The sequence below is a fragment of the Allokutzneria sp. NRRL B-24872 genome, assembly GCF_002155965.1.
In the GTDB taxonomy this organism is placed as follows: domain Bacteria; phylum Actinomycetota; class Actinomycetes; order Mycobacteriales; family Pseudonocardiaceae; genus Allokutzneria.
Genome location: NZ_MUMH01000023.1, coordinates 1 through 56,983, shown reverse-complemented (window position 1 = coordinate 56,983; position 56,983 = coordinate 1). Strand labels below are relative to the sequence as shown.

At 70.1% G+C, this 56,983-nt stretch carries 56 protein-coding genes (1 of these 56 cut by a window edge); 36 read left to right on the top strand and 20 right to left on the bottom strand.

The genetic code is table 11. The annotated features are described in order from the left end of the window. The 3 genes from CCN37_RS06865 to CCN37_RS06855 form a co-directional block, all read left to right on the top strand. Positions 1-297 carry the end of a RimK family alpha-L-glutamate ligase gene (locus CCN37_RS06865; RefSeq protein ID WP_086819814.1) on the top strand. 579 nt of this gene lie to the left of the window's left edge, so the window shows 297 of its 876 coding nt (coding positions 580-876); its start codon lies beyond the left edge, outside the window; its stop codon occupies positions 295-297. Positions 298-359: 62 nt separating this feature from the next. After that, positions 360-845: a GbsR/MarR family transcriptional regulator gene (locus CCN37_RS06860; protein WP_086819813.1), complete on the top strand. Its 486-nt coding sequence runs from the start codon at positions 360-362 to the stop codon at positions 843-845. Beyond that, entirely contained in the window at positions 815-1,579 is a 765-nt protein-coding gene (locus CCN37_RS06855; protein WP_246842859.1) for a nucleotidyltransferase domain-containing protein, read from the top strand. Before CCN37_RS06860 ends, CCN37_RS06855 begins: the two co-directional genes overlap by 31 nt. Here the strand turns inward: CCN37_RS06855 and CCN37_RS06850 are convergent. The 3 genes from CCN37_RS06850 to CCN37_RS06840 all read right to left on the bottom strand — a co-directional run bounded on the left by CCN37_RS06850 (position 1,547) and on the right by CCN37_RS06840 (position 4,069). Further along, on the bottom strand, positions 1,547-2,218 hold the full coding sequence (locus CCN37_RS06850; RefSeq protein ID WP_086819811.1) for a TetR/AcrR family transcriptional regulator: 672 nt from the start codon (positions 2,216-2,218) through the stop codon (positions 1,547-1,549). The genes CCN37_RS06855 and CCN37_RS06850 overlap by 33 nt on opposite strands. Then, entirely contained in the window at positions 2,215-2,796 is a 582-nt protein-coding gene (locus CCN37_RS06845; protein WP_086819810.1) for a TetR/AcrR family transcriptional regulator, read from the bottom strand. The genes CCN37_RS06850 and CCN37_RS06845 overlap by 4 nt, the downstream gene beginning before the upstream one ends. A 322-nt stretch (positions 2,797-3,118) precedes the next feature. Further along, complete coding sequence (locus tag CCN37_RS06840; RefSeq protein ID WP_246842858.1) at positions 3,119-4,069, bottom strand: heme A synthase; 951 nt, start codon at positions 4,067-4,069, stop codon at positions 3,119-3,121. A gap of 217 nt (positions 4,070-4,286) precedes the next feature. Here CCN37_RS06840 and CCN37_RS06835 point away from each other — a divergent pair, with 217 nt between their 5' ends. Both CCN37_RS06835 and CCN37_RS06830 read left to right on the top strand, forming a co-directional pair. Continuing rightward, positions 4,287-5,744, top strand: a complete 1,458-nt coding sequence (locus tag CCN37_RS06835) for an aminotransferase class V-fold PLP-dependent enzyme (RefSeq protein ID WP_210407902.1) — start codon at positions 4,287-4,289, stop codon at positions 5,742-5,744. Between the two features lie 29 nt (positions 5,745-5,773). Then, complete coding sequence (locus CCN37_RS06830; RefSeq protein WP_086819855.1) at positions 5,774-6,136, top strand: MmcQ/YjbR family DNA-binding protein; 363 nt, start codon at positions 5,774-5,776, stop codon at positions 6,134-6,136. Positions 6,137-6,308: 172 nt separating this feature from the next. On the opposite strand, the gene CCN37_RS06825 is transcribed toward CCN37_RS06830, so the two are convergent. The 3 genes from CCN37_RS06825 to mptB are packed head-to-tail and all read right to left on the bottom strand — an operon-like array spanning position 6,309 to position 9,604. Beyond that, entirely contained in the window at positions 6,309-7,085 is a 777-nt protein-coding gene (locus CCN37_RS06825; protein ID WP_246842857.1) for an ABC transporter permease, read from the bottom strand. Then, entirely contained in the window at positions 7,082-8,020 is a 939-nt protein-coding gene (locus CCN37_RS06820) for an ABC transporter ATP-binding protein (protein WP_246842856.1), read from the bottom strand. The genes CCN37_RS06825 and CCN37_RS06820 overlap by 4 nt, the downstream gene beginning before the upstream one ends. 36 nt (positions 8,021-8,056) lie before the next feature. Next, positions 8,057-9,604: a polyprenol phosphomannose-dependent alpha 1,6 mannosyltransferase MptB gene (gene mptB / locus CCN37_RS06815; protein ID WP_086819854.1), complete on the bottom strand. Its 1,548-nt coding sequence runs from the start codon at positions 9,602-9,604 to the stop codon at positions 8,057-8,059. Between the two features lie 140 nt (positions 9,605-9,744). Between mptB and CCN37_RS06810 the strand changes: the two genes are divergently transcribed. Genes CCN37_RS06810 through CCN37_RS06775 form a run of 8 tightly spaced genes read left to right on the top strand, consistent with a single transcriptional unit; the run spans position 9,745 to position 16,447 of the window. Further along, the gene (locus CCN37_RS06810; protein WP_246842855.1) at positions 9,745-10,515 is read left to right on the top strand and encodes a metalloregulator ArsR/SmtB family transcription factor; all 771 of its coding nucleotides are present in this window, start codon (positions 9,745-9,747) and stop codon (positions 10,513-10,515) included. Then, positions 10,512-11,966 carry a Fe-S cluster assembly protein SufB gene (sufB, locus tag CCN37_RS06805; protein WP_086819807.1) on the top strand — a complete coding sequence of 485 codons (1,455 nt, stop codon included), beginning with the start codon at positions 10,512-10,514 and terminating at the stop codon, positions 11,964-11,966. The genes CCN37_RS06810 and sufB overlap by 4 nt, the downstream gene beginning before the upstream one ends. A gap of 58 nt (positions 11,967-12,024) precedes the next feature. After that, complete coding sequence (gene sufD / locus CCN37_RS06800) at positions 12,025-13,137, top strand: Fe-S cluster assembly protein SufD (protein WP_371503725.1); 1,113 nt, start codon at positions 12,025-12,027, stop codon at positions 13,135-13,137. Continuing rightward, positions 13,137-13,457, top strand: a complete 321-nt coding sequence (locus CCN37_RS06795; protein WP_086819805.1) for a non-heme iron oxygenase ferredoxin subunit — start codon at positions 13,137-13,139, stop codon at positions 13,455-13,457. The genes sufD and CCN37_RS06795 overlap by 1 nt, the downstream gene beginning before the upstream one ends. Positions 13,458-13,493: 36 nt before the next feature. Further along, positions 13,494-14,249, top strand: a complete 756-nt coding sequence (gene sufC / locus CCN37_RS06790; protein ID WP_086819804.1) for a Fe-S cluster assembly ATPase SufC — start codon at positions 13,494-13,496, stop codon at positions 14,247-14,249. A 56-nt stretch (positions 14,250-14,305) separates the two neighbouring features. Further along, positions 14,306-15,589 (top strand): cysteine desulfurase, encoded by a 1,284-nt coding sequence (locus CCN37_RS06785; protein WP_086819803.1) that lies wholly within the window; start codon positions 14,306-14,308, stop codon positions 15,587-15,589. A 13-nt stretch (positions 15,590-15,602) separates the two neighbouring features. Next, on the top strand, positions 15,603-16,058 hold the full coding sequence (gene sufU / locus CCN37_RS06780) for a Fe-S cluster assembly sulfur transfer protein SufU (RefSeq protein ID WP_086819802.1): 456 nt from the start codon (positions 15,603-15,605) through the stop codon (positions 16,056-16,058). Continuing rightward, a complete protein-coding gene (locus CCN37_RS06775; RefSeq protein ID WP_086819801.1) occupies positions 16,055-16,447 on the top strand; it encodes a metal-sulfur cluster assembly factor in 393 nt (130 codons plus the stop codon). Before sufU ends, CCN37_RS06775 begins: the two co-directional genes overlap by 4 nt. A gap of 80 nt (positions 16,448-16,527) precedes the next feature. Here the strand turns inward: CCN37_RS06775 and CCN37_RS06770 are convergent, their stop codons facing one another. Both CCN37_RS06770 and CCN37_RS06765 read right to left on the bottom strand, forming a co-directional pair. After that, positions 16,528-17,436 (bottom strand): ornithine cyclodeaminase family protein, encoded by a 909-nt coding sequence (locus CCN37_RS06770; RefSeq protein WP_086819850.1) that lies wholly within the window; start codon positions 17,434-17,436, stop codon positions 16,528-16,530. Between the two features lie 83 nt (positions 17,437-17,519). Continuing rightward, positions 17,520-17,951, bottom strand: a complete 432-nt coding sequence (locus CCN37_RS06765; RefSeq protein ID WP_086819800.1) for a DoxX family protein — start codon at positions 17,949-17,951, stop codon at positions 17,520-17,522. A gap of 258 nt (positions 17,952-18,209) precedes the next feature. Here CCN37_RS06765 and CCN37_RS06760 point away from each other — a divergent pair, with 258 nt between their 5' ends. From CCN37_RS06760 to CCN37_RS42005, 3 genes are all read left to right on the top strand, one after another. Then, positions 18,210-19,028 (top strand): family 16 glycosylhydrolase, encoded by an 819-nt coding sequence (locus CCN37_RS06760; RefSeq protein WP_246842854.1) that lies wholly within the window; start codon positions 18,210-18,212, stop codon positions 19,026-19,028. An 83-nt stretch (positions 19,029-19,111) separates the two neighbouring features. Continuing rightward, positions 19,112-19,327 carry a hypothetical protein gene (locus CCN37_RS06755; RefSeq protein WP_086819798.1) on the top strand — a complete coding sequence of 72 codons (216 nt, stop codon included), beginning with the start codon at positions 19,112-19,114 and terminating at the stop codon, positions 19,325-19,327. A gap of 204 nt (positions 19,328-19,531) precedes the next feature. Then, a complete protein-coding gene (locus tag CCN37_RS42005; protein WP_256388021.1) occupies positions 19,532-19,654 on the top strand; it encodes a hypothetical protein in 123 nt (40 codons plus the stop codon). Here the strand turns inward: CCN37_RS42005 and CCN37_RS06750 are convergent. The 8 genes from CCN37_RS06750 to CCN37_RS06715 all read right to left on the bottom strand — a co-directional run bounded on the left by CCN37_RS06750 (position 19,651) and on the right by CCN37_RS06715 (position 28,368). Then, on the bottom strand, positions 19,651-20,832 hold the full coding sequence (locus CCN37_RS06750; protein WP_086819797.1) for a serine hydrolase domain-containing protein: 1,182 nt from the start codon (positions 20,830-20,832) through the stop codon (positions 19,651-19,653). The two genes, CCN37_RS42005 and CCN37_RS06750, sit on opposite strands and share 4 nt — an antisense overlap. Next, positions 20,829-21,734, bottom strand: coding sequence for a nucleoside hydrolase (locus CCN37_RS06745; protein WP_168200546.1), 906 nt, complete (start codon positions 21,732-21,734; stop codon positions 20,829-20,831). Before CCN37_RS06745 ends, CCN37_RS06750 begins: the two co-directional genes overlap by 4 nt. Before the next feature lie 10 nt (positions 21,735-21,744). Beyond that, positions 21,745-23,097 (bottom strand): ABC transporter ATP-binding protein, encoded by a 1,353-nt coding sequence (locus CCN37_RS06740; protein WP_086819795.1) that lies wholly within the window; start codon positions 23,095-23,097, stop codon positions 21,745-21,747. Further along, positions 23,088-23,876: an ABC transporter permease gene (locus CCN37_RS06735; protein ID WP_086819794.1), complete on the bottom strand. Its 789-nt coding sequence runs from the start codon at positions 23,874-23,876 to the stop codon at positions 23,088-23,090. The genes CCN37_RS06740 and CCN37_RS06735 overlap by 10 nt, the downstream gene beginning before the upstream one ends. Then, positions 23,873-24,802, bottom strand: coding sequence for an ABC transporter permease (locus tag CCN37_RS06730; RefSeq protein ID WP_086819793.1), 930 nt, complete (start codon positions 24,800-24,802; stop codon positions 23,873-23,875). Before CCN37_RS06730 ends, CCN37_RS06735 begins: the two co-directional genes overlap by 4 nt. Further along, on the bottom strand, positions 24,803-26,287 hold the full coding sequence (locus tag CCN37_RS06725) for an ABC transporter substrate-binding protein (RefSeq protein WP_086819792.1): 1,485 nt from the start codon (positions 26,285-26,287) through the stop codon (positions 24,803-24,805). It lies immediately after the preceding gene. Beyond that, positions 26,284-27,099 carry a class I SAM-dependent methyltransferase gene (locus CCN37_RS06720; protein ID WP_168200545.1) on the bottom strand — a complete coding sequence of 272 codons (816 nt, stop codon included), beginning with the start codon at positions 27,097-27,099 and terminating at the stop codon, positions 26,284-26,286. The genes CCN37_RS06725 and CCN37_RS06720 overlap by 4 nt, the downstream gene beginning before the upstream one ends. A gap of 117 nt (positions 27,100-27,216) precedes the next feature. Then, positions 27,217-28,368: a glutamate--cysteine ligase gene (locus CCN37_RS06715; protein ID WP_246842853.1), complete on the bottom strand. Its 1,152-nt coding sequence runs from the start codon at positions 28,366-28,368 to the stop codon at positions 27,217-27,219. A 211-nt stretch (positions 28,369-28,579) separates the two neighbouring features. Here CCN37_RS06715 and CCN37_RS06710 point away from each other — a divergent pair, with 211 nt between their 5' ends. After that, positions 28,580-29,203 carry a hypothetical protein gene (locus CCN37_RS06710; RefSeq protein WP_086819790.1) on the top strand — a complete coding sequence of 208 codons (624 nt, stop codon included), beginning with the start codon at positions 28,580-28,582 and terminating at the stop codon, positions 29,201-29,203. Here CCN37_RS06710 and CCN37_RS06705 read toward each other — a convergent pair. Then, positions 29,161-30,807, bottom strand: a complete 1,647-nt coding sequence (locus CCN37_RS06705; RefSeq protein WP_246842852.1) for an EAL domain-containing protein — start codon at positions 30,805-30,807, stop codon at positions 29,161-29,163. The two genes, CCN37_RS06710 and CCN37_RS06705, sit on opposite strands and share 43 nt — an antisense overlap. 53 nt (positions 30,808-30,860) lie before the next feature. Then, on the bottom strand, positions 30,861-32,009 hold the full coding sequence (locus CCN37_RS06700; protein ID WP_086819789.1) for a lycopene cyclase family protein: 1,149 nt from the start codon (positions 32,007-32,009) through the stop codon (positions 30,861-30,863). A gap of 471 nt (positions 32,010-32,480) precedes the next feature. On the opposite strand from CCN37_RS06700, the gene CCN37_RS06695 reads away from it, so the two are divergent. After that, positions 32,481-33,713 (top strand): HNH endonuclease signature motif containing protein, encoded by a 1,233-nt coding sequence (locus CCN37_RS06695; RefSeq protein WP_143261460.1) that lies wholly within the window; start codon positions 32,481-32,483, stop codon positions 33,711-33,713. A 31-nt stretch (positions 33,714-33,744) separates the two neighbouring features. On the opposite strand, the gene CCN37_RS06690 is transcribed toward CCN37_RS06695, so the two are convergent. Continuing rightward, the gene (locus CCN37_RS06690) at positions 33,745-34,155 is read right to left on the bottom strand and encodes a DUF2000 domain-containing protein (RefSeq protein WP_086819787.1); all 411 of its coding nucleotides are present in this window, start codon (positions 34,153-34,155) and stop codon (positions 33,745-33,747) included. Between the two features lie 42 nt (positions 34,156-34,197). Here CCN37_RS06690 and CCN37_RS06685 point away from each other — a divergent pair, with 42 nt between their 5' ends. After that, positions 34,198-35,025, top strand: a complete 828-nt coding sequence (locus CCN37_RS06685; RefSeq protein ID WP_086819786.1) for an AraC family transcriptional regulator — start codon at positions 34,198-34,200, stop codon at positions 35,023-35,025. Here the strand turns inward: CCN37_RS06685 and CCN37_RS06680 are convergent. Then, positions 34,992-35,945, bottom strand: coding sequence for a methyltransferase (locus CCN37_RS06680; protein ID WP_210407900.1), 954 nt, complete (start codon positions 35,943-35,945; stop codon positions 34,992-34,994). The two genes, CCN37_RS06685 and CCN37_RS06680, sit on opposite strands and share 34 nt — an antisense overlap. A 204-nt stretch (positions 35,946-36,149) precedes the next feature. Here CCN37_RS06680 and CCN37_RS06675 point away from each other — a divergent pair, with 204 nt between their 5' ends. The 17 genes from CCN37_RS06675 to CCN37_RS06595 form a co-directional block, all read left to right on the top strand. Continuing rightward, positions 36,150-36,464, top strand: a complete 315-nt coding sequence (locus tag CCN37_RS06675) for a hypothetical protein (protein ID WP_086819785.1) — start codon at positions 36,150-36,152, stop codon at positions 36,462-36,464. 44 nt (positions 36,465-36,508) lie between these two features. After that, on the top strand, positions 36,509-38,083 hold the full coding sequence (locus CCN37_RS06670; protein WP_086819784.1) for a deoxyguanosinetriphosphate triphosphohydrolase family protein: 1,575 nt from the start codon (positions 36,509-36,511) through the stop codon (positions 38,081-38,083). Positions 38,084-38,342: 259 nt separating this feature from the next. After that, on the top strand, positions 38,343-41,111 hold the full coding sequence (locus CCN37_RS06665; RefSeq protein ID WP_086819783.1) for a S8 family serine peptidase: 2,769 nt from the start codon (positions 38,343-38,345) through the stop codon (positions 41,109-41,111). Positions 41,112-41,238: 127 nt separating this feature from the next. Continuing rightward, the gene (locus CCN37_RS06660; RefSeq protein WP_086819782.1) at positions 41,239-41,823 is read left to right on the top strand and encodes a hypothetical protein; all 585 of its coding nucleotides are present in this window, start codon (positions 41,239-41,241) and stop codon (positions 41,821-41,823) included. After that, the gene (locus tag CCN37_RS06655) at positions 41,820-42,491 is read left to right on the top strand and encodes an acVLRF1 family peptidyl-tRNA hydrolase (RefSeq protein ID WP_086819846.1); all 672 of its coding nucleotides are present in this window, start codon (positions 41,820-41,822) and stop codon (positions 42,489-42,491) included. The genes CCN37_RS06660 and CCN37_RS06655 overlap by 4 nt, the downstream gene beginning before the upstream one ends. A 323-nt stretch (positions 42,492-42,814) precedes the next feature. Then, positions 42,815-43,945, top strand: coding sequence for a 3-dehydroquinate synthase (gene aroB / locus CCN37_RS06650; RefSeq protein WP_246842850.1), 1,131 nt, complete (start codon positions 42,815-42,817; stop codon positions 43,943-43,945). A 30-nt stretch (positions 43,946-43,975) separates the two neighbouring features. Beyond that, positions 43,976-45,775 carry a radical SAM protein gene (locus CCN37_RS06645; RefSeq protein ID WP_143261459.1) on the top strand — a complete coding sequence of 600 codons (1,800 nt, stop codon included), beginning with the start codon at positions 43,976-43,978 and terminating at the stop codon, positions 45,773-45,775. Next, positions 45,772-47,043: an aspartate aminotransferase family protein gene (locus CCN37_RS06640; RefSeq protein ID WP_086819779.1), complete on the top strand. Its 1,272-nt coding sequence runs from the start codon at positions 45,772-45,774 to the stop codon at positions 47,041-47,043. The genes CCN37_RS06645 and CCN37_RS06640 overlap by 4 nt, the downstream gene beginning before the upstream one ends. Continuing rightward, positions 47,040-48,047 (top strand): ATP-binding cassette domain-containing protein, encoded by a 1,008-nt coding sequence (locus tag CCN37_RS06635; protein WP_086819778.1) that lies wholly within the window; start codon positions 47,040-47,042, stop codon positions 48,045-48,047. Before CCN37_RS06640 ends, CCN37_RS06635 begins: the two co-directional genes overlap by 4 nt. Continuing rightward, positions 48,044-48,850, top strand: a complete 807-nt coding sequence (locus tag CCN37_RS06630) for an ABC-2 family transporter protein (protein WP_086819777.1) — start codon at positions 48,044-48,046, stop codon at positions 48,848-48,850. Before CCN37_RS06635 ends, CCN37_RS06630 begins: the two co-directional genes overlap by 4 nt. Beyond that, on the top strand, positions 48,847-49,635 hold the full coding sequence (locus tag CCN37_RS06625; RefSeq protein WP_086819776.1) for an ABC transporter permease: 789 nt from the start codon (positions 48,847-48,849) through the stop codon (positions 49,633-49,635). The genes CCN37_RS06630 and CCN37_RS06625 overlap by 4 nt, the downstream gene beginning before the upstream one ends. Then, entirely contained in the window at positions 49,632-50,804 is a 1,173-nt protein-coding gene (locus CCN37_RS06620; RefSeq protein WP_143261458.1) for a phosphotransferase, read from the top strand. Before CCN37_RS06625 ends, CCN37_RS06620 begins: the two co-directional genes overlap by 4 nt. Further along, a complete protein-coding gene (locus tag CCN37_RS06615; RefSeq protein ID WP_086819774.1) occupies positions 50,801-52,846 on the top strand; it encodes a glycosyltransferase in 2,046 nt (681 codons plus the stop codon). The genes CCN37_RS06620 and CCN37_RS06615 overlap by 4 nt, the downstream gene beginning before the upstream one ends. Then, a complete protein-coding gene (locus tag CCN37_RS06610) occupies positions 52,839-53,738 on the top strand; it encodes a carbohydrate kinase family protein (RefSeq protein ID WP_086819773.1) in 900 nt (299 codons plus the stop codon). The genes CCN37_RS06615 and CCN37_RS06610 overlap by 8 nt, the downstream gene beginning before the upstream one ends. A gap of 106 nt (positions 53,739-53,844) precedes the next feature. Continuing rightward, positions 53,845-55,326 (top strand): GMC family oxidoreductase, encoded by a 1,482-nt coding sequence (locus CCN37_RS06605; protein ID WP_143261457.1) that lies wholly within the window; start codon positions 53,845-53,847, stop codon positions 55,324-55,326. Continuing rightward, positions 55,323-56,177 (top strand): TIGR03619 family F420-dependent LLM class oxidoreductase, encoded by an 855-nt coding sequence (locus CCN37_RS06600; protein WP_086819771.1) that lies wholly within the window; start codon positions 55,323-55,325, stop codon positions 56,175-56,177. Before CCN37_RS06605 ends, CCN37_RS06600 begins: the two co-directional genes overlap by 4 nt. 50 nt (positions 56,178-56,227) lie before the next feature. Then, positions 56,228-56,983: carbohydrate kinase family protein (locus CCN37_RS06595; RefSeq protein WP_168200544.1), on the top strand; the 756-nt coding region annotated here is incomplete at its 3' end.

Genomic DNA, 56,983 nt, shown 5'->3' with positions numbered 1-56,983 from the left:
CCGCGCGGCGAGGTCGAGATGTCGGCACTGTTCGTCGATGAGCGGTTGAAGCCGGTCATGCCGGACGCGACACGGCGCATGCTCGCGGAGGACGCGCTGGACGCGGCGTGCGGACTCCACGGCATCGAGCGCTCGGACCTCCTGTACGCGCGGGTCGACGTCCTGAGTGGGACCGACGGCGCTCCGCTGCTGCTTGAACTGGAGCTGGCCGAGCCGTCGCTGGGCTTCCGGCAAGCCGATCCGGGCGCGCCGCTGCGGTTCGCCTCGGCCGTGCGCGCGGAGCTGGCACGCCGCTGACCTCGCTTCCGAAGTTCCGATACCATCGTGGCTTCAGTACTCACTGAAGCTAGGGGGCGAGGGTGTCGGACACCAGCCGAGTCGGCGGACGGCAGCCGTCGGACTGGATCGAGTCGTTCGCGGCCCGGTTCGAGGCGCAGGAGGGCATGCCGCTGATCGCCGGCCGCATCCTGGCGTTCCTGCTGATCTGCGATCCCGTCGAGCGCACGGCGGCCGAGCTGGGCGCCGCGCTGTCCGCGAGCAGCGGTTCGATCAGCACCAACGTCCGCCTGCTGCTGGCGCGGGGACTGATCAGCAAGACCACCCGGCGCGGCCGGGAGGCGGCGGTCTACCAGGTCCGCGAGGACGCGTGGGCCAACGTCATGCTGCGCCGCCTGGAGTCGGTCGCCGAGGTGAGCGAGCTGACCACGGGCGGCCTGCGCATGCTCAGCGGTCAGGGCGATCGCGCCGACCGCATCCGCGAGGTCGACCAGTTCTACTCCTGGCTCTCCGGCGAGCTGTCGCAGCTGCGCGGGCGATGGGAAGCCCACTCTTCGCGGCGTCGATGAGCACGCCGCAGGACTCAGCGCGTTCCTACGTCGTGGCGCACCACCCCACGGCGCTCGCGGCGATCTTGGGCGGTGGGGCGACGTCGGCGCGGCGGACTTCCACGTCCGACCTGGACATCGTGGTGTTCGTGTCCGACCCTCCGCCGCCGTTCCGCGTGACCGACGAGCACGACGGCTGGCCGGTGGAGCTGTTCGCGCACACTCGGGAGACCTTCGTGTCCTTTGTGGACCGTGAGGTCGCGCTGCGTGGGTCGCCCCTGCTGCACATGTGCGCCGAGGGAACCCTGCTCTTCGACCACTCCGGGATCGGTGAATGGGCGCGCACGACGTCGCGGGAGCGCTTCGCCGAGGGACCGCCGCCGCTGAGTCCCACGGAGTTGGAGGACGCTCGGTACCGCGTCACCGACCTGCTCGACGATCTCGCGGGCGCGACCGACCCCGACGAGCGGCTGCTGATCGCCAACCGCCTGCTGACCACGGTCGCGGAGCTGGTGCTGAGCGTGCGCGGCAGCTGGCTGGGCACGGGGAAGTGGTTGCTGCGCAGGCTCCGCGAGGTCGACCCCGTCGCCTGCGCGTCGCTGCTCTCCACCTATCGCGCGCTCGTGGCCAGCGACGCGCCCGAAGCGTTCCACCGTGCGGTCTCCGACGTCCTCGACTCCGTCGGCGGCCGGTTGCTCGTCGGCTACCGCCGTCCCCCGGCGTCAGGGAGAGAGCCGGGTCAGCCAGTCGCGTAGGAGCGCGGTCTCGGCGTCGCTGAGCGCGGTGGGGGAGTCGGCCAGGAGCGCGTTGAGGTGCGCGGCCACCGGCGCGACCGCTGACGGCGTCGGCGCGGGGTCGGCCAGGATGCGCGCGTGCACGGCGTCGCGAACCTGGTGGGACAGCTCGGGATCGTCGAAGTGCTGCGGGCGCGTGATCAGCATCAGCGCCACGCCGACGTTCGCCGACATCACCATGCGCGCCGCGACGACCGGGCTCACGCGCAGGCGTCCGGCCGCCGCGCAGCGCTCCAGGGTCGCGACCAACAGCCGGAACGCCTCGGCACCCGCGGTGGGGGAGGCGGTCGTCGACGTGGAGTACATCAAGCGGTAGAAGCTCTTGTGCGCCAACGCGAAGTCGGTGTGCGCGTCCCAGCCCTCGCGGAGGTCGCGCACCGGGTCGTCGGAGGGCACGCGGGCTCGCTTGGACTCCAGGTACTGCTCGAAGCCGTAGTCGACCACGGCGGCGAGCAGCCCACCCTTGTCGCCGAACTGGCGGTAGAGCACCGGCTGCCCGACCCCGGCCGCCTGGCAGATGGCGCGCGTGGACACCTCGCCGGTAGGCGAGTCGGCCAGCAACTCCGCCGTCACCTCCAGGATGCGGGCGCGGGTGCTCATGGTCGCCGCCCCGCCACGCGCTCGAAAGCGGCTTCGACCTCTTTGACCAGCCTGGACGGGTTCCCGTCCGCGAGCTGCCGGCCCGCCTGGAAGCAGCCGAGCGCCAGCTGCGCGGCGAGTACGGCGACCTCCCTCGGCGTGCCTCGCTCGACCAGGATGTCTTCGAGGGCCTGGGTGTAGCGCTGGATCTTGCGAACGCCGCGGTCGAACAGCTCGGGGTTCTCCTCCATCAGCCGCTCGTGCACCAGGTAGTGCTTCCTGTCCTTGGTGATCGCTTCGCACAGCACCAGAACCGTCCCGCGCAGCTGCCGCATCGCGGGACAGACGCTCTTCGCGGCAACGGCGCCGGACGCGCGCTGGTGCTCGGTCATCACCTCCAACAGGCCTTGCTCGTCGGAGAAGACGACCTCCTGCTTGTCGCCGAAGTAGCGGAAGAACGTCGTCCGCCCCACCTCGGCCCGCTCGGCGATCTCGGTGACGGTCACGTTGGCGAAGCCCCGCTTCGCGAACAGCGCGAAGGCGGCTTCCACGATCTGTTCTCGCGCTCGTTGGCGCTTGCGTTCTCTGAGGTCTGCCACGGGATCAGGGTAGACACACGGAACTGAGTTCCTTTCGGCACTTGCTGCCAAAAGGGATCGGGTTCTCACCGGTTCGAGTGCGGGAACCGCGTTTGAGACGCACCTGGTCGCTCACCAGGAGAACGAGCGGCCGAGCGGGTCGTCGAGGGTGTCACCAGTGGGAGAGATCCCGACGCCGCAAGGGTTCCTCGGCAAGGCTGGCGTGCGGACGGCGAAGCTGACATCGCGACCGCTGACGGGGTCGAGACCATCTTTGCGGTGAATGTGCTCGCTGACCGTGCGCTGTGTCGCCAGTGCTGACGGCGACGGGGGAGCTAGCTCGTCACGCCGTCGTCGCCGGGGCCTTGCGACGAGGCTCGCTCGGAAGCTCCGTTCCGTCAGCTCCAGGAGCGGGCACGCGCTCCCCGCACACCGTCCACAAACCGGCCATCACAGCGGTGACCGCAGCCGCGCCGAGGACGTGGAAGGACACCAGCGACTCCGGCACGCCCGTCCAGTACTGCACCATCCCGAGCGAGCCCTGAGCGAGCACGGTCCCGACGAGAACCCAGTACCACCGGCGCATCAGCCGGGTCCAGCTCATCGCGCGCAGCGCGAAGCCGAGCGCGATCAGCATGCCCAGGAACAGGAACAGCGCGTCCGCGTGGAACTGCGCGAGCTGGGCGATCGGCAGGTTCAGCCGAGGCGTCTCCGGGTCGCCCGCGTGCGGGCCGGCGCCGGTGACCATGGTGCCCAGCACCAGGACCGCGGCCAGCGCGACCGTGGTGACGATCAGCAGCTGGCGCAGCGGGCGCGGCACGAGCGAGCGGTACTCGCCCTCCACGCCCTCGACCACCGAGTGCAGGAACAGCACCGAGGCCCACACCAGCGCCATCGAGACGAGCAGGTGGAAGGCGACGGTCCACCAGACCAGGCCGAGCAGCACCACGACACCGCCGACCACCCCCTGCGCGAGCACCCCGACGAGCAGGATCGCGGCGAGCCGCACCTGCCGGGAACCGCGCGGCGTGCGCTTCCACGCCAGGTAGAGGCAGACCAGCGCCACCACGCCGACCAGGCCGGAGAGCAGCCGGTTGCCGAACTCGATCCACTGCTGCACCTGGTCGAACTCGGGATGCGGTACCGGGACGAGGCTGCCGGGCTGACAGTTGGGCCAGGTCGGGCAGCCGAGGCCGGAGCCGGTCACGCGGACAACGGAACCGGTCACCGCGATGATCGACTGCATCACCACGTTGACGATCGCGGCGACGCGGAGCAGGGACGATGCGGGCACCCACCGATGGTAGGTCGGCCTCCCTGAGACGGACCGCCCGCCCCGGCGGAGTGCAACGTGCAGTCGATCGGATTGCATATCAGACACGGTCGGCACACGTTTGTCTTTCAGCTGAGTCTGATTGTGACTACCGGCAAGTGCCTGATTCCCTATCCTGAGCCCGACCCCCTCTGCGCTGCGGGTTCGATGGGAAGGGCGGTTGGCGCGAATGTGGAACATGATTCGTAAAAAGTCCTCGGGTCGGGTCGGCAGACGCGACGAGGAAGCATTCCTGCGGCGCTACCCGGCCTATTCCGACACCGCCGCCCTCGACCGGCTCCGCGGTACCGAGTACCGGCACCTGGACGCCGAGGAGCACTGCTACCTCGACTACACCGGCTCCGGGCTGGTCTCCGACGCGCAGTTACGGGCTCAGCTGGCCCGCCTGCGCTCCAGCGTCTACGGCAACCCGCACTCCGACAGCCCGTCCTCCGTGCGCTCCACCGAGCTGGTCGAGGCCGTGCGCGGCGACGTGCTGCGGTTCTTCAACGCCGACCCGGACGAGTACGTGGTGATCTTCACCTCGAACGCCACCGGCGCGTGCCGCCTGGTCGGCGAGGCGTTCCCGTTCGGGCCCGAGGGGCGGCTGCTGCTCACCCAGGACAACCACAACTCCGTCGTGGGCATCCGCGAGTACGCCCGCAACCGCGGCTCCTCGATCGGCCTGGCGCACATCAGCGGGCCGGACATGCGCGTCCCCGAGGAATCCCTGCTCGCCGAGCTCGACCGCGAACCGGCAGGGCCCCGGCTGTTCGCCTACCCCGCGCAGAGCAACTTCACCGGCGTGCAGCACCCGCTCGAATGGGTCCAGCTGGCGCAGCGCCTCGGCTGGCGGGTGCTGCTGGACGCCGCGGCCTTCGCGCCGAGCAACGCACTCGACCTGTCGGCGCACAAGCCGGACTTCGTCCCGGTCAGCTGGTACAAGGTCTTCGGCTACCCCACGGGCGTCGGCGCGCTGGTCGCCCGCAGGGACGCGGTGGAGGAACTGACCCGCCCCTGGTTCTCCGGCGGCACCATCTGGGGTGCGAGCGCGCTCGGCGACTGGCACCGGCTCGACCCGGCACCCGGTGCCTTCGAGGACGGCACGCTGAACTTCCTGCAGCTGCCCGACGTCTCGGTCGGACTGCGGTGGATCAGCCAGATCGGCATGCCGACCATCCACACCCGCGTGCGCTGCCTGACCGCGTGGCTGCTGGACGAGCTCTGCGCGCTCCGGCACGGCAACGGTGAACCGATGGTGCTCGTCTACGGGCCGCGCACCACCGAGGGGCGTGGCGGCACGATCGCCTTCAACTTCCTCACCCCCGACGGCGACCTCGTCGACGAGCGCCTGGTCAGCCGCGAGTCCGCCGCGGCGGGGATCTCCTTGCGCACGGGGTGCTTCTGCAACCCCGGCGCGGGCGAGGCGGCGCTGTCGCTCGGCGTGACCCAGCTCGCGACCCCGACCGACGGCACGATGATCACCCTGGACGACTACCTCGGCGCGATGGGCGTGCCCAACGGCGGCGGTGTCCGGGTCTCCCTCGGCCTGGCGAGCACCTTCGCCGACGTCCACCGCTTCCTCGACTGGTCCGTGCGCACCTATCGGGACCGAGTACCGGATCGGGCCGGATTGCCACCCAGATTGCACTGCTGACCGAGTGGGACGGGGTGCAGTATCAGGTGATGACAGCCGACCCGCTGCCGCAGCTGCGCAAGCTGTGCCTCGCCCTGCCCGAGACCACCGAGCGCCTCAGCCACGGTGAACCGACGTGGTTCGTCCGGGACCGCAAGACCTTCGTCACCTACGCCAACCACCACCACGACGACCGGCTCGGCTTCTGGTGCGCGGCACCACCCGGGGTGCAGGAGGAGATGGTCGCCGAGGAACCGGCGCGCTTCTTCCGGCCGCCCTACGTCGGGCACCGCGGCTGGCTCGGCGTGTACCTCGACGTGGACCTCGACTGGGTGGAGCTCGGCGAGATCGTCGAGGAGGCCTACCGCATGGTGGCTCCCAAGACCCTCGTCGCCCAGCTCGATGTCCTCTGAGGGGGACCGGAACCGGCCATGGTGCCGTGGCCGTGCGTCGTCTGCGGAAAGGCCCGCACCCGACGGGATGAGGTGGACGTCGACGCTGGGTGCCAGGTCACCTGGAACCCGGTTCCGCCAGAGATCGAGGCGCGTCTGCGCAGAGGACGGTCTGCTGACAGGCGGAGGCGCGCTAGGCGAGCTTGGTGGTGCGGGCGGCGAGCAGGCCCGCACCGGCGCCCCAGGCCGCGAGCACCACGAGGGGCTGCCAACCGGGCCATCCGCCCAGCGTCAGCACCGAGTCCAGGCCCTGGGCGAGCGCGCCGGAGGGCAGCCAGCCGACCACGGCGGCCAAGCCGTCGGGCAGTTGGTCCAGCGGCACGATGATGCCCCCGGCCAACAACAGCGCGAACCACACGACGTTGGCCAGCGCCAGCACGACCTCCGCGCGCAGCGCGCCGCCGAGCAGCACACCGAGCGCGCCGAAGGCCAGGGTGCCCAGCACCACCAGCACCACGGCCGCGACCAGTCCCGACGCCGCCGGCTGCCACCCGAGCAGCGCCGCGAGCACACCGAGCACCACCAGTTGCGCGGCGACGACGATCAACGCGGCCGACACCCGGCCCACCACGAGCAGCCAGCGCGGCAGCGCGGTCGCGGCGAGGCGCTTGATCACGCCGTAGCGCCGGTCGAAACCGAGCGCGATCGCCTGGCCGGTGAACGCCGAGGACATCACCGCCAGCGCGAGGATGCGCGGGGTCACCGAATCGACGCGGGGCTCGGGCAGGGACAGCAGCGGCAGCAGGCTCAGACCCACCAGCAACGCCATCGGGATGAGCAGGTTGAGCAGCAGCTGTTCTGGGTGACGCAGTACCAAACGGGTCTCGGCCCGGGTCTGCGCCAGCAGCATCGACCCCAGCGGCGCGCGGCCGGGAGCCGGGCGGAACGCGCCCTCGGCGAACCTGGTCACGACCGCAGCTCCCGTCCGGTCAGTTCGAGGAACACGTCCTCGAGACCGCGCCTGCCCACGCGCAGCTCGTCGGCGAGCACACCCTGCTGCGCGCACCACGAGGTCACCGTGGACACCACCTGCGGGTCGATCTCACCCTCGACGAGGTAGCTCCCGGGACTCGGTTCCACCGCGGTGCAGGACTCCGGCAGCGCGCCGGAGAGCAGCTCCAGGCTCAGCCCGGCGCGGGAGCGGAAGGTCAGCGTCCGGCAGCTGGCGTCGCGGCTGGTCAGCTCGTTGGGGCTGCCCTCGGTCAGCACGCGGCCGTTGTCGATGATCATGACCCGGTCGGCGAGCTGCTCGGCCTCGTCCATCAGGTGCGTGGTCAGCACCACCGTCACGCCGTCGGAGCGCAGCGCGCCGACGAGCTCCCAGACCAGGCGGCGGGCCTGCGGGTCCATCCCCGCGGTCGGCTCGTCGAGGAACACCAGCTCCGGGCGGCCGACCAGCGCGCAGGCCAGCGACAACCGCTGCTGCTGGCCGCCGGAGAGCCGCTTGAAGATCGTCCGCCGGACCTCCCACAGGCCCAGCTCGTGCAGCAGCCAGTCCACGCCGAGCGGGGTCGCCGCGTAGGAGGCGGCCAGCTCCAGCATCTCCCGCACGCGCACTCCCGGGTAGGCGCCGCCGCCCTGCGGCATCACGCCGATGCGGGGGCGCAGCTTCGACGAGTCGGCGATCGGGTCGAGCCCGAGCACGCGCACGGTCCCGGCGTCGGGGCGCTGGAAGCCCTCGCAGATCTCCACGGTCGTCGTCTTGCCCGCGCCGTTCGGGCCGAGCAGGGCGAAAACGGTACCGCGTGCCACTCGGAGGTCGAGCCCGTCGACGGCGGTGGTCGAACCGAAGCGCTTGACCAGCCCGCTGACGTCCAGCGCGGCGGAGTCGGCTCTGGGGTCCACGGGAGCAGAGCCTAAGCGGGTGAGCTGGCGCACTCGTTACTGGGCGGCCGATCGAGGCGCGCGAACCCGCCCCGGCATCCGCTTGCGCACGGCCAGCAGCAGCGGCCCGGCCACGGCGAGCCCGGCGAGGATCGCCCACGGCACCACGAACTCCCGGCCGCCGTAGTTCGCGCCCGGCGGGGTGTCCACCACCGACATCGCGATGCTCAGCACCACCGCGACCACCCGGAACCGCACCGAGTTCGTCGACGCGGCAAGCGGTACCACGGCCCACACGAGGTACCACGGGTGCACGATGGGACCGAGTACCACCATCATGCCCAGCGCGATGCCCAGGCCGGTGATCGGGTGCAGGAAGCGCTCACCCCGGCGGAAGCACGTCCACAGCAGCCACCCCAGCACCGCGACCGCGCCGATCCCGCCCGCCACGCGCCACGCCTCGGTCACCGACGCCGTGTGGTCGCCGAAGCCCAGCAGCACCCCGAGCGATCCGCCGAGCCCGCCGAGCCAGGTCATCGGCGACTTCCACGACTGGATCTTCTCCAGCGCGACCAGCGAGTCCTCCCAGCCCAGCGACAGACCGCTGCCGAGGACTATCACCGCCAGCACTCCGGCGAACACCGCGATCAGCAGCCCGGCCGCGCGGAAGAGGTCCTTGAACGTGCCGCCCCAGCGCAGCGCCAGCGCCACACCGAGGAAGCCGAGCGCGGGCGCCGCGCTGACCTTCACGGCGGCGGCGCAGGTCATCAGCGTCGCGCCGATCAGCAGCCAGCGCGTGCCGGGGCGCAGCGCGATCTCCAGCCCGGCGAGCATCAGCCCGACCATCAGCGCCTCGTTGTGCACGCCGCTGACCAGGTGGAACAGCACGAGCGGGTTGGCGGGGCCGAGCCACAGCGCGGTCACCGGCCGCACCCCGCACCTGCGGGCGAGGCGGGGCACCGCCCAGAGCATCATCGCGATGCCCGCCAGCGCGATGACCCGGTGCAGCAGCACGCTGGTCACCACGTGGTCCCCGGCGATCCAGCTGACCAGCTTGCCCAGCGTGAGGAAGAACGGGCCGTACGGCGCGGGGGTGTCCCGCCAGACGTTGGGCACACCCCTGGTCAGCGGGTCGTCGACGCCGAGCGCCTGCGCGGGGCCGACCTCGTAGGGGTCGAGGCCGAGGAAGGCGATCTTGCTCTGGGCCAGGTAGCTGTAGACGTCGCGGGAGAACATCGGCGGGGCGATGGCCAGCGGGATCATCCACATGACCAGCGTGCGGTCCATCTGCGAGCGCGAGATCACCCTCGGCCTGCCGGAGGCGGTCAGCCTGCCCAGCCACAGCCAGGAGGAGATCACCAGGAACATGCCGGTGTAGACGATCGCCATCGAGACGGTCGGCACCCTCGGCAGCAGGCCGATCAGCGGCACCCTCGGCACCGGGTTGAACACCGGCGCCGCGCCCGCGCCCGCGGCTCCCACCGCCATCAGCAGCGCGCCCAGAGTGCCCAGCCGCCGGACCCAGTCGAGCTGGCGGAGCTCGGCCCCGTCCAGGCCCGCCGAGGACCCAGGGGCCGCAGGTGGTGTCTTCTCGCCCGCCCTCACGCCGCTGAACACTATCGATCCCGGATCGAGTGAGCCCGTTCCGGGCGGGAAAGCATCGCTGACCGGCGCCGGAGGTGAGTCGGATCACCCTGGGAGGGGGGCGCTTTGCCCCGCGGGAGGAAATAAGCAAGACTTGTGTTGTGAAAAACGTCGGGCCCCCTCCACCGGCTGCGCAGCCCGCGCAGCGGGAGCACGCCGACGGCCGCACCCGCCAGGGCGTGGCCAGGCTGCTGCTGGAGCGGGGACCGCTGACCGCCGCGGTGATCGCCGACGAGCTGGGCCTGAGCCCGGCGGCCGTGCGGCGCCACCTCGACGCGCTGCTCGCCGACGGCGAGGTCCGCACCCGCGACGCCTCCACCAAGGGGCAGCGGGGACGGGGCCGCCCGGCGAAGCTGTTCCTGCTCACCGAGACCGGCCGCGGCCGGTTCGGGCACGCCTACGACGACCTCGCGGTCGCCGCGCTGCGCTTCCTCGCCGACGCCGGTGGGGAGCAGGCGGTGCGCGCCTTCGCCGAGCAGCGGATGGCCACCCTGGTGGAGCGGCACCGCGCCTCGGTGCTGGCCAACCCGGACCCCAACGCCAGGGCGAGGGCGCTCGCGCTGGCCCTGACGCACGAGGGATACGCTGCCTCGACGCGCCAGGTCGGAGCGGGCGAACAACTGTGCCAGCACCACTGCCCGGTCGCCCACGTGGCCGCGGAGTTCCCGCAGCTCTGCGAGGCCGAGACGGCGGCGTTCGCCGACCTGCTCGGCACCCACGTGCAGCGACTGGCCACGATCGCCAGGGGCGACGCGGCGTGCACCACCCACCTTCCCGCCCCCGCGCGGGAGAAGCACCAGAAGAGCCAGGGTCCGGAAGCCGCGCCGGACGCGGATGAGACCTGCCCCGATTCCTTCAGGGAGCCCGTATGACTGCCGCTGCCGAACAGCGCACACCCACCACGGTGACCGAGCCGCTCACGCAGGAAGAGACGATCGCCAGCCTCGGTCGTTACGAGTACGGCTGGGCGGATGCCACCGACGCCGGAGCGAGCGCGCGCCGCGGCCTGAACGAGGAGGTCGTCCGCGACATCTCCGCGAAGAAGGACGAGCCGGAGTGGATGCTGGAGTCGCGGCTGAAGGGCCTGCGGCTGTTCGACCGCAAGCCGATGCCGAGCTGGGGCAGCGACCTGAGCGGGATCGACTTCGACTCGATCAAGTACTTCGTGCGCTCCACCGAGCGGCAGGCCCAGAGCTGGGAGGACCTGCCCGAGGACATCAAGAACACCTACGACCGGCTGGGCATCCCCGAGGCGGAGAAGCAGCGCCTGGTCGCCGGTGTCGCCGCGCAGTACGAGTCCGAGGTGGTCTACCACCAGATCAACAAGGAGTTGGAGGCCCAGGGCGTCATCTTCCTGGACACCGACACCGCGCTGAAGGAGCACCCGGAGCTCTTCCGCGAGTACTACGGCTCGGTCATCCCGCACGGTGACAACAAGTTCTCCGCGCTCAACGGCGCCGTGTGGTCCGGCGGCTCGTTCATCTACGTGCCCAAGGGCGTGCACGTGGAGATCCCGCTGCAGGCCTACTTCCGGATCAACACCGAGAACATGGGCCAGTTCGAGCGGACGCTGATCATCGTCGACGAGGACGCCTACGTCCACTACGTCGAGGGCTGCACCGCCCCGATCTACTCCTCGGACTCGCTGCACTCCGCGGTCGTGGAGATCGTCGTGAAGAAGGGCGGCCGCTGCCGCTACACCACGATCCAGAACTGGTCGAACAACGTCTACAACCTGGTCACCAAGCGCGCCAAGGCCGAAGAGGGCGCGACCATGGAGTGGGTCGACGGCAACATCGGCTCCAAGGTGACCATGAAGTACCCGGCCGTCATGCTGATGGGCCCGCACGCCAAGGGCGAGGTGCTCTCCATCGCCTTCGCCGGCGAGGGCCAGCACCAGGACGCGGGCGCCAAGATGACCCACCTCGCGCCGCACACCTCCTCGACGATCATCTCCAAGTCGGTGGCGCGCGGCGGCGGCCGCACCTCCTACCGCGGCCTCGTCCGCGTGAACAAGGGCGCCCACCACTCGAAGTCGACGGTGAAGTGCGACGCGCTGCTGGTGGACACCATCAGCCGCTCCGACACCTACCCGTACGTGGACATCCGCGAGGACGACGTCGCGATGGGCCACGAGGCCACCGTCTCGAAGGTCAGCGAGGACCAGCTCTTCTACCTGATGTCCCGCGGCCTGACCGAGGACGAGGCCATGGCGATGATCGTGCGCGGCTTCGTCGAGCCGATCGCCCGCGAACTGCCGATGGAATACGCGCTCGAGCTGAACCGGCTCATCGAGCTTCAGATGGAAGGGGCCGTCGGCTGACATGGCCGTTTCGACCGACACCAACAGCACCACCCCGGCCAGCCGGATCGCCCCCGGCATGACCCGGTCGGAGTGGTTCACCTCCTTCGACGTCGACGCCTTCGAGGTGCCCGGCGGCCGCGAGGAGAACTGGCGCTTCACCCCGCTCAAGCGCATCGCCGGCCTGCACCTCGGTGAGGCCGCGACCAAGGGCAAGACGACCGTCGAGGTCGTCGCGGGCGAGGGCGTCGCGGTGGAGACCGTCGAGCGCGGCGACGCCCGCCTCGGCGTCGCGGGCACCCCGGGCGACCGGGTGGCCGCGCAGGCGTGGAACTCCTTCACCGGGGCCACCCTGGTGACCGTCGGCAAGGAGGTCGCCGCGGCCGAGCCGGTGCTGGTGACCATCACCGGCGCGGGCGAGGGCGTGACCGCCTACGGCCACGTGCAGCTGCGCGCGGAGCAGTTCGCCGAGGCCGTCGTCGTCCTGGACTACCGGGGCAGCGGCGTGCTCGCGGACAACGTCGAGGTCGTCGTGGGCGACGGCGCGAAGCTCACCGTCGTCACCGTGATCGACTGGGCCGACGACGCGGTCCACGTGACCTCCCACCACGCCAAGGTCGGCCGCGACGCGACGCTGCGGCACACCGTGGTGACCCTCGGCGGGAACCTGGTCCGCATCAGCCCGACCGTGGCCTACGACGGCCCCGGCGGCGACGCGGAACTGCTCGGCGTGTACTTCGCCGACGCGGGCCAGCACCTGGAGCACCGCCTCTTCGTCGACCACGGCGTGCCGAACTGCCGCAGCAACGTGGTCTACAAGGGCGCGCTGCAGGGCGAGGACGCGCACACCGTGTGGATCGGCGACGTGCTGATCCGCGCGGCGGCCGAGGCCACGAACACCTTCGAGCTCAACCGCAACCTGCTGCTGACCGACGGCGCGCGCGCGGACTCGGTGCCGAACCTGGAGATCGAGACCGGCGAGATCGAGGGCGCGGGCCACGCCAGCGCCACCGGCCGCTTCGACGACGAGCAGCTGTTCTACCTCCAGGCCAGGGGCATCCCGGTGGAGCAGGCGCGCAGGCTGGTCGTGCGCGGCTTCTTCCACGAGATCATCGCCAAGATCACCGTGCCCGAGGTCCGCGAGCGGCTGGAGGCCGCCATCGAGGCCGAGCTGGAAGCCGTGGGCGTCTGATGACCACGAGGGTCTGCCCGCTGGCCGAGCTGACCGACGGCAAGCCCGTCGGCTTCGAGGTCGCGGGCACCCCCGTGGTCCTCGTCCGCAGGGGCGAGAAGGTGCACGCGCTGCGCGACGAGTGCTCGCACGCCGAGGTGGCGCTGAGCGAGGGCGAGGTGGGGCGCGAGGGCATCGAGTGCTGGCTGCACGGCGCCTGCTTCGACCTGGAGACCGGTGAACCGCTCAGCCCGCCCGCCTTCGACCCCGTGGACGTCTACGCGACCTCCGTGCACGACGGCGATGTCCACGTGGACGTCACCACCCCGACCAACCGCTGACTGCTCTTTCTTGCCACATCAGGAGAACGAAGAACAATGGCCACGCTGGAGATCAAGGACCTGCACGTCACGGTCGCGACCGAGGACGGCGCCAAGGAGATCCTCAAGGGCGTCGACCTGACCATCAGGGCGGGCGAGACCCACGCGATCATGGGGCCCAACGGCTCGGGCAAGTCCACCCTGGCCTACGCGATCGCTGGGCACCCCAAGTACGACGTCACCGGCGGCTCCGTGCTGCTGGACGGCGAGGACGTGCTGGAGATGAGCGTGGACGAGCGCGCCCGCGCGGGCCTGTTCCTCGCCATGCAGTACCCGGTCGAGGTGCCGGGCGTGTCGATGTCGAACTTCCTGCGCACCGCGGCCACGGCCGTGCGCGAGCAGGCCCCGGCGCTGCGCCACTGGGTCAAGGAGGTCAAGCAGGCCATGGCCGAGCTGGACATCGACCCGGCCTTCGCCGAGCGCAGCGTCAACGAGGGCTTCTCCGGCGGTGAGAAGAAGCGCCACGAGATCCTCCAGCTGGCGCTGCTCAAGCCGAAGTTCGCCGTGCTCGACGAGACCGACTCCGGCCTGGACGTGGACGCGCTGCGCGTGGTGTCCGAGGGCGTGAACCGCTACAAGGCCAACGGCGAGACCGGTGTCCTGCTGATCACGCACTACACCCGCATCCTCAAGCACATCACCCCGGACTTCGTGCACGTCTTCGCGGGCGGGCGCATCGTGGAGTCCGGCGGCGCCGAGCTGGCCGAGGTGCTGGAGCGCGACGGTTACGTCCGCTACACGGCTTCCGCCTGATTCCTTCCTGACTGCTCCCACCACCACGAGCGTGATTCGTTGAGAGGAGGGCCGACATGACCGTCGAAGCTGGCCCGCTCCCGCTTGACGTCGACGCGATCCGCGGGGATTTCGCGATCCTCGGCAGGACCGTGCGCGACGGCAAGCCCTTGGTCTACCTGGACTCCGGAGCGACCTCGCAACGCCCGCGCCAAGTGCTGGACGCGGAGCGGACGTTCCTGGAGACCTCCAACGCGGCCGTGCACCGAGGTGCGCACCAGCTGTCCGAGGAGGCCACCGACGCCTACGAGGGCGCGCGTGCTCGCATCGCGTCCTTCGTCGGCGTCGACCAGGAGGAGGTGGTGTTCACCAAGAACGCCACCGAGGGCGTCAACCTGGTCGCCTACGCGATGAGCAACGCCTCCGTCGCCGGTGCTTCAGCCGAGCGTTTCCGGCTGGGCCCCGGCGACGAGGTGGTCATCACCGAGATCGAGCACCACGCCAATCTCGTTCCGTGGCAACAGGTCTGCGAGCGGACCGGGGCCACGCTGCGCTGGTTCGGGGTCACTTCGGACGGTCGTGTTGATCTGTCCGAAGTGGACACTGTGATCACCGAGCGGACCAAGGTCGTCGCGTTCACCCACCAGTCCAACGTGACCGGTGCGATCACCCCCGTCGAGCGGATCGTCAAGCGCGCCAAGGAGGTCGGCGCGCTGACGGTGCTCGACGCGTGCCAGTCGGTCCCGCACATGCCGGTCGACTTCCGCGCGCTCGACGTGGACTTCGCGGTGTTCTCCGGGCACAAGATGCTCGGCCCGTCCGGGATCGGCGTGCTCTACGGGCGCTACGACCTGCTCGCGGCCATGCCCCCGTTCCTCACCGGCGGCTCGATGATCGAGCTCGTCCGCATGGAGGGCTCCACCTTCGCGCCGCCGCCGCAGCGGTTCGAGGCGGGCGTTCCGATGACCTCGCAGGCGATCGGGCTCGCCGCCGCGGTGGACTACCTGTCCGTGGTGGGCATGGAGCGGGTGCACGCGCACGAGCTGGTCCTGACCGAGGCGGCGCTGCGTGGACTGTCCGAAGTGGACGGTGTGCGGATCGTCGGCCCGACCGACCTCGTGCTGCGCGGTGGCGCGGTGGCCTTCGACATCGACGGGGTGCACGCGCACGACGCGGGCCAGGTGCTGGACAGCCTCGGCGTGGAGATCAGGGTCGGCCACCACTGCGCGTGGCCGCTGCACCGCAAGCTCGGTGTCGCGGCGTCGGTGCGCGCCTCGTTCTACCTGTACAACACCCTCGACGAGGTGGACGCGCTGGTCGCGGCCGTTCGCGAGGCGAAGCGCTTCTTCGGCGTGGCGTGAGGGGAGAGCGCTGATGCAACTGGAACAGATGTACCAGGAGATCATCCTGGACCACTACAAGCACCCGCACCGCCGCGGCCTGCGCGACCCGTTCGACGCCGAGGTGCACCACGTGAACCCCACGTGCGGTGACGAGGTGACGCTGCGGGTCAAGCTGGAGGGCTCCGGCGCCGAGGCCAAGGTCGTCGACGTCTCCTACGACGCGCAGGGCTGCTCGATCAGCCAGGCGTCGACGTCGGTGCTGACCGACCTCGTGGTGGACGGCACCGTCGGCGACTCCTTCGCCAAGCACGAGGAGTTCCTGCGGCTGATGCAGGGACGCGGCAAGGTCGAGCCGGACGAGGACGTCCTGGAGGACGGGATCGCCTTCGCCGGCGTCGCGAAGTACCCGGCGCGCGTGAAGTGCGCGCTGCTGGGCTGGATGGCTTTCAAGGACGCCGTGGCACGCGTTGAAGGGACTGGGACATGACCGAGGACGTGATCCGGGGAGCCGCCGGGATGCCGGACCCCGCGCCCAAGGCCGACCAGCCGGAGCTGGCCGACCTGGAAGAGGCCATGCGCGACGTGGTCGACCCCGAGCTGGGCATCAACGTCGTCGACCTGGGCCTGGTCTACGACATCCGCGTCGAGTCGGAGGAGTCCGGCGAGATCGCGATCGTGGACATGACGCTGACCTCGGCGGCCTGCCCGCTGACCGACGTGATCGAGGACCAGACCCGCGCGGCCCTGGTGGGCGGCCCGGGCGGCGGCCTCGTCAGCGACGTCCGCATCAACTGGGTGTGGATGCCGCCGTGGGGCCCCGACAAGATCACCGACGACGGCCGCGAACAGCTGCGCGCCTTGGGCTTCACGGTCTAGCCTCAGCCGTCGAGTCTCGCGTTTTGGCTACTTGTTGTCGTCTAGGAGCGCTTCCTCTCGCAACAAGTAGCCAAAACGCGTTAAAGGCGTGCCGCTACCGCTAGGTCCTGCCATGCCATGCCGACGGACTTGAAGAGCTTCGGCGTGCTCGGGTCGAGGCGTTTTTCCCCGCGCGCCAACGAAGTGAGTGGGATCAGGTCCTCTGGGCGGAGCGCGCCCTCGGCGATCGGGAGGACCACGTCGCCCGCTTCGCGGAGCGCGGTGGGGACGTCCTCGACGATCACCTCGCCGCGGGTGACGGTGGCGGTGTCGACCTCGCGCGCGTCGGGCTCGTGCGAACCGATCGCGAGCACGGTGGCGTGCGGCGCGAGCTTGCCGCCGTCGAAGAGCGGAGTGCGGGCGGTCGTGCAACACGCGACGAGGTCCGCGTCCGCCACGGCGTCGGCGCTTCCCGCCGAGGCGCGAAGGCCCGCGGCGACGCACCGGTCAACCAGGTCGGCGACCCGATTTCCGTTGCGCCCCACCACGGTCACGTCGCTGACCGGGCGGACGACGCGCAGCGCCTCGATGTGACCCCACGCCTGCGGACCGGTACCGAAGACCACCAGGCGCGACGCCTCGTTCACCGCGATGAGGTCGGCGGCGGCCGCGCTGACGGCCGGAGTGCGGATCGCGGTCAGCGCCGCGCCGTCGAGCACCAGTTGCGGTGTCAGGGTCAGCGCGTCCAGCAACAGGTACACGCCCTGCACGCGGGGCAGGCCGCGCTCGGGGTTGTCCGGGGTGACCGTGACGAGCTTGACCCCGGCGTGGGCGGGGGTGAGCGAGGGCATCAGCAGGATCTGCCCGTGGTCGGCGGGCACCACCGTGCGCGCCGGGTCGGCCGAGGGGTCGAGACCGGAACGCAGTGCCAGGTGGATCGCCTCGATCGCCGCGCTCATCGGGAGCCGGGCGCGCAGGCTCTCCCCGTCCAGCACCGGCAAGCGGCTCATCGCTTTCCCTTCCCCGAGCCCGACGACCACGCCGATCCTGCCACGCGCGGCGGCCGCGTGGCAGGGACCGGCGCTCGGCGGCCTCACACGGACACGGGCACGGCATCGTTGCTGGTGGCACCGCGTCGGGCCAGCCAGGAATCGAGTGCGTACTTCCCGGGACCGAGTACCGCGATGAGCAGGAAGAACCAGCAGTACAGCGCCGAGGGCACCCCGCCGTTCTCGATCGGGAACAGGCCCTTGGGCTGGTGGGACACGAAGTAGGCGTATGCCATGGAGCCGGAGCAGAGGATCGCCGCGGGCCTGGTGAACAGCCCGATCAGCACGAGCAGGCCGCCCACGAACTGGATGGCCGCCGCGAACCAGCCCGGCCACACCCCGAAGGCCACCGTGCCGCCCTTGCCTCCCGCGCCGCCGAGCACGCCGAACAGCGATGCCGCGCCGTGGCAGGCGAAGAGCAGACCGACGACCGCCCTGGACAGGGACAGAACCACGGTATTGATCGACTTTGACACTGGAGGATCCCCTCGTTCTCGCCGTCACCGTTTGCGCCCCGTGGTTATGTCAGGAAACTAACGGCAATCGGACACTTACGAACCGTCCATACGTCTCAAGCCGTCCGGGGGTTCACATCCGTGGTTTACGGATTAACGCTCGGCATTCGGGCTAATGTGCTCCTCCGCCCGTTGACGGCGAGCCCGCTGCCTTGTCAAATGGGGGTCCGCCGCCTCCGTGGGAGCGCTCTCTCGCGCTCGTGACGAATGGAGTCGCGCGTGTCATCACGTCGAGTTCTGCTCGTTCTCGCCGCCGTTCTGACAGCTCTGCCACTGGCCCCGGCCTCCGCGCAGGCGGCCGTGGTCTGGTCGGATGAGTTCAACGGCCCCGCAGGCGGAGCCCCCGACCAGAGCAAGTGGTCCTACGAACCCGGCAACGGCAGCAACGGCTGGGGAAACCGCGAGCTCCAGGCGTACACGACCCGTCGAGAAAACGTTTCCACAAATGGCGCCGGACAGCTCGTCATCACCGCGCGCCGGGAGAACTCCGGTGTGCAGTGCTGGAATGGCCAGCCCTGTCAGTACACCTCCGGCAAGCTCATCACCAAGAACACCCGCACCTTCACCTACGGCAAGATCGAAGCGCGGATGAAGCTGCCGACCGGCAAGGGCATCTGGCCCGCCTTCTGGATGCTCGGCACCGACATCGGCCAGGTCGGCTGGCCGCAGTGCGGCGAGATCGACATCATGGAGAACATCGGCAGCGTGCCCAACACCGTGCACGGGACCCTGCACGGACCCGGCTACTCCGGTGCCGGCGGGATCGGCGCCACGGTGCAGAACGGGCGCCCGTTCCACGAGGACTTCCACACCTTCTCCGTGGACTGGTCGCCGAACAAGATCGTCTGGTCCATGGACGGCCGCGTCTACCAGACCCGCACGCCCGCCGACCTCGGCGGTCGCCAGTGGGTGTTCAACCACCCCTTCTACATGATCCTCAACCTCGCGGTCGGCGGTGACTGGCCGGGCAGCCCCGACGGCTCGACCCAGTTCCCGCAGCAGTTGCTCGTCGACTGGGTCCGCGTCCACCAGGGCTGAGCGCGCCGAGCCCCGTTTCGTACTCATAGCGGCTGCAGCTTCGGCGACGGCCGCTATGAGTACGAAACGGGTGCCCTCCAGCGTTGGGCTTCGGCAGCATCGCGAAGCACGGACCGAAGAGGGCAATGGAGAACGCGGTCGATCGCCTGGCAGAGATCATTTCGCCGCCCGCACCGGCCGGGACAGCGGTGGACTGGGAGGCGATCGCTCGCCGCCTGCGAACTGCGCTGCCCGCTGATTACCTCTGGTTGCTGGAACCCGGTTCCCGTAGCAACTACGACCTCGTCGAGATCGCGTAGGAGCGGGAGGAGGCGCTTGAGTACCTGTGGAGCCGGGGCGAGGCCAAACCGGCGTGGCTCGACGCTCCCGGGGTTCGTGCGATCGCCTGGGGCTCGACCGACAACGGGGAGTACCTCCACTGGCCGGCGCGGCCGGGTGACAGTCCGGACGAGTGGACGGTCCTGGTCGACGAAGCGCGCGGCGAGCAGTGGGAGCACTTCGAGATGGGCTGCGCCGAGTTCCTCGTCGCCACGCTGACCGGGGAGGTGCGCTCGGACCTGCTCTGGTCGCTCTACCCGTCCTCCCCGCACGCGTTCCACCCGAGCGACCTGATCCACGAGGACTAGAGGCAGCTCAGAACTGCCTTGCGGAGTGCGGCTTCGCGGGGGTCGTCCCACAGTCGTCTGCCGAGGCGGTTCGGGACGTAGCCGAAGCCGGTGCGCGTCGCCGGGTCGGCCATGCCGAAGGAGCCGCCCGCGCCCGGAGTGCCGTAGGCGCGGGAGTCTGTGCCGAAGTTCCACGCGGGGAACGGTTTCCAGAAGCCGAGGGAGAAGCTGGCGTCGGCGAGGTGCATGACGCGGTCGCGGGAGGAGCCGCCGAGCGGAACCGGCTCGGCCTCGATCGCCAGCAGCGTCGCGCGGTCGACGCCGAGCCGGGTCCCGCCCGTGGCGAACTCGCCGTAGAGCGCGGCGAGCGCGCGAGCGGTGCCGATCCCGTTGCCCGCAGGCAGGTCCAAGTCCCTCCAGGGACAGCGTCCCAGTCTGGTGATGTCGCCGATCCTGGGGTTGCTGAAGGACTTCGCGGTGAGCGTCCACGGCAGCAGGAACTCCACCAGCATCCGCGCCGGCACGCCGCCCGCCGTGGTGAAGTCGCGCAGCGAGGGCTTGGCGGGCACCAGTTCCGCGATCCGCTCCTCCGGCACGCTCGCCGGGACGCCGATGTAGAACTCCTCGCCGAGGCCGGGCAGCACCTCCTCGGCCAGGAAGCGCCCGACGAGCCTGCCCTTCGGGTCGACGCGACGCAGCAGCTGGCTCACGTAGAGCCCGCCCACCAGCGGGTGGTAGCCCTGCGCGGTACCGGGTTCCCACGCGGGCGCCTGCCTGGCGAGAACCTCGCCGAGCCGGTCGGGGTCGGCGAGCAGTTCCGGGGTGAGCGGAGTGTCCACTGTGGGCAGTCCGGCCTGGAAGCCCAGCAGCTGCCGGACGGTCACGTTCTCCTTGCCCGCCTGGCCGAACTCCGGCCAGTACTTCGTGACCAGCGCGTCGTAGTCGAACAACCCCCGCGAGTGCGCGAGCGCCATGACCATGGACGCGACGCCCTTGGTGGAGGAGTACACGGTGGCGAGGGTGTCCCGTTGCCACGGAAGAGTTCCAGCGCGGTCGCGGTACCCGCCCCAGAGGTCGACGACCAGTTCGCCATCGACGTGGACGGCGCACGCGGCACCGAGTTCCCCGCGCTCGGCGAAGTTGCGCGCGAACTCCTCGCGCACCGGTTCGAAGCCCGCGGTGACCGTTCCCTCGATCATGCCGTGCTCCCCAGGCGGTGCGCGGCCTCGACCTTCTCGGTGAGCCAGCGCATGTACGGCTCCAACCGGGCGCCGTCGCTGAGGAGAACGTCTTTTCCTTTGTGCGCGAGGGTCGTGCGGCCGCGGTCATCGATCGCGACGCGCTGCATGCAGTAGTCGGTGAACGGCAGGCCCAGCGCGTCGGCGAGGGCGAGCGCGTCGTGCTGCATGGTCGCGTGGTGGAAGCGCTCGTACCACTGGTCCAGGTGCGCGGCGACCAGCCTCGCCCACGGTGGCCCGGTGGGATCGCTGAGCAGCAGGTGCAGCGGGGAGCCCTTGCCGACCTCCACCGCCGGGGTGAAGGTGAGCTCGGAGAGCTGGAGCCGGGGGAACCGCGCCCTGTCCAGCATCGTGATCGCGGCCTTGATGTCGGTGCGGAAGTTGTGGTCGGCGCGCTCTGGGTCTCGGTACCGCAAGGCACCGCCGACCTGGGACACCACCAACCGCTCGGCCAGGCCGTGGCGCGTGTCCAGCAGTGGTGCGAGGTTCGACGCGGTACCGATGCCCACCCAGCGCACCGAGGTGTCCGTGGCGGAGCAGACGGCGGTGACGGCCGCGAGCACGTCGGTCGGCTGGTGCGGGACCTCTGGCGGCACCAAGCCCTCGATGCAGTTGAGGCGCGTGTTGCCGAGATCGGCTCCCGCCACCACCGGCACCTCAGGGCGGCCGAGGAGGTCGAGCAGGTGCCGGACGAAACGCGCGCGCTCGCCGCCGAGTTCGTCGCTGGTGACCACGAGAGCCAGCGTGGGCTCGGCGGCGGCCACGATGAGCGCGAAGGCGTCGTCCGGGTCGCCGCCCGCGTCGGTGTCGATGATCAGAGGAGTTGCCAGCAGGGACGCGGGGTACGGCTCGTCGACCTTCACGAACCTGAAGCTACCGCGTCCCTGGCGGTACTGAGTCCAATCTGAGCACGCGGTCCACGATCTGGGTGAGTCTCGCCTCGTCATGACTGACCACGACCAGTGCGCAGCCGGAGTCGGTCACCGCGCGCAGCGTCCGCGCGACACTGGCCGCGACGGTCGGGTCGAGCGAGGCAGTCGGCTCGTCGGCCACGATCACCGCCGGGGAACCCGCGAGCGCGCGAGCGATCGCGACGCGCTGGCGCTGCCCGCCGGAGAGCTGAGCGGGCTTGCGGTCCAACTCCACCCCGGTCAGCCCGACGCGGTCCATCAGCTCGCGCGCGTCGGCGTTCCTGTTGGGCTCCACGATGGTTCGCCACACCGGCCAGCGCGGATCGAGGCTCGCGCTCGCGTCCTGGAAGACCGGCATCGCCCTGCCGCTGCGCCAGATCTCGCCGCGCATCGGGCGAACCAGCCCGGCGATCGCGTGCAGCAGCGTGGTCTTCCCCGAGCCGGACGGGCCGCAGATGCCGACCGCCTCGCCAGCACGGATTTCCCAATCCAGCCCTCTGATCAGCTCCGTGTCCCGGTAGCCGAGCGTGACGTTGGCCAAGCGCACCACCACGTCACCGGCCTTGCGCGTCCGGGCGGTCCCTGCGGTGGGCAGGGCGTCGATCAGAGCGCGGGTGTGCGGGTGCTGGGCGAGCTGTCGCAGCCGTGTGACGCCGCCGCGTTGCACGGCGATGTCCTCGACGAGTTCTCCCTTGCACAACACAAGAACTCGGTCGGCGTGACGGCAGACCAGCGCGAGGTCGTGGCTGGCTACGAGCAGCGATCTGGTTTGCGCGACGAGGGTCGCGAGCGCGGTGTCGGCGCTCTTCGCGTCCAGCGCCGACGTCGGTTCGTCCGCGAGCACGATGCTGGGGGTGTGCGCGGTGGCCGCGACGATGTCGGCTCGTTGCAGCATTCCGCCGGACCAGGTGTTCGGTCGGTGCTTGAGCCATTTCTCGGCCACGCCGAGGCTCTGCAGCCTCGGTCCCACGTCCGGCGGGCGTTCACCGTGTGCGCGCCAGGCTTCGCGGACGTGGTGCCCGACTGTCCACAGCGGATCTGCGGAGCCGAAGGGATCTTGTGCGACGTAGCCGATCTCGCGGCCTCGCACCGAGCGGAGTTCCCGCTCCGGCACGCCGATGAGGTTTCGGCCCGCCAACTCGACCGTCCCTGTCACCGTGGCGGAGCGCGGCAGAGTACCCAGTACCGCGCGGATCAGCGTGCTCTTCCCGGAACCGGACTCGCCAACCAGGGCAACGACCTCGCCGTCCGCGACAGTGAAGGAGACTCCGCGCGGTCCATAAGAGACGGTCAGATCGCGAATCGTCAGGGCCATCGCTTCCCCTTGTCCTGCAAAGCGTCTCCGAGCAGCGATGCCGCCGCGACGCTGATCAGCACCGCGACCGCTGGGGCGAGCACGAGCCACGGTGCGCGGTCCACGTAACCGCGTGCCTCGGCCACCATCTGGCCCCACTCGGCGGTGGGCGGGGCCACGCCGAGACCGAGGAAGGACAAGCCCGCGAGGCTGAGCACGATCTCGCCGATGTGCAGCGTGGCCACCGCGAGCACCCCGGTCGCCGTGGCGGGCATGACGTGCCGCGCCGCGCTCCGCCACCTGCCGACCCCGGCCATCCGCGAGGCGATCACGAACGGCTTTTCCGTTTGCTGGGTGGCGAAAGCGCGCGCGAAGCGGGCGAGGTGCGCCCAGCCCGCGACCGACATCGCCAGTACCAGGTTCGCGTGCCCGGGGCCGAGGACGCCGACGATCGCCAGCGCGAGCACGAGCTGCGGGACGGCGAGCGTCACATCGATGACGCGCGAGATCACCGTGTCGACGACGCCACCGGCCACCGCCGCGAGCAGGCCGATCGCGAGCCCGACGGCGAAGGTGATCACCGCGACCAGCAGTGCCGTGCCGAGCGAGACCCAGGTGCCCGCGGCGATCCTGGCGAGCACGTCGCGTCCCGCCTGGTCGGTGCCGAGCAGGTGAGCCCAGCTGGGCGCCGCGAGCTTGGCGCCGTACTCCGTCCCGTTCGGGTCGGGAGTCAGGAACGGCACCACGAACGCCAGCGCACCGAGTACCACGGCGAACCCGATTCCCAGGAGCCGGTTCACCGCTGCGCCTTCCCGGTGATCGCGATCGTGACACCGTCCACAACGGTACTGACAACCACATAGCCGAGCACGCCGAGCAAGACCGTCGCCTGGACCACGGGAACATCCCGCGCGCCAATGGCTTCGATGAGGTAGCGGCCGACGCCGGGCCACGTGAACACTGTCTCCACCACGGCCGCACCCGCCAGCAGCGAACCGACCGTGAGGCCGATCGCCGCGAGCAGCGCGGGCAGTGCGCTCGGCATCGCGTGCACGACCAGCCGCCGCAGGGGAGTGGCCCCGCGCGCCTGGGAGACCTGGATAAACGACGCGTCGGAGACCTCGACCAACGAGGTTCTCAGTACCCGTGCCCACCCCGCTCCCGCTCCGAGCGCCAACGGGATCGCGGGGAGCGCGGCACCGCCCCACGAGCCGTCCGCGAGCACCCGGCCGATTCCTCCGCGCAGCACGATCAGCTCCAGAACCACTGTGCCCACAACGAAACTCGGCGTGGCTGCCCCGAGGAACATCACCGTGCGCGCACCTAAGTCCGGGGCCCGGCCTCGCCACCGCGCGGCGACCAGGGCGAGCGGAACCGCGAGCAAGAGGGCGAAGAACAGCGCCACGACCGCGAGCCGCAGCGTGGCCGGGAGTCGGTCGAGCAGCTCTCCGGCAACCGGTCGACCGGTGCGCCACGAGGTGCCGAAGTCGCCGGTCACCGCGTTGAACAGCCACCGGAGAAACCGTTGTGGCGCCGACACGTCCAGGCCCAGGTCGCGGCGTGTCGACGCGATCTGCTCATCGGTCGGGTTGCTGAACCCGAGCGCTCCGAGCACGCGCCGAGCCGGGTCGCCGGGCGCCACGAGTTGCAGCGACCACACCACGAGCCCGGCGACGAACAGCGTGATCAGGGCTTGGCCCGCTCGCCGCAGCAGAGCTCGGATCACCTAGCCCGCCTGGGTCGTGGCGGTGACGTGGTGCAGCACCGACGACGGGCGGTAGTGGGCGAACGCGCCGCCCACGACAGCCGCGGAGCTGCGCTGGGCCACGACCGTGAGGTAACCGCGATCGCTGATCAAGCGCTGGATCTGCTGCAACACGGGGGTTCTGGCGTTCTCGTCAGTGGTCTTGCGGAGGTCGGAGATCAGGGTGTCCAGCTCGGGGTCCGCGATGCCGCCGAAGTTCTTCGAGCCCTGCGAGGTCAGGAAGTCCCGCAACGGAATGATCGGATCGTAGTTGTAGCCCAGGGTTCCGTCGAAGGACAGACCGATGTCCCACGCGTCGCCCTTCAGCGCCTCGTAGTTGTCCTGGACCTCGGTGACCTGCACGCCGATGCCCGCCGCCGCGAGCTGAGCCTGCATCGCGACGGCGACGGCCTTCGTGTCCGGCTGCTGCGGATAGGTGATCATGTTGAGCCGCAACAGCTTGCCGTCCTTCACCCGCGCACCGGCGGAGCTGGGCGTCCACCCCGCGTCGTCCAACAGGCGCTTGGCCTCGGCGATGTCGGTGCGCTGCGTCTCCAGAGCGAAGGGGGCGACGTCGGGGTAGATCCCCTTCGGCGTGCGGTAGAGCCCGTCCAGCACCTGCTTCGCGATCTGGTCGTAGTCGATCGCGAGCGCGAAAGCCCTGCGCACCGCCACGTCGTTCATCGGTGCGCGCTTCAGGTTCGGAATGGCTCGGAGTTGTTGCAGTGTCTGGGAAGCGGTCGCCATGCGAGGGCCGGACGTCGCGCCCTTCAACGCGCCGAGCGCGTCCGTCGGCGGGTACAGCGCGATATCGGCCTCACCCGTGCGCACGGCGAGCAGGCGAGCTTGACCGTCCGGGACGAAGCGCACACGCACCTCGGCGAGCTTCGCCGGGCCGCCCCAGTACTTGGGGTTGCGAGCGAGCACCATCTCGTCGTCGTCCAGTTTGGACACCGTGAACGGTCCTGTATAGACACCCTGCGCTTGCGGGTCGAACACCGTCACGGACTGTTCGTCGGCGAGCAGGCTCGGCAGGTTCACCACGGGCGTGCTCGTGCTCAGCAGCACCGTGTTCGCGTCCGGCGTCTCGATCGTCGCGCCCGGGAGGTTCGCCTTGACGAGCGAGTTCTCCGCGAGATGCCGTTCCAGCACGGTCCTGAGCACGGCCGAGTCGAGCACGCGGCCGTTGGCGAACGTCACGCCGGTACGCAGTACCAACCGCCACTGAGTACCAGTCACCGGCTCAAGGCTGCGCAGCACCCACGGCTCGACACCGCCGGTCTCGGTGCTGCGCATCAGCAGTTCTCCGTAGCCCCATTCCGGCGACCACAGGCCCTGCTTGATCGGGTCGAGGCTCTTGACCTTGTACGGCGTGACGATCCGCAGCGTGTCCGGCGGCGCTGTCGGCGCGCTCGCGCATCCGGTCAGCAAGGCGGCACCCAGTACCAGTGCGAACAGAGTCTTCACGGGCGGAGCCCCAGTCCCACCAGGGCATCAGCCCTGACCTCGGTGATACCGCGTTCCACCAGGAACTCCAGGTACCGGGTGCGCACGCGCTCCCGCTCGTCCTCGTCCAGGCTGATGATCAACGCGTGCAGTCCGGTGCCGAGCACGAACGACCACGCTTCCTCGGTCGGCAGCGGCACGCGCAGCGGGATCTCGGTCACCTCGACGTCTTCGAGCCCCAGCTGGGTGAGCCACGCGTGCAGCTTCTCCTCGGTGTCCAGGCTCTTCGCGGACTCGGTCACCGGTGAGGAGGTCGGCAGGTTCGGCCGCAGCTCGCGCACCGCGTCGAAGATCGCCGCGCCGACCTCGTCGATCGAGCCCTCGGCCCACACCGTGGCGGCGAACCGGCCACCCGGGCGCAGCAGGTCGAGCAGCCGGGTGGCCGCGCCGTTCATGTCGGGCTGGAGGAAGAAGACGCCGAACACCGACTGCACGACGTCGTAGGGCCGCTCTGCGGAGTATTCGGTGATGTCGGCTTCGATGAACCTGGCGTTGGCGAGACCTTGCCGCGCCGCAACGGTTCTGGCGTGGTCCAGCAGTTCGGTCGAGAGGTCGACCCCGTCCACCGCGCCCGTCGGGCCGACCCTGACGGCGGCGGTCAGGGCGGAGGAGCCCGCGCCGCAGCACACGTCGAGCACGCGTTCCCCGACTCGCGGAGCGGAGACCTCGGTGGTGGCGGCGCCGAGCGGTCCCCACAGCGGTGGGGTCCACCGGAGGAAGTGCTGCCTGGTGGCGTCGAAGACCGGGCCGAACCCGGCGGGCTGCGTGCTCACCACCGGCAAGTTAATGGAAACGGTTGTCAGTCACAATCCGTTCGAGTGACACGGAGCTACTGCACCGAGCGGCCGAGGCGATGCCCACCCGCGCCGTTGAGGGTGGGCACCGGGCGCTCACGCCACGGTCTGCGCGGAGAGCAGGTCCACCACGTCGACCAGGTTGCCGCGCTCGGCGAAGGCGACCCGCTGCCGGTACGCGCCGGAGCGGCGGGACCGCAGCCGCGCCACCAGGTCGAGCACCATGTCCAGGTCACCGCTGTCGGCCAACTCGCCGCGCACCTGCTGGACGAGCCGCTCCACCAGGGAGAACGCCCGCACGGTGCGGCCGTTGAACACGTCGACGCCGCGACCCTCCAGGCCGTCGTGCGCGGCACGCCACAACGCGGCGCGCAGCTCGCACTGCGACACCACGCGACGCGGGCGGCCGCCGAGAAGTGCTTGCACACCAAGGGCTCTGGTCAGCGCGGCGATGAGCACGGCGTCGTCGACGGTGGCCGCGACATCGCACACGCGCAGCTCGACCGTGGGGTGACGGCACGAGCGCCGGACGTCCCAGTAGATCATGCCGCGGTCGAGCGCGGCCCCGGACCGCAGCAGCGTGCGCACCGCGGCGTCGTAGTCCTCGACGGAGTCGAAGTGCGGCGGCGGCCCGGCGGTCGGCCAGCGCCCGAATATCAGGTAGCGCCAGCTGGCGTGCCGGGTGTCCCTGCCGTGCCAGAACGGGGAGTTCGCGCTCATCGCCAGCAGCGTCGGCAGCCACGGCCGCAGGTGGTTCATCACCCGCAGCGCGCTCTCCGGATCGGAGACGCCGAGGTGCACGTGGCAGCCGCAGATGCTCTGGCCGTCGATGAGCGAGCCGAAGCGCTCCGCGATCCGGCGGTAGCGCGGGGCGTCGGTGATGGGCGGGGTCGGGGGGTGCCCGAGCACGGCCGTGCCCGTGGCGTTGATGCGCATGCCGTTGCGCCGGGCCAGCCCGTCGACGGTGCGGCGCAGCGCGGTCAGCTCGTCGTGCAGCGCGCCCATCGTGGCGCACACCGACGAGGTCGTCTCGACCTGGAACAACGTCATCTCCTGCTGCACCGTCGGCCCGAGATGGGCCGCTCCGGCGAGCACCGCGGCGGCCCTGGGGACCACGCTCCGGCTCAGCTCGTCCACCAGCAGGAACTCCTCCTCCACGCCCACGGTCACCAGACCGCCCGCGACCACCGTCGCGGTGCGGGTCCTGGCCTGACCGTCGGGGGCGTGGGGAACTTCGACCTGGGTCACATTGCCCTCCCCAAGGTTGTCCGCCCGCGCTCGGGTGCGAGTGCGGTGCGTGACCAATCCGAGGCTAGGAGTGAGGAGTTGATCGTGGCGAGGCTCGATGGACGGAACCGGGCCGGTGAATGTTTAGATCTCCCAGCACTTTCCTCGCCGCGCACTTGAGGAGATCACGATCGACCCCCGTTCGGCGGTTGCGGCGTGATAGGCATTCCGGGTGCTAGCAGACCTCTTCGCCCGGGCTGCCCGGGGCGAGTACCCCGCGCCCGACGGCTCGTTCCGCGTCGTGGCTCCGGAACAGGACGGCATGTCGGCCGTGATCGCCTTCAGCGCGCACCACGTGATCGTCACCGACGCCGACCCGGACTGGGTCGCCTCCGTGCTGCCAGCCGACGACCTGTCCGCGCCGCTGAACCCGCCGTTCCTCGCCGAGCTGTGCGCGAAGACCGGTCGCGTGGTCAACAACACCGACCAGGTCCTGGTCGCCGATCACCTCGACGGCTCGCCCGAACTGGACCTGACCCCCGCCTTCGACTCCGAGCACGAGCGCGCGATCCGCGCCCACGGACTGCGCACGGACGTCCGCGTGTGGACGTGCGAGGGCGGCTTGGTGCTGGTCGGTCGCGGGCTCGGCGGCCGGTGGGAGGTCGCGGCCGAGGTCGAGGAGAACGCCAGGGTGAAGGGGCTCGGGCGGGCGCTGTTCACCGCCGCGCGGACACTCGTTCCGCGTGGCGAGGCGGTGTGGGCCCAGGTCGCGCCCGGCAACGCGGCGTCGACGCGCGCCGTACTCGCCTCCGGCTACCGCCCGGTGGGCGCGGAGGCGTTGCTCCTGCGCTGCTGAGCGACCGTGCCACGCAGCACATCGACGCGGTCGGAGCCGGGACGGCCGAGCACCCAGCTCGACCCGCTCAGCGCCTTCGCCTGCCGCTTCAACGGCGCGAGCAGCCGGGACACCTCGCGGTAGCTCGGCACCGTGCCGCCCGCGCACACCAGTGTCGCCAGCGAGACCGTCACCGCGCGCCCCTCGACCTGGTAATGCCCGTCCAGCACCGCCCGCGCGAAGGCGACCAAGTCGTCCACGTCGACCACCGCGAGGAAGTCGTCGCCGCCGACGTGGCCGACGTAGGTCGAGCGCAGCGCCGCCGCCGAGTCCGCCAAACGCCTGCCCACCAAACGGATCAGGTCATCGCCCGCCGCGAAACCGGCGCTGTCGTTGACCGCCTTGAACCCGTCGACGTCCAGCCAGCACATCGCGAAGACCTGCTCGGCGGCGATCCGGCGGCCGACCTCGCGCGCCACCGCGTCGCTGCCCGGGAGCCGGGTCAACGGGCTCAGCGCGGCGGCCTCCTCGACCTTCATCTCCGCCAGGCCCCGGAACAGATCCGACAGGCGCACGATTCCCATGCAGCGCAAGCCGTTGTCCACCACGACCACGTCGTCGTAGCGCCGCTCGGCACCGCCGAGGCTCAGGTGCAGCGCGTCCATCGCCGTGCTGTTGGTGGCCACCAGCACGGGCTGGTCGGCCAGCCGTGACGCGTGCCGCTTGGCGTGCAACGCGTGCCCGTACGGCCCGGTCACCGCGAGCAGGAAGCGATTCCTGTCGATGCTCCACTGTGGACAGTAGAGCTCGTCGACCAGCACGACGCTGGTCACCTCCGGCCGGTTCACCAGCACCGAGCGCACCTCGTCCGCCGTCGCCTCGACGGAGAGCATCGTCGCCGGGTGCAGGAACTCGGTCACCATCGGTCCCGCCGCGATCGGCAGCTCGGCCACGTCGGAGGCCTCCGCCGCCAGCGACACCTGGGTCGTCGGCCGCCAGGCCGGTGGAGCGACGAGATCGCCTTGGACGAGCTGGATTCTGGTGCTTCGCAACGCGTTCAGCTGCGCTTTTGTGTGCACGCCGGTCGCCGCCAGCGTCGTGCGCGTCCGGCGGCAGAACAGCGCGAGCGCCTCCATGAACGCGAGGCCGCGCTCGTCGGGAAGGCCCGCGACCGCGCGTGGATCGAGCTTGACGATGTCGACTTCGGCGGCCAGCAGCAGCGCCAGCGACACGTCACCGCCGTCCCACGCGATCCGGTACCCGGCTGCCCGCAAACGGCGCAGCTCGTCGAGCAGTTCGCCGTAGTCCGACTCGCGCAGCTGCCCGCCGACCTCGATCACCACTTCGTGCGGCCGGCGCCCGAGCTCGCACAGCGCGTGGTGCAACCGCTCCACCCCGGCCGGGCACGTCGCGACCGTGCGCGCGAGGAGGTTGATGTGCAGGGGGAGCAGCGTTTCGTGCTCCGCGCTCGCGCGCACCGCGAACACGGCGAGGTCCACGTCCAGCTCGGCGGGGCGGTCATCGGGGGCCGCTTGGACCAGCACCTCGATGGCGACGACGCCGCCGGTGTTGAGGTTGACCAAGGGCTGGAAGGCACACCGCGGGTTCTCCAGCGACGCAGGCACGTCGCCGATGATGCCGCGCGCGGGCGAGAGCCACGAGGGCCTTCATCGCCTGTTCACGCAGACGTCATCCCCACAGCCAGCGCGGCGACTCGCGCCCGCAGCCCCGTCGGAGCGGCCCCGATCACCGCCGCCATCGCGCGGAACGTGCCGGGAAGATCACAACGCCCTGCGAGGTAACGGTTCTGCAGATGCGTCGGAGTGCTGAAGAACGCCTCGAAGAACCGGGGCACCTCGGCGGGCGGCAGACCCAGCAGCACGCGCAGTCCCACGCGGCGCAGGCCGTGCACGGCCAGCGCCTGCTTCGGCCACACCGCCCGCCAGCCTGCTCGCGCCGCCTCGCCTTGGTTCAGGCCATCTGCCAACGCTCGCGCCAAGCGGGGAGCGAGCGACAGCGAGCCCGCGACGCTGTACCCCGTCGCCGGGTGCACGAGAGGCGCGGCAGCGCCGAAGGGCACGACCCGCTGCCTGCGGGGGAGGGGGTCGTCCATGGGGAAGCGGACCCGCTCCCACCGCTCGTTCCCGCGCAGTGCGATTCCGTTGCTCTGTAGGCGTTGTACGAGCCTGTCGCGGAGTTCTCGGTGGCTCATCGCCGGCCTGTCCGCCAGTGATGTCTCTTCGAGGAGCACCTCCGTGTCGTTGAGCGGCAGCGCGTACAGGAAGCTCGGCGGGCCGGTGTGCCTTTCGCGCCAGTCCATGAAGAGTGCTTCTTCTCCTTCGACGAACCCCTGTTCTCGCAGGGGAACCACCACGCCCACCGCTGACTGTTCGGCTGGCGGGGTTCGTCGCGTGGTGTCCAGGAGCGCCTGTTGGGTGCCCGTCGCGTCGATGACGACTCTGGCTCGGAGTCGTCTTCCGTTGTCCAGCAGCACTGTTGACGCTTCGTCGTCGTGGTGCGCACGGAGCGCTCGCGCCCGGTGGACGGCGATGTTCTCGTCGTCGAGCTGTGCGCGGAGGGCTTCGTTGTCGATGACCGCGTAGGAGCGGTCGAGGACGTGTTCGGTGAGGGCGGCTGCGCGGGTTCGCTTGCTGCGGAAGGCCAGTGGTGTGCCGTGGGGGAGTTCGTCGGCCCAGGAGGCGTAGGTCGCTCGCCAGGGTTTTCCCGCTGCGGGATCGATGAGGGCGGTGCGGAGTCCGAGGCGCGCCGTCGCGGTGGCGAGGGCACTTCCGGCAGGGCCTGCGCCTGCGATGAGGACGTCGAGCACGGTGTTGAGCAGAGCACGGGTTGGGGGTTGTGGCAAATTGCGTGGGTTTTGGCTGGATTTCCGGGCCGGGGACGGCTGTGCTTCCTGGTCGGGGGACGGCTGGGGTTCCAGCTGGGGGATGGCTGGACTTCCTGGTCGGGGACGGCTGGGCTTCCAGTGGGGGAACGGCTGTTTTAGCTCGTTCCAGCTGGGTTTCCAGGTCTGCCGAGCTGGGCTTCCAGCGGGGGAACTGCTGGTTCCAGCGCGGGGGTCGGCTTGACCTGGAGCCCCTTGCGCGTGCCCTCATTAGCTGGACGGGCACGGGATGAATCCCGGCCCACGCGAACAAGCGTATGGCACGCGCACCCCAGGTAAAGCCGACCTGGTTTCGCTGTCGGCTGAAAGTCGCGTTTCTCTTTAGCCTGCAACGGATTTGACGTCTTCTTAGGGCTTGCTAAAATTGAGGTATCCAACAAGAAGGGAGGTGTGATCATGTTGGATACCAACGCTATCGAGTCACTTTTGCTAGATCATCTCGCACTAAGCGATGTCTATCAGTTGTCTGAGGATGAGCATCTCGCGTTCCTGGCGAAGCTGGAGACCATCACGAATTTGTTGACGGCAGTGAAGATCGACGCCGCTACGCATGCTGAGGATCGTGGCCTGCACACTGCGCAGGGGTGTCGGAACATCGCGACCCTGTTGCGGTCACACCTGAGGATTTCTCCGGCGGAAGCGAAGCGACGCTCGCAACTCGTAGAAGACCTGCCCGGTGTGCCTGACACGCGAGACGCCCTCTACGCAGGGCTCATCAGCAGCGACCACGCCGCGATCATCGCCGACGTCATCAAGAACGTCCCGGTTGAGGTCGCCGACGAAGCTGAGCAATCCCTGCTCAAGCACGCACCCGAGCTCACCCCACGCGAGCTGATGCAGCTCGGCAAACGAGTCCGCTCCCACGTTGACCAAGAGGGTGCGTTCACAGACGAGCAAGCAGCCGTGGAGGCGCGCTCGTTCAGGATGACCAAGAACCAGCACGGGTGGCTGGTCTTCAACGGATGCTTGCCGCCGATCGAGGGCGCGATGGTCGAAGAAGCCCTGCACGCCGTCTCCAAACCCCGACCGGTCGGCGGCGAAGAAGACCCGCGCACGCCGGAACAGCGCTACGCCGACGGGCTCTGCGAGTTGATCACCGTCGCAATGTCCACCCACGATCTGCCGATCAGCGGAGGCGTACGGCCGCAGATGGTCGTCACGATGCGGTTGGACTGGCTGGAAGAGAAGGTCCGCTCCGGCTACACCGACTGGGACGGCGAAGCCACCGCCTCACTCCTGCGACAGGTCGCCTGCGATGCCGAGGTCATTCCCGTCGTGTTGAACGGGGAGAGCATCCCGCTCGACTACGGGCGCTCAGTTCGGACCGCGCCACCACCGCTACGGAGGGCACTCGCTGTGCGGGACAAGGGTTGCGCGTTCCCGGGATGTGATCGGCCCCCGGCATGGACGGAAGCTCACCATGTATTGCACTGGACACAGCATCGCGGGCCGACCGATCTGAACAACATGACCTTGCTGTGCTCGCACCACCATCACGTTATCCACCAAGAGGACTGGAAGATCGTCTTCGGCGAGGACGGTAGGCCGGACTTCATTCCGCCGACCTGGGTGGACCCCGAGCGGAAACCGATGCGCAACATCAGAGTCGACCCACGACTCACCGGATAGAGAGGCCTGAAAGGTGGGCAGCGCAACAACGTCAGGGATGCAGGGACAAGCCCTTCAACGCCTTGTCCACGGCGTTGCGCGGACCGTGCACGGCGAAGCCGACCAGGTTCAGGTCGGCGGTGGCGACGGCGCGGACCTCGGCGCGGTTGTCCTCGTCGTTGCCGGTGGAGAACAGCTCCTCGGTGTACACGGCGATCGACAGGTCCTTCGCGAGCGCGCGCTCGTGGGCCAGCTTGATCTCCGGGGCGGAGGCGGCGTAGACGAGCACGGGCAGGCCGAGCATGGGCATGTACTTCACGCCGGAGGCGTCCTCGTAGGGCTCGCCGACGGTCTCCGGGCAGCCGACAGCGACACCGCTGGTGAGGAACGCGGTCACGTTCAGCTTTTGCCAGACGGCGAGGTCCGCCCGGACGACGACGGCGATCTTGGTCTTCGTTGCCATGCGTCCATCCTCTGTGTGCGGTCTTGAACGCTGGCGCGCACAATGGGAGGCGTGCCCGGGGAGTGGAGCTGCTACTGGCGTGCGGAGGACCGGCCGATCGAGGTGATGCGGGCCCGGTTCGACCGGCACGTCTACCACCGGCACAGCCACGACGCCTACTCCTTCGGGATCACCGAGCGCGGGGCGCAGGCCTTCACCTGCCGGGGCGGCGGGCACACCAGCGCCGAAGGCATGGTGATGGCCTTCAACCCCGACGACCCGCACGACGGGCGCTCGGCGACCGAACCGGGATTCACCTACCGGATCGTCCACATTGGACCGGAGTTGGTCGCGGACGTGCTGGAGGACGCAACGGGACACCAGCGGGCGCCGTTGTTCGCAGCGCCCGTGCTGGAGGACGCGGTGCTCGCCAAGGCACTGCGCCGACTGAGCGCGGCGCTGGTGGAGGACGAAGGACGACTGGCGCAGGACGAGGCGCTGACGGCGACAGTGCTGGCGATGGCCGGACGGGGCAGCACCAGCCCGCCGGTGATCCGGCCGGAGTCGGCGCCGGTGGAGCGCGCGCGGGAACTGCTGCACGCGGAATTCCACCGCAACATCGGCGCGGCGGAACTCGCGGCGGTCGCGGGGTGCAGCAGACACGCGTTGCACCGCGGATTCCTTGCGGCGCACGGGATGGCGGCCAGCGACTACCACCGCCAGGTGCGGCTGCGGGAAGCCCGGCGCCTGCTGGAGTCGGGCCGCCCGCTCGCGGAGGTCGCGGCCGAAGTGGGGTTCGCCGACCAACCCCACCTCACCCGCTGGTTCAGCCGCTACTACGGCATCACCCCCGCCGCCTACCGGTCGAGCACGGTGATCACCGGGCGTTGACCGAACAGGCTGACCTGTCGCCGCTGCCCGCCGAGGTCGACGTGCTCGGGCAGCAACAGAACCACCCTGCGCGCGGAGAACCGTTGCGGTACAAGGGTTCCCCGCGTCGCTACCTGGCGGTCCCACGGCGGATTGCTGACGATGACGTCGGCACCGCGCACCGGCGAGCGGCCCGCGTCGGCAACGGCCCAGCGCACCAGACCGGCCGGATCGTTGCTCCTGGCCACGGCGACGGCACGCGGGTCGATGTCGGCACCGACGGCGACGACACCCGGAACGCGAGCCGCCTCGATCGGGATGGTGCCCGCCCCGCAGCACGGGTCGAACAGCACGTCACCGGGGCGCGGGGCGGCGAGCCGGACCAGCGCGGCGGCCAGCGGCGGGTGCAGCGAGCCGGGAACGCTCGCCGTGCGGTACTCCCGCCGGTGCAACGGCCGCTCGGCGATCCGGACGGCGATGGTGGCCTCGTCGCCGACCACGCTCACCCGCCACGACAAGCAGTTCGCCGGAGGCACGCCGTCCCGCCGCGACCAGTAGGGCAGGCGCAGCCGCTGGGCGAGCCTGCCGCCCACGACGTCCTCGATGTCGAAGCGCGAGTAGGTGCGCTTGCCGAGCGCCGAAGCCGAAACGTCGACGCCGGTGCAGTTCTCCTTTCCACCACAACGACTCCTGTCGTGCAGCGTCCGAGTGAGGTCGATGTCGTCGACCGCCGCCGCCAAAGAAGCGAGATCGGCACGCGTCCTGCCGATCCGGTCAGCGGTGGTGGCCACGACGAACACGTCATCAGCGGTGCGAAGGCCGAGCGGAGCGGGGTAGTCGCGGAACCACACCTCGCGGTGCCCGACTCGCTCCACGGTGCCGCCGATCTCCTCGGCGAGCACGTCCTCGATCCCTCGCAGTGTCCGCGCCACAAGGCGCACAGGTTCTTCTCCCACGCCGAAGCCCGGGGCGGCCCGGATCTGGCCGTCCCGCATCGCCGGCGGCGGGTGCTCCGCGCGCTACCGGCGGGCGCTCAGCGTCGGTGCGTGGTGAACATGAAGAACACGAGCGGCAGGATAGCCGGAGATTTCGGTTGGAGCCGCAGGGTTTTCGCGCTGGGAGCCGGACGCGGTCATGCTCGGCCGATGACCATCCGGATCATGACCGCCGTCCTCGCCTCGCTCGGCCTGCTGCTGGCCGCCTCCCCCGCGAGCGCGGCAACCAAGCTCAGCTGTGTGAAGACCTGGGACGAGGACGAGACCATCGGCGGGCGCGCGCACGCCACCAACAACTGCGCGAAGAAGGTCGAGGTGAAGTTCGTCATCAACAACGACTTCGACTCGGACTGGCGCACCGTGGCCAAGGGCAAGAGCACCTCCTACGGCTACGGGCCCTTCGGCTCGCACCTCGACCGCGTGCTGATCAAGTACGACGGCAAGGAGTACGTGAACGAGCACTGACGGTCAGGCCCACGACACCTCGCCGCTCGGGATACCGTGGCGGCATGCACGATCCACTCCTGGACCCGAGGGAACTGCGCCGCTCCGAGGCCGAGGGCGAGAAACCGCCCGCCGTGGACCTCGCGGCCAGCCCGTTCCGCGCCGACCGGGACCGGGTGGCCAGCTCGCCGTTCTTCAGCAGGCTGGGCGGGGTCACCCAGGTGATCAGCCCCTCGGGCTCCGGGCTGCTCGTGCACAACCGGCTCACCCACAGCATCAAGGTCGCCCAGGTCGCTCGCGCGGTCGCGGAGCGCCTCGTCGCCGATCCCGCGCACGCCGAGCTGATCAGCCAGCTCGGCGGCTGCGACCCGGACGTCGTCGAGGCCGCGGCGCTCGCGCACGACCTCGGCCACCCGCCCTTCGGGCACCTCGGCGAGCAGGTGCTCGACCGGGTCGCGCGGCACCGCTTCGGGCTGCCGGACGGCTTCGAGGGCAACGCGCAGTCCTTCCGCATCGTCACCACCACCGACGTCCGCGGTCCCTCCGCCGTCGGGCTGGACCTGACCGTCGCGGTGCGCGCGGCCATGCTCAAGTACCCGTGGACGCGCCTGTCGCACCCGAGGGAGCACCCGAGGATGATGCCGGTGCCGCCGCGCGGAGCCGCGGAACCGGGCGACGCCAAGGGAAGCGGCTCGGCGAAGTTCTCCGTCTACGTCACCGAGCTCGACGACATGGCGCAGTCGCGGATGCCGTTCTCCGGGCGCATCGACGCCTGGCAGCAGACCGTCGAGGCGTCGGTGATGGACAACGCCGACGACATCGCCTACGCCATCCACGACGTCGAGGACTTCCACCGGGTCGGGGTGCTCCAGCACGCGACGGTCTCCGCGGAACTGGGTACCTGGTTGAACCAAGGCCCGGAGCTGGCGGCACTGAGTCCCGCGGAGCTGGCCGCGGAGATCCGCAAACCCGGGCGGTCGCTGGAGAAGCTGCGGCGCAGGCTGAACCTGAAGGACGCGTGGATCTACGACGACGAGGCGTTCATGCTCGCCGTCGCGCGGGTGCGCCACGAACTGGTCGACGGCCTGCTCGCGGTGCCCTTCGACGGCTCGGCGGAGGCGGAGCAGAACGTCGCCGAGTTCTCCGCGCGCTGGACCGGGCGGCTGGTCGACGGGCTGACCGTGCTGGCCGATCCACCCGCCCGCTCCGCGCACGTCGCGCTCGCCCCGCAGCAGTGGCACGAGGTCCAGGTGCTCAAGTTCGTGCACCACCGCTTCGTGCTGGAGCGGCCGGATCTCGCGCTGCACCAACGAGGTCAGGCACGCCTGCTGACCACTTTGGTCGAGGCGCTCGACCAGTGGCTGACCGATCGGCACGAGGCCGCGCGGCTGCCGAGGCGGCTGCACGACCTGGTGGAGCTGGCCGACGCCGAGTACACCGCGCTGTCCCACCACGTGCCGGACGCGCTCGTCGGCGCCACCGGTGAGCAGCCGAGCGGGCGCGACGCGATCCGCGCGCTGGCCAGGGGCCGGGCCATCGTGGACTTCGTCTGCTCGCTCACCGACACCCAGGCCGTGGCCATGCTGGACGCGCTCTCCGGACGAACCGGTCAACTGTGGACAGACGCGTTCGTGCTCTAGGGCCGTTTGGCGTCATTCCCTTTCCGGCGTTCCCGCCGAAAGCGCGGCGAATGGCGTCAACTGGCCTTGTCAATACTTGACTGTTCACTGTCTCGGTTTGTGGCATGTCACCCGAAAGGCCGCTGACCTGCGGTTGTCGTGTGCTTAGTTTTAGCCCTCGGCCGGATCACCGGCCCGCTTGGATTCGCGTGAGTCGGGGCACGCACGACACGGGGGAGGGCCCGTGGCTCAAGCTCTACGACCGTCACGTTCCATCGGAATGATGACGGCCGGTGCGACCGCGCTCCTGTTGGCGATGGGTGTGGTGAGTCCCGCACAGGCGCAGGGCAAGGCCGATCCCGGCCGGCTCAACGACACCAGCGCCGCGCAGATCGCCGAGCTCCAGCGGATCAAGGGCTCGCTGTCCAAGGCGGAGTCCAAAGTGGACAGCCGCCTGGTGGTGGAGAACCGCATCCGCAGGGGCGCGCTCACCGCGAACCTGCCGCACCTGAACACCGGCGTCGCCGTGACCGACGCGGACACGGTGCTCGTCGACATCCGCGCCGACAAGGTCACCGACCTGCTCACGGGCGCGATCCGCAAGGCGGGCGGTGCGATCCGGCACACCTCGGCGCAGACCAGGACGGTGCGGGCGGAGCTGCCGCTCGGCGCGGTCAACGGCATCGCCGCGCGTGAGGACGTCGTGCTGATCGACGCGGCCAGCGACGCGATGACCTCGCGCGCGACTTCGCCGGGTGAGCTCAAGACCAGCACCGCCAAGGGCGAGTCCAAGGAGGCGCGGGCGAACCGGCTCGCGGAGCAGGCGAAGGCGGCGGTCCGCAACCGCGCCGCCGCGCTGACCTCGCAGGGTGACCGGGCGCACGCCGCCGACACCGCGCGCTCGCAGTACAAGATCAGCGGCCTCGGCGTGAAGCTCTGCGCGCTCTCCGACGGTATCGACTCCCTCGCGGCACTCCAGTCCGCCGGCGAGCTGCCGCAGGTCGACGTGCTCGCCGGGCAGGAGGGCAGCGGCGACGAGGGCTCGGCGATGCTGGAGATCCTGCACGACGTCGCCCCCGGCGCCGAGCTGGGCTTCGCCACCGCGTTCAACGGTGACGCCAGCTTCGCCGACAACATCCGCGCGCTGCGCTTCGAGAAGAAGTGCGACGTGATCGTGGACGACGTCCTGTACTTCAACGAGTCGCCGTTCCAGGACGGCATCATCGCCCAGGCCGTCAACGACGTCACCAAGGACGGCGGGCTGTTCTTCTCCTCCGCGGGCAACGAGGGCAACGTCGCCGACGGCAGCGCGGGCCACTGGGAGGGCAACTTCGTCGACTCGGGCAAGAGCGTCGGCCGCTACGCCGGCTCCGCCCACGACTTCGACGCCACCGCCGCGGGCACGCAGATCGTCAACCCGCTCTCGGCGAACTCGCGCGGGATTCCCGTGCTGCTGTGGTGGAACGACGCGCTCGGCCGCTCCACCAACGACTACGACCTGTACCTGCTGGACGGCTCCGGCAACGTGGTCGGCTTCAGCCAGAACGTGCAGACCGGCCAGGCAGACCCGTACGAGCGGGTCAACCCCTCCGCCGGCGGGCTCAACGTGGCGGTCGTGAAGTTCCGCGGCGATGACAAGTACCTGTCGCTTTCGGCGCTGCGCGGGCGTTTCCGCGACAGCGGCGACCTCAAGGGCTTCAACACCCCCGGCGTGACCCGCGGCCACTCCGCCGCCAAGGACGCGTTCAGCGTCGCCGCCACTCCGGCCGCGGGCGCGTGGACCGGGTCCCAGGAGCCGGGCGACCCGGCCAACCCGGCGGGCCCGTACCCGGACACCTTCAGCGGTGCCTCGAAGTTGGAGCGCTTCAGCTCCGACGGTCCGCGCCGCGTGTTCTTCAACGCCGACGGCACCCCGGTCGCCTCGCCCGCCGGTGAGGTTCGCCAGAAGCCGGACATCACCGCCGCCGACGGCGTCGCCACCAAGACGCCAGGGTTCTCGCCGTTCTTCGGCACCTCCGCCGCCGCGCCGCACGCCGCCGCGATCGCGGGTCTGGTGCTCTCCGGCAACCCGGGCATGAGCACCGCCGACGTGCGGGACGCGCTCACCAGGACCGCGCTGGACATCGCCGCCCCCGGCGTCGACAACCGCGCGGGAGCCGGCGTCGTCATGGCTGACAAGGTGCTGGCCTACACCGGCGCCAGCCCGCAGCCGCTGGCCAAGGCCGAGTCGCCGACCGTGGTGCCCACCACCGGCAGCCCGTACCTGAAGCCGGGCAACACCGCCGAGGTCAAGCTGCCCGTGCGCAACGGCGGCGACGGCACGGCCTCCTCGGTCAGCGTCGTGCTGACCAGCCCCACCCCTGGGGTCACGGTGGGACCGCGTTCCAAGTCGTACGGCACCGTCGAGCCGGGCCAGACCGCGCTGAACTCCTTCACCCTGACCGTGCCCGCCAGCCACCAGGTCGGCGTCCCGGTCACCCTGGAGGCCAAGGTCAGCTTCGCCGGATCGCTGTCCCCGACCACGCAGAAGTTCGCCATCCCGGTCGGCCAGCCCTCCAGCGAGACCAAGACCTTCAGCTACACCGGCGCCCCGGTGGCGATCCCGGACGGCAACTCCGAGGGCGTCAGCGTGCAGCTGCCGGTCTCCGGGGTCGGCCTGCCGTCGAAGCTGGCGTTCTCGGTGGACGGCGCGACCTGCTCGGCGACCGAGGGCTCCACGACCGTGGGCATCGACCACACCTACGCCAGTGATCTGGTCGGCACGCTGACTTCACCCGGTGGGGTGACGGCGACGCTGTTCCAGCGCAACGGCGGCAACGGCAACAACCTGTGCCAGGTGGTCTTCGACGACACGGCCGCGCAGCCGTTCTCCTCGGTGACCCAGACCCAGGCGCCGTTCACCGGAACGTGGCGGCCGACCACCGCGCTGTCCGCGCTGGCGAAGTCCTCCGCCGACGGCACCTGGACCTTCAAGGCCGTGGACGCGGTGTCCTCGGACAAGGGCTCGATCCGCTCGATCTCCTTGAAGCTCAACGGTTACGTGAACTAGCACCACATGCGCTCAGAGACCCCGTCCGCCCACGAGGGCGGGCGGGGTCGAGCGCTGTCCCGTACTCGGTCGCCGCAACGCGAGGGCGGGCTGGGCAGCGGGGGCTCGTGGCCCTACTCTCTTGCCCGTGACCAGCGTTCGTGACGGACTCGCGTTCCAGACCGGCGCGACCGAGGTCTTCGCCGAAGTCGCCGCAGCGGTACTCGGTCCCGGTCGGCACCGCACCGTGGACCTGGTGGACCTGCTCGACGGCATCGTGGCCGTCCCGGTCGACGTGGTGCGCTCCGGCGACGACCTGCTGCCCAGGCTCGCCCACGACAACGCCCTCACCGGCGCGCTCACCAGGGCCTGCCGCTCGCTCGCCCCTGGCGGGCTGCTCATCGCCGCCGTGCCCGAGCTGGACCGGCTCGGCCCGCTGCGGCCGACCGCGCCCCCGCCGAGGGTCACCGGCCACGGCCAGGACCGCCAGGTCACCGTGCAGCTGTGGGACTGGGCCGACGACGGCTCCAGCTACGGCCTTGAGGTCGTGCAGCTGGTGCGCGGGCAGTCCGGCTGGGAGGTCGCCAGCTCCGTCTCAACGCGGCACCAGGTGCTCGGTGCCGAGGACATGGAGCGCACGCTCGCCGAAGCGGGTTTCGTGGCCGTGCAACGCTTGGCGCCCAAGGACACCGGCCACCCGCTGCCGCTGTGGGTGGCGGCGGCCCCTCGGTGAAGGCCCGGGAGGTCGCCGGTGGCGGCCGGGCCGTCGAGATCTCCCCGGAACGCCTTGCCGGGTGGTACGAGCGCTTCGCCGACCGGCACGGGGGCGTGACCCGTTCGGAACTGAGTACCAACAAGGTCGTCGTCACGGCGGTCGACGGCGCGCGGGCGGAGGTCGAGGTCGGCTTCGGCGGGCTCGCGCTGCCGGAGCCGGTGCGCCGCGAGGGGCTGGCGATCGACGAGCTGCTGGAGCACGCGTCGCGGCCGAGGCGGATCGCGCTGGTGCTGGTGCGCCTTGGCGGGCACAGCGTCGGCATCGCGGAGAACGGCCAGGTCCTGTCCTCCAGCACCGACCGCAGGCAGGTGCACGGCAGGAACAAGGCGGGCGGCTGGTCGCAGCAGCGCTTCGCCCGCCGCCGCGAGGGCCAGGCCCGGCTGTCGCTCTCCGACGCCGCGGACACGGTGGCCAGGGTGCTGCTGCCCGAGCTGGGTTCGGTGGCGGCCGTGGTGCTGGGCGGAGATCGCCAGGCGCTGGAGGCGCTGCGGGCCGACCGGCGGCTCGGCGAGCTGTTCGCCAGGGCGGAACCGAGGGTGCTGCCGGTCGCCGAACCGCGCAGACGGGTGCTCGAGGAGGCCGCGGAGTCCGCGCGCGCGGTGGAAATCGTCCTGTTCGACCGGTAGGTGCTTTGAGATCTCTGCGAGAGATCCTTCACGGTTTGTCCAGAGTGCGGTTGTCAATCGCACATCAGAAAAACCAAAGCGCGCTGACCACAATTGCCAAGATCGTCGTGGGCCGAACGGACCAATAGTCGCGTTCGCAGGAATCACTTGGTCAACCGCCAAAGAGATTCGTCATTATACGGAGCCCAGGCACCTCCGGGCCCCTTCGCCGGCACAAGAATGCGGAACCAGACGGCTTTGAAGGAACCTGAACAGTCATTACAACTGGGAGGGCGACAGGGCCGACGCAGTGGGGTGGGGGAGCGATGAGTTCGTATGTCCGCGTGTCCGAGAGGCTTCCCCTGCCACAGGACCCGGACGCCGTGGTGATCGGCGCCGCCGACCGGCGCGACGAGTACCCGGTGCACGTCTGCCGCTCCGAGGCCGACGCGCTCGCCCGGCTGGTCGCGGAGCTGGACGGCAGGCGCGTCGCGATGATCACCGACGACGACGTTGCCGAGCTGCACGCGCGGCGGCTGGCCGAAGGGCTGCGCACGGCCGGGCTGGACGTCGCGCTGACCTCCTTCCCCGCCGGGGAGGCCAACAAGAGCGTGGCGACCGCGACCGCGTTGCTGGACTGGCTGGCCGCGACCGAGCTCGTGCGCAGGGACGTGGTGGTGGCGGTCGGCGGCGGCGTGGTGATCGACACCGTCGGCTGGGTGGCCAGCGCCTACATGCGCGGCGTGCCCTACATCAACGTGCCCACCACGCTGCTGGCCGACGTGGACGCCGCGCTCGGCGGCAAGGTCGCCGTGGACCACCCGAGCGCGAAGAACCTCATCGGCGCCTTCTACCAGCCCAAGGCCGTCGTCACCAACGTCGGCTACCTGGCGACGCTGGACCGCAGGCAGATGCGCGCCGGGCTGGCCGAAGCGATCAAGAAGGGCGTCATCGCCTCGCCCGAGCTGTTCGAGCTGATCGAGCTGAAGCAGACCGACATCCTGGCCGTCGATCCCGACACCGTGGCCCGACTGGTACACGGTGCCAGCGCCATCAAGTGCAGCCTGATCGCCAAGGACCCCTACGAGGAGGACCTGCGGCGGCCACTGAACTTCGGCCACACCGTCGGGCACGCGGTCGAGACCGTGACCGGCTACGGCCCCGTGCTGCACGGCGAGGCGGTGGCTTTCGGCATGGCGTGCGCCTCGCGGATCGCGCAGCGCCGCGGCCTGCTCGACGCGGGCGTGCTGGACCGGATCACCGGCCTGCTGAGCGCGGTCGGCCTGCCGACCACCCTCGACGAGCTGCCCGCCGAACTCGACGCCGAGCGCACGATCGCCGCCATGGGGCAGATCCGCAAGATCCGGGACGGGCTGATCCGCTTCGTGCTCCCCGTGGAACTCGGCGAGACGGTGATCGCCGACGACGTCACCGACGAGGAGATCCGCGCGTCGCTGACCGCCTTCCCGACCTGACCCTTCCACCCCGCGATCCTGGAGGACTCGGTGGCGACCGCCCCCACCCGGTTCCGGCACGGCCGGCTGTACATCACCTTCCGCTGCAACGCCCGCTGCGGGTACTGCAACGTCTGGCAGGACCCCGTCTTCGACGGCCACCAGGAGCTGACCGCTGACGGTCTGCGCCGCTGCCTCGACGAGATGGCGGCGCTCGGAGTGTCCTATGTGGACATCACGGGCGGAGAACCCGCACTGCACAAGGAGATGATCGCCGCCGTCGCCCACGCCCACGCGCTGGGCATGGCCGTCGACGTCACCACCAACGCGATCCGCTTCCCCCAGCAGGCCAGGGAGATCGTGTCGCTGGTCAGCACCATGAACGTCTCCGTCGACACCCTCAACGCCCAGCGCTACCACGACATCCGGGGCACTGACACGCTGGACCGCACGATCGAACTGGTCGGCGCGTTGCGCGAGGACGGCGCGCGCAACGTGAAGCTGATCTGCGTGGTCTCCGGGCAGAACGTGGACGAGCTGGACGAGGTCGTCGCCTTCGCGCAGGAGCAGCGGGTCAGCGTCTACCTGTCGCCGATGTTCAGCTACTTCTCCGCGCAGAGCGAGGTTCGTCCAGCGGGTTCGATCAAGCAGCTGAAGCTCGCCGCGGTGAACGGCCGTTCGGCCGCGCCTTCGTCGGTGCAAACGTTGGCGCCCTCGGAGTCCTTGATCGAGCGCGTGGCGGAGCAGCGCTACGAACCGTCCACTGTGGTCAGTCTGGCGTTCCTGCACCACCTGCGGACGATGGACCCGAGCACGGTCACCGCCTGCGGGGCGAACTCGCGCATCCTCACCGTCGGGCCGTCCGGGCAGGTCATGCTGCCGTGCTACCACGAGTGGGACGGCTCGATCGCCTGGGACCGGCCGTACCGGGAGATCGTCAACGACCCGGAGCTGGTGCGCGTCCGCGACGAGGAGGTCGGCTCGCGCCCGGGCTGCCGCACCTGCGCGGTGTTCCCCTACCTGGGGCTGGCGATGAGCCACCGGTTCACCACACCGTTCCTGGTGCAGGCGTTCTCCGAGGAACTGATCAAGCTCAAGCCGTTCGCGGGCGCGCTCGCCCCGGAGCACCGGCAGCGGCTGCTGGACCGCAGTGGTGCTCTGCTGGGCGAGCTCGAAACGCGGACCGCCTCGATGCGCCCGGGCACGCACCTCGACGAGCTGTACCACTTCGAGGCCGTGGACGGCATGGTGCGCACGGACTTCGGCATGATCAGCGTCGAGGAGCTGCTGGCCGACCACTCGCACGACGACTGCTGGCGGATTCACCGCAGCCCGCATCGCCTGGTTCGGTTGCTGTACTCCGAGATCCTGCCAGCTCTGGACGGCTCACCCCTGTGCGCTGAGGCCCTGGACGTGCAGATCGACTGCTGGGAAGCCCTGTGGTTCTCGGACATGGAGGCCGCTGACCGGCTGGCGTCGTGGTGCTCGCGCGTGCTGGAAGTGTTGCCCGGCAACCGCGCCGTGGGCTTGCTGGCGTTGTTCTCCTCGCTCCCGGACACCGAGATCCCCTCTGTCGCTGGGCACGCGGACGAACTGCTCGTGCGGAAGCTGCTGCCGTCGGGGCGCGGAACCGCGTCGTTCTCGCCGCTCGGAGGTGGTACTCCGGACCTTTCGGGACCCGTGCCCACCCCTGAGGAAGCCCGTGCCGGGGCGTACCTCGCCCGGTTCGTCGCGGAACTCCGTGTCGCGGACACCACGGCTCTTCGTCATACCGTCCGCCGTTGGAAACTCGCCCACGATCCGGATATCCCGGTCGAGTTCAACCTCTTGGAACTGGAACTCACCGAATGACCGCGCGCGGGGAGCGGCACCTCAAGGGGGAGCGGGAGTTCATCGTGCTGGGGGCCAGTCAGGAGGCGAGCCTCGGGCGGCGTGTCTTCGCCTACGGTCGCGGCTGCACGCTCGTCGACGTGGACGGGCGCGAGTACGTCGACCTCGCCGCCGGCACGATGACGCAATCATTGGGGCACAGTCATTACGAGGTGGTCAGCGCGGTCGCCGAGCAGGTCGGCGCGCTCACCAACGTGCACGACAACCCGACGCCGCAACGACTCGACGCGGCGCGAGCGCTGGCCCAACTGCTGCCGGAACACCTTGGTGCGATTGGGTTCTTCACCACCGGGACCGAGGTCGTCGAAGCCGCTCTGCGCATCGCGCACGCCAACGCGGAGCCCGGCCGAACGCGGATCGCCGCGCTGCGCCGGGGTTTCCACGGCAAGACACGTGGTTCGCGCGCTGCGGTGCAGTGGGACATCGGGACCGAGCCGCCTGGCCCGACGCTGCTCGGCTACCCGGCTTACTGCTACCGGTGTCCGTTCGAGCTGACCTATCCATCGTGCGATGTGCTGTGCGCTCGGTTGACGGTCAAGCAAGCGATCGCGAGACCGGACGTGGCCGCACTGCTCGCCGAGCCGATCCAGGGCGCCGCCGGAGTGATCATCCCGCCGCGTGAGTACTGGGAGGTCGTGGGCAAGGCGTGCGCCGAGCACGGCGTGTTGCTGATCGCCGACGAAGTGCTCACCGGAGGCGGCCGAACCGGCGAATTCCTCGCATCGCAGCACTACGGGCTCGAACCCGATCTTGTGACCCTGGCGAAGGGCCTGGGATCGGGGCATCCGGTCGCGGTGCTCGCCGGTCGGCCGGACCTGCTCACCGAGGACACGTGGAGCGCGGTGGGCGGCTACAGCAGCACCTTCGGCGGAAGCCCGGTCGGGCTCGCCGCGGCATCCACGACGCTCACGGTGCTGCACCGCGACGACCTCATCGCGCGTGTGCGCGAGCTCGGGCTGCTGTTGGCCGATGAACTGTCCACTGTGGCCGAACACCCGCTCGTCGGCGAAGTGCGGGGGCTGGGGCTCCTGCACGCCGTCGAGCTGGCGAACCCCACCGTGGTCGGCCGAGTTTTCCAACGAGCGCTGGACATGGGGGTGCGCGTCATGCCTGGGGGCTCCGTGCTGCGCATCGCTCCGCCGTTCCTGATAGAGCCCGACGAACTGGTGGACGCGGTGCGCCGACTCGGCCGCGCGATCGACCAGGTGCACCGGGAGGACGCCCCATGATCGAGGCACATGAGCTGAGCAAGGTCTTCAAGGTCCGCAAGATGCGTCCCGGCCTGTGGGGCGCCGTGCGCGGGCTCGTCTCGGCCGAAGTGGAGGAGGTGCGCGCGCTCGACGGAGTCAGCTTCGCCGTGCCCGCGGGGGAGCGCACGGCGTACCTCGGCGTGAACGGCGCGGGCAAGTCCACCACGATCAAGGCGCTGGCCGGAGTGCTCACACCGACCTCCGGGCACTGCCGCGTCGCCGGTCGGGACCCGCGCGCCGACCGCTACGCCCACGCACGCACGATCGGTGTCGTGTTCGGCCACCGCACGCAGCTGTGGTGGGACCTGCCGGTCGAGGAGTCCTTCCGCATCTTGGCGCGACTGCACGACATGTCCACGGAGGACGCTTCGTTCAACCGCAAGCTCTTCGACGAGGTGCTGGACCTCGGCGAGATCGCGCACCGTCCTGTTAGGACACTCAGCCTCGGCCAGCGGATGCGCGCGGAGGTCGCGGCGGCGCTCTTTCACAACCCGCGCGTGCTGCTGCTCGACGAGCCGACGATCGGGCTGGACCTCCTGCTCAAAGAGGCGGTGCACGAGCTGGTCAACCGGGTGGTCGCCGACCGCGGCACCACGGTTCTGCTGACCAGTCACGACGTCGCGGACATCACCGCGATCTGCGAGCGCGTGGTCGTCGTGGACTCCGGTCGCGACGTCTACACCGGAGACCTGGACGACCTGCTCCGCCAAGCTCCGACGCGGTCGGTCCGCATCGACTACGCCGGTGACATCTCCGCCGAGTCGCTCGCTTTCCACGTGCGCCAGGACATCGGGGCTGTCGAGGTCTCCGTGGCGGGCCGTCGGCGGATCAAGGTGGAAGGGCCGCCGGATCTAGCGACGCCGCAGCGGGTGCTCAACGCGATCTCCGGCTTGGTCACCGTGACGGACCTCGTGGCACCGGAGCCCACGCTTGGCGAAGTGCTGCGGGCCCTGTACGTCCGGACGGCTGAGCCCGCCCGATGACGCTGCTCGTGCAGGCCCGAGGCTACGGCGCCGTTCTCGGGGCTGGCTGGCGAACCGCGTTGGCATATCGCGGCGCGCTCATCCTGACCGCCTTGACGACCGCGCTGTCCCTCGCGGTGCAACTGTCCGTGTGGAACGCGGTGTACGACGGTACTTCGGTCCTCAAGGGCTACGACGCCACGTCGATGACGACGTACCTGCTCGCCGGGAACCTGTTGGCGGTGCTGCTGTCCAACCAGATCGACGACACCCTTTCCGGGGACATCTACCGAGGTGATCACGTCGTCGGGTTGCTGCGGCCGATCAACTTCCTGGGCTCGCACGCCGCCGTCGCGCTGCCGTACCTCGCGGTGCGGTTGACCCTGGTCGTGCTGCCGCTGCTGGGTTTCGCGCTGGTCCTTGTGCCGCTCACGACCCCTTCGGCATCCGGTTTCGCCTGGTTCGCGGTGTCAGCATTGCTGGCCACCACGCTCGGGATCTTGCTGAACCTGTTGGTGGGCTTGGCTGGTTTCATCACGACCAGCACGTGGGGCTTGCGGTACCTGAAGGGCACGGTGGTCGCGTTCTGTTCCGGTCAGCTCGTGCCGTTGGAGCTGATGCCCGCCGCCGTGCGCGCGGTGATGGAGTGGCTGCCGTTCGCGGCGATGGTGAACACGCCGGTGCGGCTGCTGCTCGGCAAGCTCGACGGCCTCGCGTCCCTGCACGCCGTCGGGGTGCAGCTGTTGTGGGTCGGGCTCGGGCTGCTGGCGTGCGTCGTCGCGTGGCGCGGGGCGTTGAAGCGGGGGGAGGTGAGCGGTGGATGAGGCGGTACCTGTCGTTGTCGTTGCTGCTCACCGGCGTGGGGTTGCGTCGGATCTTGGCTTACCGGTCGGACTTCTTCGTCGGGATCGGCGCGTTCGCGTTGCGCGTTGTGATGCACGCGCTGCTGCTCGGCGTGATCTACCAGTACGTCTCGGACATCGCGGGCTGGACCTTCGACGAGGCCCTGCTGCTGCTCGGCGTCGCGATGCTCGTGCGCGGGCTCGACCACGCTTTCACCGACCAGCTCTGGGAACTGGGCCGCAAGCTCGTGCAGCGCGGAGAGCTGGTGCGCTACCTGGTCCGTCCGGTGCACCCGTTGTTCAGCCTGCTGTCGGAGCGGTTCTGCTACCCGGAGGGCATCGGCGAGATCCTCGCGGGACTCGCGGTGATCTTCTACGCGGCGTCCGGGCTCGACCTCGATCCGGGCTTCGGCCGCTTGGTCCTCTTCGGTTTGTTGCTGCTCGTCGGCGCCCTGGTGTTCGCGGCGGTCAAGCTCCTGCTCGCGGCGCTGGCGTTCTGGACAACGACGAGCTTGCAGGTGATGACGGCGGTGTACGAGCTCGCCGACACCGCCCGCTACCCGCTCGACGTGTTCCCCGCGCCGATCCGCATTGTGCTGACGAGCGTGATCCCGTTCGCGTTGACGGGTTTCGTGCCCGCCGACTACCTGCTGCACGGTGGCGGCGCGCTGACGTGGCTGGCCCCGGTGATCGCCGGAGTGCTGACCGCGCTGGCGCTGCTGGCGTGGTCCCGTGGGGTGCGTCGGTTCGAGGCGGTGGGCCCGTGAGCCTTCGTGAGGTGCTGCGCCGGGCACCGTGGTTCTCGCGGTCCACATTGGACCCGGGTACCGCGCGGGTGCTGGACTCGCTTGAGATCGAGGGTACGACGTTGCGCTGGGTGGAGGTTCGCGGCGAGCACCACGCCGCGACGCTCGTCCTCGCCGAGGACGACGCTTCGCTGCTGCGCGCGCTGTTGATGTTGACCACTCGCGAGTTCTGGCCGACGAAGTCCAGTGTCGTCCGGTGGCGAGGTCCGGTTCAATCCCTTTTGCAACTGGATGAAGTGCTCAACACCACTGCGACGAACGCGGTCGGCAGAGTCGCTGGTGACCTGATGATCAAGGCGTACCGGGTGCTTGGTGACGATCGTGGAGAACCGGTCCTTCTGTCCACTGTGGATGGTGGTGATCTGCTACCCGTGCCACTGGGGTATCTGGAGTACGAGGGCTCGTGCCTGGCGCTGATCACCCATGTCGTGCAAGGTGTTCCGCTCGACCACGCGTTGCGCGAGGCGCTGCGGAGTGGAACGGCTCCTCCGGCGCGTCTGCTGCGCGCGGTCCGCGAAGCGCTGACCGCCCTGCATTGCCGGCTCGCCGCCGGGACCGAGGTCAAGGCGATGCCGCTGACCGAGCGGCTTCCCGAACTGGAGAGCCTGGTGCGCCAGGTGCGCGGCACGCTTCCGCCGGGATCGCCGCGTCACGAACTGCTTGACCAGTGCGCAGCTTTCCCTTTGTCGGCGGACTATCCCGCGGGTCCGCGTCATGGTGATCTTCATCTCGGGCACGTCCTGGTCGATTCCGCGCGGCGCGTGCGGTTCGTCGATCCGGACGGGCAGGCTCTCGGTACGAGCAGCCCGTTGGACGACTTCGCCGCACTGTGCCGAGCTGTGGAGTGCTTCGCCGCCGACGAGGAGACCGACCGCGCCGCGCGCGCACTGGGCGTGGACAAGGTCGACCTCGCGCGTTCGCAGGAGTCGGCGTTGGGCGCTGAGTGGGCGGCGGAGGTTACCCGTGAACTGACATCGGGTACCGAGTTGAACGCGGTCGCGCTGCCTTACGTGCTGCGGACATTGCACGAGCTGCGGTACCACGGCGAACGGGCCGGTGACCCAGACGCCGACTACTACGCCGACCTGACGTGGGCTTCCCTGGCTGACTTCCTGAAGGGGTTCTTGTGAATGTCGTCGAGTGCCATTACGAGTTCGGCGGGTTCGACCACCGGCTCGTCAAAGGTGGCATCTCCGTCTACCTGTGGAACCTGAGCCAGGCGCTGTCCGCGCGGGGCGTCGGCGTGAGCGGCCTGACAGCGGCGCACGGCGCGCTGCCTCTGCTGCGCGAGCACTACGACATGACAGACCTGGACTACGTGGACGAGCTGCTGGTCGACGTGCCGCTGGACCCGTTGGTGTGGAAGGAGTACGGCGGGTCGACGAAGATCTCGGCTCGTATCACCGCGCACCGAGTCCGTGTCGATGGTGTTGATGTCGTGGTCCTCGCGGGTGGGTTGCTCGACGCTTGTCCGGACACCTTCTACCCGCCGTACGAGAGCAAGGGGCGCGATCTCGCGTTCCTCAAGCCGCTGGTCTTCCAGCTCGCGGCGACCAGGTACCTCGTCCGCACGATGGCTCCGCGCACCGTGGTGCACCTGCACGAGCCGTACTACCACTACCTGATGCCGCAACCGCTTCGCGCGGCCGGTGCCGAGGTCGTCTGCACCGTGCAGAGCAACATGCCGGTGAACAAGAAGGTCTACGGCCGCGAGGTCCGCGAGCTGGTGACCTTCCTGGGCGGTGACGCCTCGGTGGCGGACGGCCTGGAAGATCCGGAGCTGGACGGCGCCGCTGAGCGGGAGATGCGCGCCTACCTGCCGACGACCCACCTGTACAACGAGTACCCCGAGCGCCCGGGCCACGACTACGTCAGCGCTCTCGCGCTCGTGGCGAGGACCGCCTCCGCGCTGGACTTCCTCTCGCCCGGTCAGCTCGAACACGTTGTGACGCAAGGGGACACGCCCGCCGAGGCGCTGTTCCAGCACCTGGCCGTTCGCCGCGAGCTTCGCGCGGCGGCGGACAAGCTGGTGGTCGGGGGGTGCGCTGTCGGGAGCGCTTGGCGTTCGGCGGATCGATCCACAGTGGACAGAGAAGCCGTGCTGGGCGCGCGCGGCCTCGACCCGGCGCTGCCGACGATCTTCCACAACGCTCGGTACGCGATCCACCACAAGGGACAGCGCGAACTCGCGCGTGCGCTGCGCGAACTGCTGGACGAGGGACTGCGGTTCAACGCCGTCCTGCACGTGCTGTCGCCGACGCCGCTGGACGATCCCGAGCTGAACCCGCTCGCGGCGGCCCACCCCGAGCGGGTGTGGCTGGAGACCGGGCCGATGCCCGAGCCGGAGCTGATCGAGCTGGCCTGCGCGTCCGACCTGTGCCTGTTCCCGTCGAAGTTCGAGATGGACACGTTCCTGCTGGCGATGGGCGAGGCGATGGCCTGCGGTGCCGTCCCGATCGCGACCGCGCAGCGCGGCATGGAGCACTTCGAGCACGTACTCGGTACTACGGGGGCCTCAGTACCGCGCTCCTTCCGCGCGGACGACCGGGCGCTGGTGGACGAGATCAAGGCCCAACTGCGCCGTGTGCTGATCGCCGACCTGGCCGAGCCGCGCGCCAACGCCATCCGGGTCGCGCGCTCGTTCACCTGGGAGAAGGTCGCCGCCGACTTCCACGCGACCTTCGAGGCGATCCTCCACAGTGGACTGACCGCAGACCCGCTCGCGCTGCTGCGCCGCGGCTGGGGTGACCTGCTCGACGACGAGACGCTCGCGCGGCACGCCGTCGAGGCCCGTGACCACGCGCTGAGGGTCGGCGATGTCGAGCTGGCGCGGAGACTGGGTATCACCGGGGACCGCGCCCTGTACGAGGCGGCGCGGGAGCGCGGAGACGTGGCCGCGTGCGCGCTCTTCCCGGAGTACCAACACGAATTCGCCTCACGTGGTTCGGTGGCCGACGAGGTGGAACAGTGGCGGGTGAGCTACCGCTTCGGTCCCGTCCGCACCGCCGACGTCGTGCGCGAGGGCCGCACGTGGCCGCTGTACCCGACCGGGGACGGGGGCTTCGGCGGTACCGTGCCCGCCGCGGCCGGGCGCTCCGCGGTGCTGCTGCTCACCCTGGCCAGCGGCCGAGTGGTGTGGGACGAACTGGAAGTGGAGGAGAGCAATGTCTGAGCTGGACGTCCTCGTCGTCGGCGGCGTGGGAGTGGACACCATCGTGCGCGTGCCGGAGCTGCCGCTGCCGATGCGGGACTCGATCATGGTGCCGCCGATCGAGCAGTTCCTGGCGCACACCGGCAACGGCGTCGCGCTGGGCTGCCACACCCTCGGGCTGCGCACGCACTTCGCCGACGTGATCGGCGAGGACGCCGAGGGCGAGCGGGTGCTGGAGGCCTACGCCGGTACCGGGCTGTCCTTCGCGCACCGAACGCATCCCAGTGGAACTCGCCGCAGCGTGAATCTCGTTGACAAGCAAGGGAACCGGCTCTCACTGTACGACGGACGGCACCCGTTCGACATGGAGGTCGACCCTGAGCTGTACCGACCCGAGATCGGCCGTGCCCGCCACGTGCACGTCTCGATCATGAACTGGGCGCGGCACGCGCTGGCCGACGCCGTCGCCGCCGGTGTTCCCACGTCGACCGACCTGCACGACTGGGACGGCGGTTCCGAGTACCACCAGGACTTCGCGCACGGCGCGGACGTGGTGTTCGTGTCCACCTCCGCGCTCGGCGACCGGGTCGAGGCGGTCACGGCGGACATCATCGAGAAGGGCCGCGCCAGCGCGGTGATCGCGATGGCCGGGGGAGACGGCAGCTACCTCCGCCTGCCCGGCCAGCCGCTCGTGCACGTGCCGCCAGTGCCGCTCGCGCCCGAGGAGGTCGTGGACACCAACGGCGCGGGGGACAGCTACGTGGCCGGGTTCCTCTACGCCCGCCTGGCCGGGCGCTCCTGGGAGGACGCCGCGCGCGCCGGTTCGCACGCCGGGGCGCACGCCGTCCGCACCGCGGGCACCCACACCTCGTTCATCACCGCCACCGACCTCGACGCGGCGCTGTCGGCCTGACCGACGCCAATGCCGAGTTTGGTCCGTTGAACGTGCTGAACGAGTCATTCAGTGCGTTCAACCACCTCAACGAGTCATTCAGCAAGCAACCACCTGGGGGAAGTTCGTGCATGTTGATGTGTTGATCGTCGGCGGGGGCGGGGCGGGCTGCGTCATGGCCGCCAGGCTCAGCGAGGACGAGCGGATCACCGTGGGCCTGCTCGAAGCCGGGCCGGACTACGGCCCCTTCGACCCCGAGCGCTGGCCCGCCGAACTGCTCAACGCCCGCTCCGCCGCGCGCGGTCACGACTGGGACCTGCAAGCCCCGCCGTGCTGCGCGCGGGCGCGGGTGATCGGCGGCTCGTCGGCGCACAACGGTTGCTGGGCAACGCTCGGAGCGTCCGCGGACTACGACGCGTGGAGCAAGTACTCCGACGGCGCCTGGGACTACGAGAAGCTCCGCCCGTACCTGACGAGCGCGATCGAGACGCTCAAGGTGCGCCCGGTACCCGAAGAGGACCAGACCCGGTGGCACCACGCGGTCATCGACGCCGCCGGGGAACTTGGCATGCGGTTCCTCGACGACATCAATGCCGAGGACGCCAACGAGGGCATCGGGTGGGTGCCGCTCAACGCGGTCGGCGCGACCCGGTGGCACACCGGCTTCGCCTACCTCGACCCGGCGCGCGGCAGGCCGAACCTGCGGATCTTGCCGGATTCGTTGGCAGCACGCCTGATCATCGTGGGCGACCGGGCCACGGGGGTCGTCGCCGTCCGCGACGGCAAGGAGTACACGGTTACCGCGGACCACGTGGTACTCGCGTCCGGCACCTACGGGACTCCGCCCCTGTTGATGCGCAGCGGGATCGGGCCGGAGCGCGTGCTGGCGGAGCTGGGCGCGCCGGTCAAGCTCCGGTTGGACGGAGTGGGGGCGAACCTGGTCGACCACAGCTCGCTCGGCCTGATGCTCAACCCGTTGGACAGCCTCACCCAGGAGCTGCCCAACGCGGCGGAGTCCTACTTCGCGCAGACCGTGGTGAAGGCGCGCTCCAGCGAGGCCGACGAGTTCTGGGACATCCACATCGTGCCCTCCGCCGGTCCCGCCGAGGACGCGCAGGGCTTCTACACCGGCCCGCTGTCCGCCGGGCTGTACGTGTTCGTGATGTCGCCGCGCTCCAGGGGAACCGTGCGCGCGGCCTCGCTCGACCCCGTGGCCTCGCCCAGGATCGACCACGGGTTCTTCACCGACGCCGAGGGCTACGACACGAAGATCATCCTGGAGGGCGTCGAGCTGGCGCACGACTTCGCCCGCACGGCGCGGCTGTCCGGGCTGACGGGACTGAGTCCCTGGACGGAGGAACAGCGCTCCACGCCGGAGATTCTGGCCGCCGCCAGCGGGTACTGGCACCCGGTTGGTACCTGTGCCATGGGGCCGGCCGACGATCCGATGGCGGTCGCGGGCGCTGACGGCAAGGTGCACGGGCTGTCCAACGTGTACATCGGGGACGCCTCGCTGATGCCGGTGATCCCGCGCGCCAACACGCACCTGACCACGGTCGCCGTCGCCGACCGGCTGTCCGCGCTGCTGCTGGAAGGAGCACTGCGATGAGGATCGGACTGCTCTCACCGAGCATGCCGCCGTTCACCGCGCCCGAGGCCGCCAAGACCCTGGCCCGGCTCGCCGACACCAACGGCGTCGACTCGCTGTGGGTGCCGGAGCACGTCGTGCTGCCGGAGAACTACCAGACGCGCTACCCGTACTCCGACGACGGCCGGATGCCCGTGCCCGCCGACTGGCCCTACCCGGACCCGTTGGCGTGGCTGAGCTTCGTCGCCGGAGTGACCTCATCGGTCCGCCTCGTGACCGGCATGCTCGTGCTGCCGCAACGCAATCCGGTGGTGCTCGCGAAGGAGGCCGCGACGATCGACCACCTCTCCGGCGGGCGGCTCGAACTGGGACTCGGTCTCGGGTGGTTCCGCGAGGAGTTCGCGGCCATCGGCGTGGACTTCGCCGACCGCGCCGCGCGCTTCGAGGAGTACGTCAGCGTGCTCCGTGCCCTCTGGAGCGGTACCGAGTCCCATTCGGGCCTGTATCACTCGTTCACCGAGGCCCGGTGCTACCCGAAGCCCGTCGGCTCCATCCCGCTGATCATGGGCGGCCACAGCGTCGCGGCCGCGCGGCGGGCCGGTCGGCTGGCTGATGGCTTCTTCCCGGCGGTGGGCGATCCTGTCCCGCTGTTCGAGGAGTGCCGCGCGGCGGCGGTCGAGGCCGGTCGCGATCCGTCCACGATCGACCTCATCGCCGAGGCTTCGCCGGTCACCCCCGCTCGGGTGGAGCGGCTGCGTGACATCGGTGTCACGCGGGTCCTCGTGTACCCGCCGCAGGTGCCGCTCGACGAGCTGCCCGACGCGTTCGAGGCGTTCGCGGCGGACTTCCTGCGCCCCGTTCGGCAGCTGTAGCCGCACCGCCACCGTGGGAACATGAGCGGATGGCGGATGTGGATCTTGACGTGGTCGTGGTCGGCGGGGTCGGTGTGGACACGATCGTGCGCGTGGGCGAACTGCCCCTGCCGGTCGAGGACACCATCAAGGTCCCGCCGATCCGCCGCTACGTCGGCCACACCGGCAACGGCGTCGCCATGGGCTGTCACACGCTCGGCCTGCGCACCCACTTCGCCGACGTCATCGGTGACGACCCGGACGGCGAGTTCGTGCTGGAGCACTACCGCCGTGCCGGGCTGCCGTTCACACACCACACGGACCCGAGTGGTACTCGGTGCGCGGTGAACCTCGTGGACGGTGACGGTCAGCGGACCTCGCTCTACGACGGCCGCCACCCGGAGGGCATGGTCGTCGACCCCGTGCTGTACGAGCCGTTGCTGCGGAGGACCCGGCACGCGCATCTGTCCATTGTGGACTGGGCGCGGGGTGCGCTGGCGTCGGCGATCGATCTCGGCGTCTCCACGTCGACGGATCTGCACAACTGGGACGGCGTGGGCGGGTTCCGGCAGGACTTCGCTTATGGGGCCGATCTGGTTTTCCTGTCTGCGGGGAAGATTCGTGGGCGGGTCGCTTCGGTGGCCGAGGATATTTTTGCTCGGGGGCGGGCGAAGGTTGTTGTGGTGATGGATGGAGGGGCTGGGAGTTATCTCTGCCTTCCTGGCCGTGTGATTGAGGTTCCTGCTGTTCCGGTGGATCGGGTTGTTGATACCAACGGGGCTGGGGACAGTTATGTGGCTGGGTTTGTTTATGGGTTCTTGGAGGGG

Bases quoted from the DNA above. Each gene is read 5' to 3' on its own strand.
- CCN37_RS06855 (WP_246842859.1), top strand. From the start codon at position 815: ATGGGAAGCCCACTCTTCGCGGCGTCGATGAGCACGCCGCAGGACTCA.
- CCN37_RS06850 (WP_086819811.1), bottom strand. From the start codon at position 2,218: ATGAGCACCCGCGCCCGCATCCTGGAGGTGACGGCGGAGTTGCTGGCC.
- CCN37_RS06835 (WP_210407902.1), top strand. From the start codon at position 4,287: ATGATTCGTAAAAAGTCCTCGGGTCGGGTCGGCAGACGCGACGAGGAA.
- CCN37_RS06830 (WP_086819855.1), top strand. From the start codon at position 5,774: ATGACAGCCGACCCGCTGCCGCAGCTGCGCAAGCTGTGCCTCGCCCTG.
- sufB (WP_086819807.1), top strand. From the start codon at position 10,512: ATGACTGCCGCTGCCGAACAGCGCACACCCACCACGGTGACCGAGCCG.
- sufD (WP_371503725.1), top strand. From the start codon at position 12,025: ATGACCCGGTCGGAGTGGTTCACCTCCTTCGACGTCGACGCCTTCGAG.
- CCN37_RS06795 (WP_086819805.1), top strand. From the start codon at position 13,137: ATGACCACGAGGGTCTGCCCGCTGGCCGAGCTGACCGACGGCAAGCCC.
- sufC (WP_086819804.1), top strand. From the start codon at position 13,494: ATGGCCACGCTGGAGATCAAGGACCTGCACGTCACGGTCGCGACCGAG.
- CCN37_RS06785 (WP_086819803.1), top strand. From the start codon at position 14,306: ATGACCGTCGAAGCTGGCCCGCTCCCGCTTGACGTCGACGCGATCCGC.
- sufU (WP_086819802.1), top strand. From the start codon at position 15,603: ATGCAACTGGAACAGATGTACCAGGAGATCATCCTGGACCACTACAAG.
- CCN37_RS06775 (WP_086819801.1), top strand. From the start codon at position 16,055: ATGACCGAGGACGTGATCCGGGGAGCCGCCGGGATGCCGGACCCCGCG.
- CCN37_RS06770 (WP_086819850.1), bottom strand. From the start codon at position 17,436: ATGAGCCGCTTGCCGGTGCTGGACGGGGAGAGCCTGCGCGCCCGGCTC.
- CCN37_RS42005 (WP_256388021.1), top strand. From the start codon at position 19,532: ATGGGCTGCGCCGAGTTCCTCGTCGCCACGCTGACCGGGGAGGTGCGC.
- CCN37_RS06750 (WP_086819797.1), bottom strand. From the start codon at position 20,832: ATGATCGAGGGAACGGTCACCGCGGGCTTCGAACCGGTGCGCGAGGAG.
- CCN37_RS06740 (WP_086819795.1), bottom strand. From the start codon at position 23,097: ATGGCCCTGACGATTCGCGATCTGACCGTCTCTTATGGACCGCGCGGA.
- CCN37_RS06695 (WP_143261460.1), top strand. From the start codon at position 32,481: ATGTTGGATACCAACGCTATCGAGTCACTTTTGCTAGATCATCTCGCA.
- CCN37_RS06690 (WP_086819787.1), bottom strand. From the start codon at position 34,155: ATGGCAACGAAGACCAAGATCGCCGTCGTCGTCCGGGCGGACCTCGCC.
- CCN37_RS06685 (WP_086819786.1), top strand. From the start codon at position 34,198: ATGGGAGGCGTGCCCGGGGAGTGGAGCTGCTACTGGCGTGCGGAGGAC.
- CCN37_RS06675 (WP_086819785.1), top strand. From the start codon at position 36,150: ATGACCATCCGGATCATGACCGCCGTCCTCGCCTCGCTCGGCCTGCTG.
- CCN37_RS06670 (WP_086819784.1), top strand. From the start codon at position 36,509: ATGCACGATCCACTCCTGGACCCGAGGGAACTGCGCCGCTCCGAGGCC.
- CCN37_RS06665 (WP_086819783.1), top strand. From the start codon at position 38,343: ATGATGACGGCCGGTGCGACCGCGCTCCTGTTGGCGATGGGTGTGGTG.
- CCN37_RS06640 (WP_086819779.1), top strand. From the start codon at position 45,772: ATGACCGCGCGCGGGGAGCGGCACCTCAAGGGGGAGCGGGAGTTCATC.
- CCN37_RS06635 (WP_086819778.1), top strand. From the start codon at position 47,040: ATGATCGAGGCACATGAGCTGAGCAAGGTCTTCAAGGTCCGCAAGATG.
- CCN37_RS06630 (WP_086819777.1), top strand. From the start codon at position 48,044: ATGACGCTGCTCGTGCAGGCCCGAGGCTACGGCGCCGTTCTCGGGGCT.
- CCN37_RS06625 (WP_086819776.1), top strand. From the start codon at position 48,847: ATGAGGCGGTACCTGTCGTTGTCGTTGCTGCTCACCGGCGTGGGGTTG.
- CCN37_RS06610 (WP_086819773.1), top strand. From the start codon at position 52,839: ATGTCTGAGCTGGACGTCCTCGTCGTCGGCGGCGTGGGAGTGGACACC.
- CCN37_RS06600 (WP_086819771.1), top strand. From the start codon at position 55,323: ATGAGGATCGGACTGCTCTCACCGAGCATGCCGCCGTTCACCGCGCCC.